49 protein-coding genes and 1 tRNA gene (1 of these 50 only partly in view) are annotated in these 57671 nt (G+C 38.4%); 10 read left to right on the top strand and 40 right to left on the bottom strand.

All coding sequences use genetic code 11. The features are described from left to right. On the top strand, positions 1-485 hold the 3' portion of the coding sequence (locus A7A78_RS05605) for a universal stress protein (protein ID WP_068761463.1). Its footprint begins 337 nt before the window's first position; only the last 485 of its 822 coding nucleotides appear in the window; its start codon lies beyond the left edge, outside the window; it ends in the stop codon at positions 483-485. A 19-nt stretch (positions 486-504) separates the two neighbouring features. On the opposite strand, the gene flxY is transcribed toward A7A78_RS05605, so the two are convergent. The 32 genes from flxY to flxA form a co-directional block, all read right to left on the bottom strand. Next, positions 505-1794, bottom strand: coding sequence for a flexirubin biosynthesis putative acyl-CoA ligase FlxY (flxY, locus tag A7A78_RS05600; RefSeq protein ID WP_068761462.1), 1290 nt, complete (start codon positions 1792-1794; stop codon positions 505-507). Beyond that, positions 1791-3452 carry a C45 family autoproteolytic acyltransferase/hydrolase gene (locus A7A78_RS05595; protein WP_068761461.1) on the bottom strand — a complete coding sequence of 554 codons (1662 nt, stop codon included), beginning with the start codon at positions 3450-3452 and terminating at the stop codon, positions 1791-1793. Before A7A78_RS05595 ends, flxY begins: the two co-directional genes overlap by 4 nt. Position 3453: 1 nt before the next feature. Continuing rightward, positions 3454-4341, bottom strand: coding sequence for a cupin-like domain-containing protein (locus A7A78_RS05590; RefSeq protein ID WP_068761460.1), 888 nt, complete (start codon positions 4339-4341; stop codon positions 3454-3456). Between the two features lie 12 nt (positions 4342-4353). Then, complete coding sequence (locus tag A7A78_RS05585) at positions 4354-5892, bottom strand: phytoene desaturase family protein (RefSeq protein WP_068761459.1); 1539 nt, start codon at positions 5890-5892, stop codon at positions 4354-4356. Further along, positions 5889-9587, bottom strand: a complete 3699-nt coding sequence (locus A7A78_RS05580; protein WP_068761458.1) for a 1-acyl-sn-glycerol-3-phosphate acyltransferase — start codon at positions 9585-9587, stop codon at positions 5889-5891. Before A7A78_RS05580 ends, A7A78_RS05585 begins: the two co-directional genes overlap by 4 nt. Continuing rightward, positions 9580-10773: a DUF2062 domain-containing protein gene (locus tag A7A78_RS05575; RefSeq protein WP_068761457.1), complete on the bottom strand. Its 1194-nt coding sequence runs from the start codon at positions 10771-10773 to the stop codon at positions 9580-9582. Before A7A78_RS05575 ends, A7A78_RS05580 begins: the two co-directional genes overlap by 8 nt. A 138-nt stretch (positions 10774-10911) precedes the next feature. After that, positions 10912-11400, bottom strand: a complete 489-nt coding sequence (locus tag A7A78_RS05570; protein ID WP_068761456.1) for a hypothetical protein — start codon at positions 11398-11400, stop codon at positions 10912-10914. Further along, positions 11400-11768 (bottom strand): ApeI family dehydratase, encoded by a 369-nt coding sequence (locus A7A78_RS05565; RefSeq protein WP_068761455.1) that lies wholly within the window; start codon positions 11766-11768, stop codon positions 11400-11402. Before A7A78_RS05565 ends, A7A78_RS05570 begins: the two co-directional genes overlap by 1 nt. A gap of 1 nt (position 11769) precedes the next feature. Then, positions 11770-12396 (bottom strand): flexirubin biosynthesis protein LolB2, encoded by a 627-nt coding sequence (gene lolB2, locus A7A78_RS05560; RefSeq protein ID WP_094746046.1) that lies wholly within the window; start codon positions 12394-12396, stop codon positions 11770-11772. Next, positions 12374-13003 (bottom strand): flexirubin biosynthesis/transport protein LolA2, encoded by a 630-nt coding sequence (lolA2, locus tag A7A78_RS05555; RefSeq protein ID WP_068761454.1) that lies wholly within the window; start codon positions 13001-13003, stop codon positions 12374-12376. The genes lolB2 and lolA2 overlap by 23 nt, the downstream gene beginning before the upstream one ends. Then, positions 12996-13772 carry a polysaccharide deacetylase family protein gene (locus tag A7A78_RS05550; protein WP_068761453.1) on the bottom strand — a complete coding sequence of 259 codons (777 nt, stop codon included), beginning with the start codon at positions 13770-13772 and terminating at the stop codon, positions 12996-12998. The genes lolA2 and A7A78_RS05550 overlap by 8 nt, the downstream gene beginning before the upstream one ends. Then, positions 13766-14830, bottom strand: coding sequence for a beta-ketoacyl synthase N-terminal-like domain-containing protein (locus A7A78_RS05545; protein WP_068761452.1), 1065 nt, complete (start codon positions 14828-14830; stop codon positions 13766-13768). The genes A7A78_RS05550 and A7A78_RS05545 overlap by 7 nt, the downstream gene beginning before the upstream one ends. Next, positions 14830-16032 carry a beta-ketoacyl-[acyl-carrier-protein] synthase family protein gene (locus A7A78_RS05540; RefSeq protein WP_068761451.1) on the bottom strand — a complete coding sequence of 401 codons (1203 nt, stop codon included), beginning with the start codon at positions 16030-16032 and terminating at the stop codon, positions 14830-14832. The genes A7A78_RS05545 and A7A78_RS05540 overlap by 1 nt, the downstream gene beginning before the upstream one ends. 16 nt (positions 16033-16048) lie before the next feature. Continuing rightward, on the bottom strand, positions 16049-16306 hold the full coding sequence (locus A7A78_RS05535) for a phosphopantetheine-binding protein (protein WP_068761450.1): 258 nt from the start codon (positions 16304-16306) through the stop codon (positions 16049-16051). Continuing rightward, complete coding sequence (locus A7A78_RS05530) at positions 16303-16935, bottom strand: 3-oxoacyl-ACP synthase (RefSeq protein ID WP_094746045.1); 633 nt, start codon at positions 16933-16935, stop codon at positions 16303-16305. Before A7A78_RS05530 ends, A7A78_RS05535 begins: the two co-directional genes overlap by 4 nt. 4 nt (positions 16936-16939) lie before the next feature. Further along, positions 16940-18007: a methyltransferase gene (locus A7A78_RS05525; protein WP_068761449.1), complete on the bottom strand. Its 1068-nt coding sequence runs from the start codon at positions 18005-18007 to the stop codon at positions 16940-16942. A 10-nt stretch (positions 18008-18017) separates the two neighbouring features. Continuing rightward, entirely contained in the window at positions 18018-19166 is a 1149-nt protein-coding gene (locus tag A7A78_RS05520; RefSeq protein WP_068761448.1) for a beta-ketoacyl-[acyl-carrier-protein] synthase family protein, read from the bottom strand. Between the two features lies 1 nt (position 19167). Next, the gene (locus A7A78_RS05515) at positions 19168-19596 is read right to left on the bottom strand and encodes an acyl-CoA thioesterase (protein WP_068761447.1); all 429 of its coding nucleotides are present in this window, start codon (positions 19594-19596) and stop codon (positions 19168-19170) included. Further along, entirely contained in the window at positions 19586-20854 is a 1269-nt protein-coding gene (locus A7A78_RS05510) for an ABC transporter permease (RefSeq protein ID WP_068761446.1), read from the bottom strand. Before A7A78_RS05510 ends, A7A78_RS05515 begins: the two co-directional genes overlap by 11 nt. Continuing rightward, complete coding sequence (locus tag A7A78_RS05505) at positions 20847-21590, bottom strand: ABC transporter ATP-binding protein (protein ID WP_068761445.1); 744 nt, start codon at positions 21588-21590, stop codon at positions 20847-20849. The genes A7A78_RS05510 and A7A78_RS05505 overlap by 8 nt, the downstream gene beginning before the upstream one ends. A gap of 31 nt (positions 21591-21621) precedes the next feature. Then, the gene (darH, locus tag A7A78_RS05500) at positions 21622-22617 is read right to left on the bottom strand and encodes a BtrH-related acyltransferase DarH (protein WP_068761444.1); all 996 of its coding nucleotides are present in this window, start codon (positions 22615-22617) and stop codon (positions 21622-21624) included. 66 nt (positions 22618-22683) lie between these two features. Further along, positions 22684-23082, bottom strand: a complete 399-nt coding sequence (DarG, locus tag A7A78_RS05495; RefSeq protein WP_068761443.1) for a flexirubin biosynthesis protein DarG — start codon at positions 23080-23082, stop codon at positions 22684-22686. A gap of 2 nt (positions 23083-23084) precedes the next feature. Further along, positions 23085-23543, bottom strand: coding sequence for a hotdog family protein (locus A7A78_RS05490; RefSeq protein WP_094746044.1), 459 nt, complete (start codon positions 23541-23543; stop codon positions 23085-23087). Next, the gene (locus A7A78_RS05485; RefSeq protein WP_068761442.1) at positions 23543-23980 is read right to left on the bottom strand and encodes a hotdog family protein; all 438 of its coding nucleotides are present in this window, start codon (positions 23978-23980) and stop codon (positions 23543-23545) included. Before A7A78_RS05485 ends, A7A78_RS05490 begins: the two co-directional genes overlap by 1 nt. After that, positions 23981-25114 (bottom strand): dialkylresorcinol biosynthesis protein DarB, encoded by a 1134-nt coding sequence (gene darB, locus A7A78_RS05480; protein WP_068761441.1) that lies wholly within the window; start codon positions 25112-25114, stop codon positions 23981-23983. It abuts the gene before it with no gap. Next, positions 25114-26031, bottom strand: coding sequence for a hypothetical protein (locus A7A78_RS05475; protein WP_068761440.1), 918 nt, complete (start codon positions 26029-26031; stop codon positions 25114-25116). Before A7A78_RS05475 ends, darB begins: the two co-directional genes overlap by 1 nt. A 3-nt stretch (positions 26032-26034) precedes the next feature. Beyond that, positions 26035-26916, bottom strand: a complete 882-nt coding sequence (locus tag A7A78_RS05470; RefSeq protein WP_068761439.1) for an LpxL/LpxP family acyltransferase — start codon at positions 26914-26916, stop codon at positions 26035-26037. Positions 26917-26934: 18 nt separating this feature from the next. Continuing rightward, positions 26935-27177: an acyl carrier protein gene (locus A7A78_RS05465; protein ID WP_045079317.1), complete on the bottom strand. Its 243-nt coding sequence runs from the start codon at positions 27175-27177 to the stop codon at positions 26935-26937. 2 nt (positions 27178-27179) lie between these two features. Further along, entirely contained in the window at positions 27180-28400 is a 1221-nt protein-coding gene (locus tag A7A78_RS05460) for a beta-ketoacyl-[acyl-carrier-protein] synthase family protein (protein WP_094746043.1), read from the bottom strand. 12 nt (positions 28401-28412) lie between these two features. After that, the gene (gene flxB / locus A7A78_RS05455; protein ID WP_068761438.1) at positions 28413-29165 is read right to left on the bottom strand and encodes a flexirubin biosynthesis SDR family reductase FlxB; all 753 of its coding nucleotides are present in this window, start codon (positions 29163-29165) and stop codon (positions 28413-28415) included. 65 nt (positions 29166-29230) lie between these two features. Further along, positions 29231-30355 carry a WG repeat-containing protein gene (locus tag A7A78_RS05450; RefSeq protein WP_068761437.1) on the bottom strand — a complete coding sequence of 375 codons (1125 nt, stop codon included), beginning with the start codon at positions 30353-30355 and terminating at the stop codon, positions 29231-29233. Positions 30356-30414: 59 nt separating this feature from the next. Then, complete coding sequence (flxA, locus tag A7A78_RS05445) at positions 30415-31941, bottom strand: flexirubin biosynthesis tyrosine ammonia-lyase FlxA (protein WP_068761436.1); 1527 nt, start codon at positions 31939-31941, stop codon at positions 30415-30417. Positions 31942-32028: 87 nt separating this feature from the next. Between flxA and A7A78_RS05440 the strand changes: the two genes are divergently transcribed. Continuing rightward, complete coding sequence (locus tag A7A78_RS05440; protein ID WP_068761435.1) at positions 32029-33273, top strand: NAD(P)/FAD-dependent oxidoreductase; 1245 nt, start codon at positions 32029-32031, stop codon at positions 33271-33273. On the opposite strand, the gene A7A78_RS05435 is transcribed toward A7A78_RS05440, so the two are convergent. From A7A78_RS05435 to A7A78_RS05425, 3 genes are all read right to left on the bottom strand, one after another. Then, positions 33270-33893, bottom strand: coding sequence for a hypothetical protein (locus A7A78_RS05435; protein ID WP_068761434.1), 624 nt, complete (start codon positions 33891-33893; stop codon positions 33270-33272). The genes A7A78_RS05440 and A7A78_RS05435 overlap by 4 nt on opposite strands. A 135-nt stretch (positions 33894-34028) precedes the next feature. Next, positions 34029-35474 carry a hypothetical protein gene (locus tag A7A78_RS05430; RefSeq protein WP_068761433.1) on the bottom strand — a complete coding sequence of 482 codons (1446 nt, stop codon included), beginning with the start codon at positions 35472-35474 and terminating at the stop codon, positions 34029-34031. Between the two features lie 94 nt (positions 35475-35568). Next, positions 35569-35641 (bottom strand) — tRNA-Gln (locus A7A78_RS05425). Between the two features lie 190 nt (positions 35642-35831). Between A7A78_RS05425 and A7A78_RS05420 the strand changes: the two genes are divergently transcribed. Both A7A78_RS05420 and A7A78_RS05415 read left to right on the top strand, forming a co-directional pair. Next, on the top strand, positions 35832-39155 hold the full coding sequence (locus A7A78_RS05420; protein WP_068761432.1) for a glycosyltransferase family 117 protein: 3324 nt from the start codon (positions 35832-35834) through the stop codon (positions 39153-39155). Positions 39156-39181: 26 nt separating this feature from the next. Next, positions 39182-39790 (top strand): polysaccharide deacetylase family protein, encoded by a 609-nt coding sequence (locus A7A78_RS05415; RefSeq protein WP_068761431.1) that lies wholly within the window; start codon positions 39182-39184, stop codon positions 39788-39790. On the opposite strand, the gene A7A78_RS05410 is transcribed toward A7A78_RS05415, so the two are convergent. The 3 genes from A7A78_RS05410 to A7A78_RS05400 form a co-directional block, all read right to left on the bottom strand. Beyond that, positions 39791-41260 (bottom strand): hypothetical protein, encoded by a 1470-nt coding sequence (locus A7A78_RS05410; RefSeq protein ID WP_068761430.1) that lies wholly within the window; start codon positions 41258-41260, stop codon positions 39791-39793. A gap of 192 nt (positions 41261-41452) precedes the next feature. Next, on the bottom strand, positions 41453-41749 hold the full coding sequence (locus A7A78_RS05405; protein ID WP_068761429.1) for a thioredoxin family protein: 297 nt from the start codon (positions 41747-41749) through the stop codon (positions 41453-41455). Positions 41750-41803: 54 nt separating this feature from the next. Continuing rightward, positions 41804-43030, bottom strand: a complete 1227-nt coding sequence (locus A7A78_RS05400) for a metallophosphoesterase (protein WP_068761428.1) — start codon at positions 43028-43030, stop codon at positions 41804-41806. 102 nt (positions 43031-43132) lie between these two features. Between A7A78_RS05400 and A7A78_RS05395 the strand changes: the two genes are divergently transcribed. From A7A78_RS05395 to A7A78_RS05380, 4 genes are all read left to right on the top strand, one after another. Continuing rightward, positions 43133-46081, top strand: a complete 2949-nt coding sequence (locus tag A7A78_RS05395; protein WP_068761489.1) for a GH92 family glycosyl hydrolase — start codon at positions 43133-43135, stop codon at positions 46079-46081. A 46-nt stretch (positions 46082-46127) separates the two neighbouring features. Beyond that, on the top strand, positions 46128-48425 hold the full coding sequence (locus tag A7A78_RS05390) for a GH92 family glycosyl hydrolase (protein WP_068761427.1): 2298 nt from the start codon (positions 46128-46130) through the stop codon (positions 48423-48425). A gap of 76 nt (positions 48426-48501) precedes the next feature. Then, positions 48502-49503: an isoaspartyl peptidase/L-asparaginase family protein gene (locus A7A78_RS05385; protein ID WP_068761488.1), complete on the top strand. Its 1002-nt coding sequence runs from the start codon at positions 48502-48504 to the stop codon at positions 49501-49503. Between the two features lie 114 nt (positions 49504-49617). Further along, positions 49618-50940 (top strand): sugar MFS transporter, encoded by a 1323-nt coding sequence (locus tag A7A78_RS05380; protein ID WP_068761426.1) that lies wholly within the window; start codon positions 49618-49620, stop codon positions 50938-50940. Between the two features lie 133 nt (positions 50941-51073). On the opposite strand, the gene cphA is transcribed toward A7A78_RS05380, so the two are convergent. Next, positions 51074-53710, bottom strand: a complete 2637-nt coding sequence (gene cphA / locus A7A78_RS05375; RefSeq protein ID WP_068761425.1) for a cyanophycin synthetase — start codon at positions 53708-53710, stop codon at positions 51074-51076. A 96-nt stretch (positions 53711-53806) separates the two neighbouring features. Here cphA and A7A78_RS05370 point away from each other — a divergent pair, with 96 nt between their 5' ends. Continuing rightward, positions 53807-54679, top strand: a complete 873-nt coding sequence (locus A7A78_RS05370) for a cyanophycinase (RefSeq protein WP_068761424.1) — start codon at positions 53807-53809, stop codon at positions 54677-54679. Positions 54680-54772: 93 nt separating this feature from the next. Here A7A78_RS05370 and A7A78_RS05365 read toward each other — a convergent pair whose 3' ends face one another. Then, complete coding sequence (locus tag A7A78_RS05365; protein ID WP_068761423.1) at positions 54773-55708, bottom strand: isoaspartyl peptidase/L-asparaginase family protein; 936 nt, start codon at positions 55706-55708, stop codon at positions 54773-54775. A 121-nt stretch (positions 55709-55829) separates the two neighbouring features. Here A7A78_RS05365 and A7A78_RS05360 point away from each other — a divergent pair, with 121 nt between their 5' ends. Then, complete coding sequence (locus A7A78_RS05360) at positions 55830-57593, top strand: tetratricopeptide repeat-containing sensor histidine kinase (RefSeq protein ID WP_068761422.1); 1764 nt, start codon at positions 55830-55832, stop codon at positions 57591-57593. Positions 57594-57671 lie beyond the last annotated feature (78 nt).

The raw sequence follows: 57671 nt of genomic DNA, 5'->3' as shown, positions 1-57671 counted from the left end.
CTAGTGGGTTTAAGGAAATGTTTGTGGGAAGCAATACTGAAAAAGTGGTCAGGACTTCCAAAACACCGGTGCTCGTAATTAAAAATAATCATGAACAATTTAATGTAACGGATTTCGTTTTTGCGACCGATTTTTCCGAAGAAGGCCGAGGAGTATTGGACAAAGCCCAAAAATTTGCCAAAAAGCTGGGCGCAAAAATGCATTTACTGTTTGTAAACACACCCGCAGATTTTAAAACCTCAGCTCAAGCCCAAATAATTATGGAAAACTTTGTTAGGGGAATGGGCGTTGAAAACTATACCTTAAATATTTACAACGACACTTCCGTGGAAAAGGGGATTCTCAATTTTGCCAAACACACCAACGCCCAGTTAATTGGCATGGGCACTCACGGTCGCAAGGGAATTTCACATTTCTTCAATGGCAGTATTAGTGAGGATATGGTGAACCACGCCAATATGCCTGTGATTACCTTTAAAATTTAAGCATAAAATATACTTTTAGCTAAAGCCTGCGATCTATCAAGTCGACAGGCTTTCTGCTTAATGGCGGAAAGCGAAGGGATTCAATTTCTTCAGAAGTTGCAAATTCAATTTTTGGCGCTACACGAAGTTTTGCGCGGAAATGGTCTTTTATTTCTAACAATAATTCCTCGGAAATGTTTTCAGAAGCAATCTTTATCAATATCTCATCAGTTCCCAATTCATTGTGGAAAATCTCGATGACGTAACTTTCAATCGTTGAAAAATCGTTCAAAATATTATACATCGCTGGCGGATACAGAGTTGTGCCTTTATATTTTATCATCTGCTTTTTGCGACCCACAACTGGGCCCAAACGCAGTGTATTTCTTCCACATTTACAAGATTCGCCATAAGATTGAACCATGTCGCCTGTTTTAAAACGCAACAATGGCATTGCTTCAACACCTAAAGTTGTTATGGTTAGTTCGCCCACTTCTCCCTTTGCAACAGGCATATTATTGTCATCCAGAATTTCAGCGATTATAAGTTCTGGGTGATGGTGGCCACCGTTGTGAATTTCACATTCGTTGAAAGCCGTACTCATTTCGGTGGAAGCATAGGTTGAAAACAGTTCAATATCCCAATCCTTTTTTATCTTTTTCGCCAAAATATTAAGTGAAAAATCCTGCTCGCGAATCGGTTCTCCAATGCAGATTGCAGCTTTTACGCCCGTCTTTTTTAAATCTATTTCGTGCTGTTGGGCATATTCAATTAACTTTAAGAGAAAAGACGGAACGGTAATTAAATAGGTTGGTTTAAACTTCAAAATAGAATCCCACTGCAATTCTGGAATCCCTGAACCAACGCGAATAATTCCCGAACCCAATTTTCGAGCGCCCAAAAAATACGCCAATCCCGCCATAAAACGGCGGTCCATTGTCGTCATTAACTGTAAAGTATCTTCTTTGCCAATCCCGCAACACGCAAAGGAAATTGCTTCATTATACGCCAAACGCTCCAAATCATTATCGGTCAATGCAAAAGTTACTGGATCGCCCAAAGTTCCCGAAGTAGTTACATAATCTATGATTTCAGATTTTGGGACACATATAAAATCATTGTTGAATTGCTGAAGATGATCTTTTGTTGTAACTGGAATCTTCTGAATATCTTCCAACGTTTTTATTTCTGAAATCTGAATGTTATTCTCTTTGAAAAAGCGTTTATAGAAAGGAGAATTTTCATCCAAATATTGAAGAGTCTCTTTCAATTTTTCTTCTTGAAATGTTTTAATTTCTGCTGTTGAAGCTTTCTCTATTTCTGGAATCATTGTCCTAATTTCTTTAAATAATGTTCTATCTTTTCTTTATCCGGAACCGTTGTAATTTCTTTATTTAAAGCTGTTTCAAAAGCAATTTTCGCGGCAGCATCATAATTTTTTTCAAAGTAATATTTTCCAGTTAAATAATAGGCTTTCCAATATTCAGGGTTTTTTTGTTGCAATTCAGAAAGTTTTTCTGCTGAAATAGTTTTCTTGTTTTCAATTGCCGCTTCCACTTCCCGCTCCAAAATTCGATATTCTTCGTAATCTTTATACGCTTTTGAATAAACAAATGGATCTTCTGAAATATTTTCCATTGCATTTGAAATGCTTTTCGTGGCAGGATTTCCTTCTCTATTCTTAAAAATTTCATTTAAATCATATTCCACAAACTCTCCCAACTGATATGGATTTGAGGAAACCCAAACCTTTCTGCTTTCAGGTTTGAAAACTATGCCGTGGTGCGCCAAAAGTTGGTTTAATGCTTTTTCATTGCCAAAACCAATTTCTTTGTCGTCCAATCCTTTTTTGTTCCGAAGAATGGCAACGGCATCATCAACATTCAGTTTTTCGTCTTCTGAAATCAATTCTTCCATCCTTTCAAAACGATACATGGAGTGACTTTCAGCAATCCATTCTATATTTCGTTCATCGTTTTTATAGGCTTCACTTTGAAAATGGTTGCTGCAAATAAGTTCATCTGTATTTTCAACTTCATAAACGCCGAAATTATCCGGTGCCACTTCAATTATCGCGGCTTTCTTATCTTTTGCACTGCCCACAAAAATAGCTTCGGAAACAAAAACTTCGCGCTTTTTTGCAATGGCAATTGCTTCATCAATGTTTGAGGCATATTGCAAAATCTCTCGAGTTACTATGGAAATGGGGGTTTTCGCAACCAGCGGAATTTCAGATTTTCCAGCGTTTATCGTTACCGTCAATCCTTGGTCGTTCATCCCGGAAACCACGCCAATCATTCCGCCCCAAGTAACCGACATAAATTTATAGCCTTCGGAAGGGTTTACGAAAGCAATTATTTTTTCCTTCGCAAAATCGTCGCCTGCGTAAAAGTCGAAATTTCTGCCAATGAGCAATTCGCCATCTACGGTTTTATCGCCCCAAACGGCAAAAGACGAACAGCCCACGAGCATCAAATCCTGCAGAGCGTGGCCAATATCGTGGGCGCCGTGCAGATAGAGCAACCGCAAATAAGGCTCGCCAATCTCACTGAAATTTGAAGACGAAAACTGCGAAAGCCCATAAATTTCAGCTTTGTATTCCTCGGGGATGTGTAGATACATTTTGCGATTGTACCACGCCAAAAATTTCCGAAGCAAATATTGCTGTGTTTTTGAAGGCACCAAATCTTCCACTTTATTGAAAAAAATAGCTTCCTGTTTCTGCATCAAATCCTGCGTGAGGCTTCCAGTAATTTTGCCAATTTGCAACGGGTTTCCTTCCACATAAAGCTCCCATTGGCCTTGTTTATTCTTTAAAAGAAAATTGTTTCCCACAACAAAAGTGGAATCGTTGATTTTTACTTTTTCGGGAATTATTGCATCGTAACCACTTACATCAGGCCTATTATGGATAGATTTTGAAACCCCGCATGAATTCAGAAAAATAATCAAAAACGCAAGCGCGAATAATTTTTCCAAATATTTCATCTTAACTGGCTTGTTTTTTCAGCTTCGCTGCACGACTATTGGTTTTTGAAAGTGTTTGATTTTCTTTATAATCAATCCATTTCTGCCCAAAGGATTTTCGCATAATGTTTTCAAAATGTCGCATTATGAAAACGTTGTAAAGCATATTTCCAAAACGCCCCAAATGCCGTGGAAACGCCCGGAGCGTCATCGAGAAACCGCCGTCCAGATATTTTATGTAATGCCAATACCCGCTGGGCATATAGAGCGCATCGCCGTGTTTCATGGTTGCGTGCAGGCCTTCCAAATATTGCAGCGCGGGATATTTTTCAAAGTCGGGATTGTCCAAATCTATGGTTTCCAAATTGTGTACGGCAAAAGGAATTTTATACAGATATTTTGTTTGTTTGGGTGAAAACAGCGTTACGCTTTTCGTACCCTGAAAGTGAAAATGCACCAAATCTGCCAAATCCATATCGTAGTGTGGCAGTACTTTGGAACCCTCGCCTCCGAAGAAAAGTACGGGAAGACGTTTGAAGAATTTTAAGCCAATATCAGGATATTCAAAATCTTTCAGCAGTTCGGGGAGCTTCACTTTTAAATCATAAAAGAAAATGCGCAAGTCGGTTGGTTTGGTTTTTATCAATTCAATATAGTCCGCCATTTTCATATCTGTAGCCGGTTCTGCGGAATTTTGTTTGCCTTTGGTGGGCTCGTTGTTGTAAAGTGGCACTATTTGGTCGCCCGCGTGTTGCTGGATGTAATCCAAATTCCATTTCTGAAAAGCTGCCCAGTTTTCAGTCAAGCCCTCAATCAAAACAGGTTTTTGGGGTTTGTAATAATTTTTAATGAAATCCTCTTTTGAAATATTCCGGACTCTTTCAATCGGTGTTGTTTTGATATGTCCCATTTCCGAAAAATGTTAAGTAATTTCTTCCTTTTCTGTGGTTTCCAATATTTTGTTCAGTAAATATTCACCTCCCAAAATTTCCGAACACGTAACCACGCCACTAATGGTAACGCCCAAAATGCCGTGCATATTTAAACTCTGCCCCGTAAAATATAGGTTTTTAATTTTGGTCCGCGGCGAAACAAAGGATTTTAAAGGGTTGTTGGCGTCTTTCACATAACCATACATTGAACCTTTGTTACAGCCAATATAATCACGGTAAGACAAAGGCGTGGATGAATAAACGGCCTCTATACAATCGCGAAGATTGGGGAATTTTTTCTCCAACTCCTTAATGATTATTTCAGATTTGTAGGCTTTGAATTCTTCATACGTCTGTCCACGATCATTTTTTTGGGCGGCAGTGTTGAAAGTGTTTGCCCAAGGTTTTACCTCATCAAAGTGCATATAGGTCATCACCGTAATGTTATCGCCATATTCCTCCTTATCTTTTTTGATTCCCATAGAAATCATATAGGCTTCGGGCCAAGATTCCTGTGTATAATTATGAACATCCCAAATGGATTTATAATCCTTGAAATGATAATAATTATGGTTCATATACTTAAAACAATTTGGTTTTAAAACCAAGTACAGACTGAAAGCAGCAACTGTACTTTCAATGTTTTCGATGCGGCTGGTATATGATTTTCTGAAATGATTTTGACCAATCATATCAAGCGTCATTTTTGGATCAACGTTGGAAATGAATATATCACCGTAAATGGTTTTTCCATTTGCAGTTTGCACGGCAGTTACCACTCCGTTTTCTGTTTCAAATTTCGTTACTTCGTGACGTTTGTATGCTTTTCCTCCCTTTTCGCGAAAACGCGCAAGCAAGGCTTTCGTAATTTGGCTGCCACCGTTTATACAGCGATAGGAGCTTTCAATATATGAATTCACTGAAAGTGCATGCATATAGAATGGCGTACGCTCACCTTCTCCTGCATAGAGCAAATTACTGCCCCCCAAAACGGCGCGAAGTTTTTCGTTTTCGGTTATGGAATCTATAAATTCCTTCGCTTTTACTTCAAAAAGCGCTGTATTTTCGTAATAAGGTTTTCCAAGTTTTAAACCATATAGCGGAAAGAAACTACAGGTATCGAGCATTTTTTGGCAATAAGCATCAATCGCTTTTTCCTCTTCGGGAAATTCCTCAAGTAAAATTCTTTTGAAATTATCATAACCCTGTGCGTGCCTGTATTCTTTGGGGTCGTTGTCAAAAGTTATTCTGTCAAAACCATCCTCGTCCATTTTTTTGAGGGTGATGTCATCCAAAATATCCAAATACTTGAAATATCTGTACAGATTTTGACCTTCGGAAAGGCCACCAATGTAGTGGACGCCAGTGTCAAAAATGGTTTTATCGCGGACAAAAGTTTGGAGGTTGCCGCCAAACTGTTGATTTTTTTCAAGCACGCAAACGCTGTAGCCTTCCCTCGCGAGAATAATCGCCGAAACCAGCCCGCCAAGGCCACTACCGATGATAACTACATCATATTTTTCACTCATTTTGCTGTGTTTCCCGATGGTTTAAAGATACTAATATTAGTATTCCCGTACACGTTTTGATAGCCTAAGGTACTAATATTTTCGGTTTGCGAAGAAACACATTCTTTTAATAAAACAATTGTTTTAATTGAAAGGTTTGGCAATTGTGAAATGATTTCCGAAGCCATCTTTTCTGAAGAGATAATCAAGGTTTCAACGTTTGAAAGTAATGTTTCAGAAACAGAATCGGTAAAATGAAGCCTTCCGTATTTTTGAGTGATATAACTGTTTTGAAGTATCGTTCGCGTTTCGGAATCTTCAATAAAACTGAAAATCTTACGGTCAGGACCATCGAGCGCCAATAGGAAATCGAGTTGCCCGGAATCTTCCGAAATGTGGGCAATACTCCCTGTTTTATTTACTTGACGGAGAGTTTCAAAATAGCTCTCTGCATTTTCCTTTAAATCCTTTTTCACCGTTCGGTATAGCGCATCTCCTTTATAGCGGTATTCTTCCAAAACAATTCTGTGGAAATATTTTGGGCCTTCCATCTTTTCGCGTAATTTTAAAAATTCACTTTTAAAATATGCACCAATTTGTTTTGCTTGCTGCGTATGATTTTCTCCAAAGGAAGTGTCATCTGCATTAATTCGCGGCAAAATTTCAACCGTAATACTTCCGTCTTTTATGATGAAACTTCCTTTCGGATTAACTTCACTGTTTCCGTGGATTAAAACCGGGAGAATATCCAGATTGAATTCGTTCGCCAAATAAAATGCGCCTTTGTGAAAACGTTTAATTTTATTGCTTTCGCTTCGGGTTCCCTCGGGAAAAGCCATCAGTGAATAGCCTTGTTTTATTTTCTTTTTAAGTGGTTCCAAACTGTTTTCGATGCCGCTGGAAACCGGATAAAAATCTGCACGCTGCACAGCTTTCCCAAAAACGGGCGAATTATAAACCCAATCGTTCACCAAAAAACATATTTTTGGATGCAACATTCCCACGGCCAAAATATCGAGGAATGAAGTGTGGTTTGCAATAATTACGGCGGGTTTTGAAAAATCTTCACCCGTTTCATTGATTACTTTTTTCTTCACAAACGGATTGGTGTAAAGCACAGATTTCATAAATTTTGAAATCACTTTGTGAAACCATCCCATTTTTATTTTTTTGCTAATGGGAAGCAGCGGCATCAAAGTGACGCTGTAAAGTGATAAACAAATTCCGCCCAGTCCGAAATACCCAAAGGAAAAGAGGGAATGCACAAACATTCGCGGTGTGATTGGCCGTTTTTTTGAGCTTCCGATAAAAAGTTTAAAAAGCAGAGGCTGGACTGTAAAAGCGGTAAACATTGCCGAAAAAATTCCAATGATTGAAACGATGGAGATGGAATAAAGCGCTGGATGTTTCGCAAAAATCAAAACCCCAACACCCAAAATAGTTGTCAAAACCGAAAGCATAATCGAGGTTTTGTGCGTGGCCATTACCTTTTCACCGGTTCGCAATTCCTTTAGCAAACCTTTGGTCATAAAAATGCTGTAATCAATACCCAAACCAAAGATAAATGTGGAAATAATGATGTTGAAAATGTTAAACTGAATATGGAAAAACCCCATAATCCCTAAGGTTAAAAACCAGGTGATAAATATGGGAACAGCTGTAACTACAGTGAGCGAAAAACTTCGGAAGAAAAGAAAAAGTATAAAAAGCACAGCGAGCAAACAATACCCAATAAGACTGTTGAAATCGTTTTTCAAATTCCCCAAAAAGGTCTCGTTCATTTCTTGGCGGTCAATGACGATGGTGTTCGGAATCTCTTTGAAAGCACTTTTAATTTCGGAAGCATTTTCATCATCAAGTTTTATAAGCGTTGTAATTGTTGTGAAATCTGCTTCGGTGGTGATGTAATCTTCTAAAAGAACCGATGGAATTTGCTGATAATCCTCGGGTTTCAGTGTTTCAAAATTTTCATCCAAAAAATCATAAAACCTATTGAACGTTGTTGGTTTAAAGCCTAATACTTCGCCACTTTCTATCAAGTTATTTTCCAAACTATCTTTTCGAGTTACGTTCCAAAAGTGTTGCCATTCCGCTATTTTTTTACGTTGGTCTCTTTGCGAGTGAACCAAGGCTCCAATGGAACTAAAGCTGCTTATTTTCCCTTCCTCTTTCAACAATTCCAAAGTTTCGTGGATGGAATCGTTCAATTGCAAAGTACCTTCTACAGATTTTCCGTAGGTTGCCAGATAAACCGATTTTGAAGAAATATCGGTCAGTTCATCCAAATGCTGCATCGCGGCCTTTATTTCCGCAGGTTCGTAATTCAGTTTGGAAATATCTTTGTTGAATTCTACTTTGTGATACGTAAAAATGCTAACGATCAAAACCAATCCTAATCCAATTAAAAGCCATTTGTTTTTATGAAAAGGATAGTCAGCAACCTTATCCAAAACATTGACTTGCTGTTTCCGTGAAAGCGGATTTTTATAAACCAACGGAATAAAGAAAAGTGCAAAAACCGAGGCTCCCAAAACGCTAACCGCTGCAAAAATGCCCAAATCCTGTAAGGCCTGTGAATCTAAAAAAAGCAAACACAGAAACGCCAAAGCAGTAGTCAAACTGCTCATCAAAATAGGCTCGGTCACGTCTTTATAAAGACTTTCCGTTGTTTCGTTGTTTCGGATATGCGTTAAAATATGAAGCGAATAATCCAGCGTTACGCCCAATAAAACAGAACCTATTCCCAAAGAAATTGCTGAAATTTCTCCACGAATCAAATACAATAATGCCACGGCCATTAAACCTCCAAAAATTGTTGGAACAAAGAGAATTACGGGCACGTAAAGTTTTCGATAGAAAAAGATGAAAACTAAAATTAGCAGCGACATTGCAATTCCTACCGTAAATTGAATATCCTTTTTTATTTGTTGGGCATTGGCAACGGCTATAAGTGCTGCACCGAAATATTCACTGCTAACCTTTCCGGAATATTTCTGGTTTAAATTATTTTGAAGCGAATAAAGTTGGTCTGCAAACTTGGCATTTTCAGCAGTTTCGCTACTGGAAAATTTTGGGGTTATAAAAAGTAAAATGTTTTTTTCGTCTTTACTTACCAAAAAGCCGTCTTTCAAAAAAAAATCGTCTGTAACGCCTAGTTGCCGCAGTTTCTTTAAAGCAATAAAGGAAAGTCCCAATGGATCTTTTAAAATCATGTCTTTTGAAACAATGCCTGATGGAGATATCAATGTTCGGTAATTCGCTTCAGTAATGGCAAAAATACTGTCATTTTGAAGTTTTCCAGCTATGGTTTTGTAATCCTCTTTGTCTAAAAATAACGGCAAATTTTCATAAACAAAACCCATTGTCCGCAACAAATCGTCGTCATTTACCTTCCCACGAATGCTTTTGATGTACTGTGAAGATTGCGCTTGCAAATTGTCAATAAATTCCGTGGCGTATTGGGTAAGTTCGTCAATTTCTGTGGAATCATTTTTATGGATAGTAACAATAATTTTGTCTGTGAAATTGACGGTTTTCAGTACTTTTTGAAGATCTTGATTTTCGCTATTTATTGGAATCAATTTTGAAATATCTTCTTCAAAACGAATTTTTGAAACCAAAAAAGTGAGTCCAAAAAGCACTAATAGCAAGACAAAGGCGCTTGCTATTTTATTTTTTAATAAAAATTGATATGCTTTAAAAAACCAGTTACCCATTGTCGAGAATCTTTTTCCGTTCAAACAACATTAAGAAAACGTAACTCACGATACCGCAACTAACTGCCGCGGTGACCGAAAGCACTAAACTGCCAACAATATAGGATTTTAAATATTTCACCAACTCAATACTTGGATCAATTTCACTCATGGAAAGCACAAAACTTTCTCCCAAAAGCCAACTGCCCAATTTTAAACTGAAATAAAGTATAAAAGGAATAAATGGCGGTAGGCTCACATTGGAAAAAGCAAAAGCAATCACTTTATTCAAATTTAAAAGCAATGCTAAAAATATAACGGTTACCGTATGAAAACCCCAAAGCGGCGATAGCCCGATAAAAACACCCAAAGCGATTGAAAATGCTTTCTTTTCAGCAGAATCGTCATTGCCCAGAAGGTCTTCCATTACAAACCTTTTAAGCCCTTTTTTTTTTAGTTTTCTGAAAAGATTTCGAGGTTTTATGTAGAAAAAGGTAACAAGTACGAACCAAGTATTTAAAATACTGATTCGCGTAAAATCTTTAAAAGGACGGAAGTGAGAAACCCGATCTTCCAGCTCATAATGGATTCGGATTGGGATGTTTTTCACTTCAATACCACTCCAGGCTGCTTTAACGATTGCTTCAATTTCGAACTCAAATTTTTTGGTGTAGAATTTCAGTTTTTTCATCGCAAAAAGCGGATACAATCTAAAGCCGGATTGTGTGTCCTGCAAGCGTGTGCCTGTTTCCACCCAAAACCAAAAGTTGGAGAATTTGTTTCCAAAACTGCTTTTTTTCGGCACGCCGTGCTGGGTCATATTTCTTGAACCGATAAACAGTACTTCTTTGTTTTCTTCCTTTTCCAAAGCTTCAATAAACGCAGGAATATCTTCCGGAAAATGCTGTCCGTCGCTATCGATGGTTATTGCAAAGCGATAACCCAAACTGTCGGCTTGTTTAAACCCTTGGCGTAGCGCGTTGCCTTTTCCCTTGTTTTGTGAAAGATGGATTTGCTGGATTTGTGGAAATTGAATCAATATTTCCGAAGTGGAGTCTGTGGAACCATCGTTCACCACAATCACATCTTCCGTATAAACCAAAACGTCTTCAATGACCTGTTGCAGTGTTTTGTAATTATTGTAAGTTGGAATAATTACGCAACATTTCAGGATTTTGAATTTTTCTGAAAGTAGTTTTTGGTTCATTTAGAAATCTCTTCTCTGTGAACTCTGTGCCTCTGTGGTGGATTATTAACCGCAGAGTCGCAGAGGGTGCAGAGCAAATATAAGTTTTAGGATTAAAATAGAATTAAAGAATCCCTTTTGTTTAAGAAAAAGAAAAAATCAAAATCCAGCTTTTTCAGTTTTTGAAAAATTCTCAGATTTTAAAACAAAATCCTTAACCAATTCTTTCAACTCCGTGGAAGAAATAGCTTTTAAATTCTTTAAAATAAATTCTTTGTCTTCATCAATGTTTTTATGATACCCCAAAAATCTGGGCGAATTTTCCTGCACGCTCATGCGAATGTAACGGATTTCAACATTTGAAGGATTAGCCTTGACGGCGCTTTCAATCAAAGAAACGCCTTCTTTAAAAAACTCTTTTTTATCACTTCTTGATTTGGCAAATTTTGCTTTCAATGTGGAAACAGCCCCTTTGTATGCAAGCAAAACTGGCTTATTTGAGGAATTTACTTTTGCAAGTTCCCCGTCAAATTGAGCAGTAATTTCTGCACTTTCCACAGCTTTTGGGTAAGCTGACCGGATTCCGTTCAAGTCTTGGGCAGTTCCAGCTGCAGAAATTAAAAAAACTATAATTATTAAATATTTCATCAGTCAATAACTTTAAAAGTCGCACTGAGCTTCAACGCTACCGTGTCTTCAAAAGAAGTTGTGTTTTTCACTTTCACTTCTCCGTTTTCCTGAGCAATATCAATGGCGAGTTGCAAATCAGGGTTTTTCTCGGGATTGATAATCGCCATAAATTTTATGTTTGAAGAAACTGTCAAAAACAAATTTTTTCCGGTTGCTTCCTCGGTCAGCTCCTTTATAATCTGAATCATACAAACGCCCGGCATCACTGGGTTTCCGGGAAAGTGGCCTTTAAAAATAGCGTGATCCTTGTTTAAATGAACCTTTGACAGAATTCCTTCGGAAGTGTTTTCGGTTGCAATAATTTTATATAATCCTTCGATGAGCATATTATTCTTTTTTAAATTTTTCCAAATCTATAGTTAGCTTGATATTGTTGTGTTTTATAGCGATTGTATCTGCAATTTTTCCGTCGGAAGAAGTAAAATCAATCTCCATTTTTTCCTTCGTTTTTGAAGTATTTACAATTTTTTGAAGTTGTCCTGTTCCTGCATTTATAAAGTAAAAGTTGAATCTTTCATCATTATGAGTTTTATAAATTCGTTGATTTTCAGATTCATAAACTTCTAAAATTTTCGCCTTTTCGTTAACCAACAATTTAAAATCATCTTTTAAAATGTTGATAATGAATTTTTTGTCCAATTCTTCAACTATAAAATTCTTCGTAAAAGTATCGTCTTCAAACTGAAAATCAAACAGTTTACTGCCGAATTCAGTTGTAAAAACCACGCGATGACTTTTAGCCGCAATCTTTTTAATGATTAAAATTCCACCAAAATTCTTTCCGTAAACTTCAATTTTTGCTTTGTAAACATAATCTATTTCAGCATTGGAAAAATACGGATTTTCCACCTCAATTTTTGTGAACGGAACCTGGCGAAGACCCTCCGTAGTCTTTAGCGAGCAGGAAGTTAAAACTACCGTAGCCAAAAGGCTAATTGCTAAAAACCGAATCATTAATAGTAGTGTTTAACGTGCGATTGCTGAAAATAATTCGGGTAAAATCCTGTGATGGCTCTACCATTTTCACTTCGAAAACCTGAGCGTCATTTTTGTTAAAAAGCAATTCGAATGAAGCGATGTAACTCGCTATTTTCTTATCCTTTGGAATAAAAACCGCCTTGTTGTATTTTGAAGATTTATAGAATGAAACCGTAAAATCAGAATCGTTGAACATATTTCCTTTTACGCTATTTACGATAAGCTGATTGAGTTTTTTAAAAAGTTTGCTGTTGCCAATATCCACCTTGCTTTTGGTTCCACCGTCGTTGATGAGCAGTTGGTCTTCCTTAAAAATCACGCTGTATTGGTATGGATTTGTATATTCCCACTTCACTAATCCGGGCGCTTTAAAAACCATTTTTCCAGATGTTTTTACGTCATCGGCCAAAAAATCGAGGTGTTTGTATTGCACAAAATCGGTTTTTATAGTTTGGGTGGCTTTTGCCGAAGCAATTACTTTTTCCTTAAAAGCTGCAATTTCCGAAGCATTCATCGTAACATCCTGCGCCTGAATCGTACTGCTAAAAGCAATAAAAAATAATAATAGAAAATAATTACGCATAGGCTTCAATTTCAAGCAAGCGATCCACCGGAACCGACTGCAATTTGTGCGATTGCAAAGTTAACAATAACTGTTCCAATACGGCAACGGTTTTTGTACTGCTGTCGTGAAGTAGAATGATATCGCCCTTTTTTAAGTTGGAAGTGATACGCTTTATAATTTTTTCTTCGGAAATATTTGTAGTGTCAAAGCTGCGTTTGCTCCACCCGATTGAATAATGTCCCGTATTCTTCAATCCTTTTTTAATGTTCGGATTGGTTACGCCGAAAGGTGGACGAAAAAGTTTCAGTTCCTTGCCAATGATTTCCTTTAGAACTGAATTAGTTTTATTCAACTCGGCAATAACTTTTTCCGAAGAAAAAAATCCAAAATTTTTAGAATGCGAATACGAGTGGTTGCCAATGGTATGGCCTTCTTCAAGAATTTGACGGACTATTTCTGGATGCTTTTCAGCATTTTTTCCAATTAAAAAAAATGTGGCTTTTGCGTCATGTTTTTTCAGAAGTGATAAAACTTTTGGCGTGAATTCTAGGTTTGGCCCATCGTCAAAAGTGATGGAAATATGATTTTCCGAAGTTTTGTAATTGTGATTTAGAGATTGCAAATGATAGTTCAGTTTAATCTGAAACGAACCTATTGCGGTAATCAAAAACCAAATAAATACAAAAAGCACATAAAGCCAAGCTGGAACATAGCCAAAAAAACCTCCCAACAGTAGTCCAAAAAAAACTACCAAAGCCAAGGCGTTTATGGTGTAAAACCTCAACATTTTCTCAATAATACAAGGCTGTGATTTTGGCCGCGGTATTGGTTGTAGCACAAAACCGTTTTAAATTCGGAAGTATTGATTTCGTTGAGTTTTACGATTTCGGGAACAGCCTGGGTTTTCAATATTTTTGAAGCCAACCAAACCCCAAAAGCCGAAACAGTGTTGTTTTCGCCCACCAAATGTTTGTAAAAAACCTGTTGGGTTTTGCTGAAAATTCCTTCGGAAAGTTTGTTGTAATATCCATCAAAATCTACATCGCCGTTGTTCCCAAAAACAACCAAATCAATGTCGTCGATCTTCAAATTATTTTCTTTTAAAAAATTTTCAATTGCTTCTGAAACCTTCTCTTTTTGAAGCGTGTTAAAAGTTTCTACTGCAACCAATTCGGCGTAACAGCTTTTTGTCTTTTCATTTGAAACCACAAAAAAATTGGCACCTTCACTGAAAACAGCGCCTTCGGTTTTTGAATCTAAAACTCCCGAAATTGTTACCGCCTCAGGTTTTATGTGATTGATTGCGCGATGCACTTTTGTGGTATGCTCGCCCAATTCTTCCACGCCGCCAACCAAAATATGTTCGGCTTCATCATTTTCAAGCTGCATTTTCGCGTCCAGCAGCGCAGATTCAACCGAAATTGCGGAATGCACATAAGTGAAATTATAAGCTTTGCATTCCATCCCTAGTGCAATCTGCCCTGCAACGGTGTTGTGTGTGCTTTGAATGAAAGAGGTTGGCGTTAAATATTGCTCGTTGTTGTCAATTATGGCGCTCACAAATTTTTCGGAATCGATCATACAGCCCATTCCCGTTCCGGTAATGATAGCGTCCACGGTCTCAATTCCTGCTTCGTCCATCGCAATTTTGGAAGCAACTACGCCCATTTTTATACCTTTTGCCATTCGGCGGGCAGCGGCTGGCGGAATGTATTGTTTGTAATCTGGGTCTTGGGCGAAAATTACGGTATCGTTGTAATTGATAATTTCATCTAAAAACCTACTATTATCATAGGTCTTTTGGGGTGAAATAGAAGCGATGCTATTTATATAAACTTTCTTCATTACGCTTCTTTTGAAAATATGACTGTGGAACAATTCCCTCCAAAACCAAGCGAATTTGAAAGTACCGTGTTCAATTCCTTTTTCTTTAATTCCGTTTGTGGAATCATTGAAAATTCCTTCATCGGGGTTTTAAAATTCAGGTTTGGAAAGATGATATTATTTTGAAGTGCCAAAACAGAATAAACTGCCTCAATTGCTCCAGCCGCGGCTAAAGTATGACCTGTAAATGCTTTGGTGGAACTGAATTCAGGCATTTCTTCCCCAAAAATTCTAAGTATCGCACGCCCTTCCGAAAGGTCATTATTTCCCGTGGCTGTTCCGTGGGCGTTGATGTAATCTATTTCCGAAGCTTTTAAATCGGCAACTCTCAAAGCTTTTTCCATCGCTAAAGTCGCACCGTCGCCATTATCTGAAGATGCGGTTTGATGAAAGGCATCGTTGGCATTGCCGTAGCCTTTTACGTAGGCTAACACTTTTTTGTTTTCGGCTTTTACAATTTCATCACTTTCCAAAACCAAAAAAGCTGCGGCTTCACCCAAGTTCAAACCTTTTCGATTTTCATCGAAAGGCGTATTAAAAGTATCGCTTAAAATCATCAAGGTCTTAAAACCGTTGATGGTAAATTTCGAAAGACAATCTGCGCCGCCGACCACAACCCGATCCAATTTTCTGGATTTTATCAAGCGTGCGCCCAGCATAATAGCATTGGCCGCTGAAGAACACGCGGTACTGATTGTAGTTACCAAACTTTGTTCAATCCCCAACTGCTCCGCGATTTTCTGTGTGGAATCGCCCGCGTGGTGGCTTTCAATGTATTTTTGTGGTTCTTTTTCGGTAAGGTATTCGTAATAATACTTCTCAGTCATATCCATCCCGCCCACGCTGGTGCCGGAAATGATGCCCGTTTTGTATTTTTTGATGTCGGTGATTCCTGCATTGGCAATGGCTTCTTTTGCGGCAATTACACCAAGCATTGCGGTACGCGAATAATTATTTTCTGGCGGAAGATTGAGTTGGGCAATCAATTCATCATTAGTGAATTTCACTTCCCCAACCATAATTTCATCCCGCTGAATGGTTTTCACATTATCAACGCGCGTGATGCCTTTTCTTTCGTTTATGAGCGCATCATAGTTTTCTGCTACATTGTTGCCAATTGCAGAAATAATACCCATTCCGGTTATGGCTACGCCTTTGCTCATAATATTTTACACGAAATTACTTTGTGCGGTGTTCCTGAATATAATCTGCCATTACCTGCACAGATTCAAAAATTTTCTTTCCTTCTTTCGGGTCGCTCAAACGAATGCCATAATCCTTGTCCAGCATAACGATAAGTTCCAAAGCATCAATGGAATCCAATCCAAGTCCGTCGCCAAAAAGTGCGTCATCGTCTGCTATGTCTGCCACTGAAACATCTTCAAGATTTAATTGTTCAATGATTTTTCCTTTTAATTCTTCTTTTAATTCACTCATAATATGTTGTATAATCTGGTTATTTCTTCAGTTTTATGTTCAATTTCGCCTTGTTTTTCAACTAAATATAAAAAAGCATCGTAGCTGTTTTCGTCTAAATCTACCCAACCACAAAGTACTTTTTCTGCTTTTCCGCTTCGCAATAAACTGTTGGCGTACAGTTGCAAATGTTCCGCATTAAAGCGGGCAAAGATAAAAAAACTATTTTCAGAATACAGCCTGTGCTTGATACTTATCTCGCCCAAACAAATATTTGGCAAGGTGTAAACAAAAACCGCCGGACTGGGAAAATATTCAGCATCGTTTTCTATTGCAGCTTGGTGTTTTCGGTCGGTGTCCAAACTGGATGCTTTGTTTGAAAAAATTAAGGCAATATTATTTTCTTCTTCGTTTAAATTTTCTTTTTTCAACAAAACATCTGCCGCCAAAAATGCGAGCTTGCTGAGATTGTCCATTTTGAAAAACTTGGAATAATCCGTTTGCAAAAACTTGTATGCGTTTTTTATAAAAGTTGAAAAATCTTCTGCCCCGATAGTTATCGGGACCTCACTAAAAAGTACATTTCCATTCAATGAAACCATTTGGTTTTTAATGTGGCAATAGCTTTTTATGTGAAAAGTTTCAGTCAAAATTCTATTTCTTTTCGCAAATCAACATGGTGTGATATTCACCCAATTGGATGTCTTCTTTGAGTTTTAAACCAGCCTTGTCAATCAATTTCATAAAAACACTGGCCGGATACATTTTGCTGTTTCCGTTGGCAAGCACCGTAAAATACAGCGAAGTGGCTTCCAAAATAAATTGTGAAGCGCGAAAGGCCTGTCTATCCGTAAAGGTTTCAACAATCACCAATTCGGCATCATCGTCCATGGAGTTTGCACAAATGCTCAACACTTTTACAATTTCTTCTTCAGAAAAACAATCCAAAAACTGGCACATCCAAATTAAGTCTGCCCCGCTCGGAATTTGTGGGTTTTCCGAAAGCCAATCAATCGGATGGCCAGAAATTCTATCTTTAAAACCATTGCTTTCGGCATTGGCCAAAGCCATGTTCAATTGGCCCGGTAAATCAACTATTTTCACATGTACCTCTTCATTGAAATTACAGCATTTAATAGAAAATTTGCCAGTATTTCCGCCAATATCGAAGAGAGTTTTCGGCTTTCTTTCAAAAATTTTTTCCAAGGCTTCCGCAAAAATATCGTCGGAATAATGATGGTCAAAATCAAACCACGACTTTTGTTCGGCAGGTTTCAACTTTGAAAGTCCTTCGTAAATAGTTGGCCATTGCCCCAGTTCTTTCAAACCTTCCGGTTTTCCGGTTTTTATGGATTCGTTTAAATGAAACAAGCCCTTGTAACATACATCGTGCGCAAAATTAAGGTTCACGCTGGCCGTTTCGTTATAATTTAAGAAATAGCCCACTTTGGTCAGTTCGTATTGCTCGGCATCATTTTTACTAACAATATTCGAAGTTTGCGCAATTTCCAAAAGCACGCCAACTCCGTAAGGGCTAAGGGAAAGTTTTTGCGAAATCTCTTCGGCTGTTGGCCCGCCTGTTATCCGTTGGTCAAAAATATAATCGAGAATCCCGAGTTTCCGAAGCGAAACCGAAGCTTGAAAAACAAAGGGCGCAAAGGCTATGCGGTGCGCTTCTTCCAAAGCTTCAATGGCATTCATTTTTTTTGTGGTTGTTTGCATTTATGGTCGGTTAGTTGTTTGTTTTTTTAAAAATTACCGCTGTGTTGCAACCCCCAAAACCCGATGCGGTTTTTAGGAAGGTGTTTAACGTTTTCGGCGTATTTGTTTTAATGATATTTATGTTTTTTGAGACGCCAAGTTCGGTAAATCCTTTGGATGAAAAAAGTATATTTTTTTCCATAGAATGCATTCCTACAATGGTTTCCAATAATCCCGAAGCTCCCAAAGTGTGGCCAAAATAGCCCTTTAAACTATTGAGGGGCACATTTTGCATTTCCAAACGGCTGAAGGCGATGGCCTCCATTTCGTCGTTAAAAGGTGTGGCGGTGCCGTGTGCGGAAATATAATCGATTTCTTTCGCATTCAAGTTTGCCTCTTTCAGTGCGGCTTTTACACTTCGGAAAAGTCCTTCGCCGGTTCGCGACGGACCCGAAATATGGTTTGCGTCGTTGCAGGTTGCATCGCCCAAAATTTCAACGGCTTCCTTTGGAAGATTTTTTTCGGAAGAAGTAACCAAAGCACTTGCGGCAACTTCGCCGAGATTTATTCCAACCCTATTCTTATCATAGGGTTTGCAAGGTTCGGCCGATAAAGCCTGAAACGAATTGAATCCCGAAAGAATAAACTTCGTCACCAAATCGCCGCTTGTTATAAAAACGTGGTCGTATTTGCTTTCGGAAATAAAACGCTTTGCTGCAGAAATTGCCAAAATACCCGAAACACAGGCGTTTGAAAGAATAATTGCTTCATTTTTAAAACCGAAAAAGTGTTGGATTGTTTTCCCCAACTCGCTTAAATATGCTCGACTTTCGGGAAAATTGCTGTCTTTTTCAAGCACATCAATATTCCCTTTTGTGGTTGAAATGATAAGTCCAACATTTTCATTTAAAGGAATTTTTGAAGCATCGACAACATTTTTCAAAGAAAGCAACATCATTTGTTCCAACTTCGTAAAAGCTGAAGCATCGCCAATTTTGTTGAATTCATTTTTTACTTTTTCAGAAGAAATCATGGAAGCGCAAAACGGTTCTGGCAAAAGGGAAGCATCATCGAATTTTGCAAGGCCCGATTTTCCTTTTGAAATATTTTCAACTACCGTTTCGTTGTCAAAACCTAGACTGCTTAAAATATTGTTATATGAAATGAAGGTTTTACCCATTTTACAATCCCATTTTTTCCTTCCATTTTGCAAAAAATTCAGGCTTTGTAAGAGAAAGTTCTCCCTTTTCGTTCAAAAAAACCTGAACCGTTTCCCCTAAACAGGCAAGTCTTCCTTTTGGATCAAAAATTCGATATCTAAAAATCATTTTTGCCGCAGGCGAAGGAATAAAGGTTGTTTTTATAGTCGCTACATCTCCGTAACGTAGCGGCAACTTATGCTCGCAGGAAGATTTTACGATTGGTGAAGTGTAACCATTTGCCTTCTGTTCTAAATATGAAATTCCGTGCTCACGCCCAAAAGCCTCGCGGCCATCCTCAAAATACTGTATATAATTGCCGTGCCAGACGATTCCCAAAGGATCTGTTTCGGTGAATCGTACTCGGATTTCAGAAGTAAAGCTTATTTCATTTTTGTTTTCAGACGGCATTTTTTCTTCTATTATAAATTATTGCTATTACGATTGTTGTGAGGAAGAACAACAATAATAACGAAATTTCGGGAAGGATTTTAACAAAACCCACATTTCTTAAAAATACATCGTAAAACGCTTCCAAGCCCCAGTTCATCGGAGAAATTTTGGAAACAAACTGCATAAATTTCGGCATTACAAAAACGGGTACCCAAACGCCGCCCAATGCCGCCAAAATGACCACCGAAGTGGCGCCAAACGGTGCTGCCTGTTCCTGTGTTTTTGCTACAGTGCCAATCAGTAATCCCAATCCTATCGCGGCAAGCCCAGAAAAAAGCGCGACTAAATATAGCATCGGCAACTTGCCCGAAACATCAACTCCCGGAAGGCCGATGGCGGGAAAAAGAAAAATTCCCACGAGCAGCATCAACGTAAATTGAACGAGACAGACCGCGAGATAAACGATTGTTTTTCCGCCCAAAACGGTAGCATAACTCACCGGAGTGGTCCGCAAACGGACAAAAGTGCCTTGGTTTTTTTCTTTTAAAAGATTGATTGAAAGTGGCACAATTATGAAGAAAATGGCAAACAGCGTCCACGCCGGAACGTTGTGTTGTGCTGAGTTCGGAATGATTTCTTCGTTATTTTTTGTGGGAAGAATTTCTTTAAAAGCGATAAAACTTTCAGTTTCGAAAATCGGTTCGGAATCGTCCTCGCCCAATTCCGTTTGAAACGCTTTGTAGATGCTTTGCGTTTCAATTTTCGAAATCATTTTATCGATGCCGTTTTTCACGGAAGATTTAAAGCTTAGCTGCGTTGCGGGGTCAAAATACAAACGGACTTCCTTTTGCGGAATAACTTCTTTTACAACCGCCAAAGTGTCTTCTTCCAACCCAAATTTCGATAAAATACCTTCCACATTTTGATCCACTTTCTTTTGAAGCGATGCCGAAAGATTTTCGGGAATTACGATGGCGAGTTGATAATTTCCGGAGAAAACAGCCTCCTTTGCCTCTTCTTCGGAAGATTTCTGCAGAATTTCAAACGAATTGGATTCGGAGAGATTTTCGACGATGTTTTTTGAAACTTCGCCTTTGTCATTATCCACCAAAAGCACGGGAATTTTTATATCGCTAATGGTTTTGAAAGTGCTGTCCTGCACCAAAGTGATGACAATCAAAAGCAACAACGGCATTATAAAAAGAATCGCGATTCCGCCCAAATCGCGGATTAGCAAAAGCATTTCCTTATATGTGGAAGCCCAGAGTTTATGCATGGTCGCGAAGCGCTTTGCCGGTTTTTGCCAAAAATACTTCTTCAAGATTTTTGGCTTCGGGTTGGTTTTTTATCAATTGTGAAGGAACTCCTTTTACAATAATTTCTCCGCGGTCAATAATAGCGACGTGGGTGCAGAAAAATTCGGCTTCGTTTAAATGGTGTGAGGTGTAAACTATTGTGGTTCCTTGTTTGTTCAGCAATTTTAAATGGTCAATAATCACATTTTTAGATTGCACGTCCACGCCTACGGTAGGCTCGTCCAAAAAAAGCACTTTTGGTTCGTGGAGAATTCCGGCAATCAAGTTTACACGACGCTTCATTCCACCGGAAAACGTATCGGTTTTTTTATTTGCGAATTTTGAAAGCCCCATTATTTCCAGATGTTCGTTAATGGAGTTTTTTAAAATTTCGCCTTTAATTCCGTACATACTTCCAAAGTATTCTAAATTCTCAAAAGCGGTAAGTGTCGGATAAAGTGCGTATTCCTGCGGAACGATCCCAATTAATTGTTTCAATTGGTTTTTGTGTTCCTTAAAATTCAATCCGTTTATCGTGAAAGAACCCGAAGTGGGCTTCAGCAAAGAAGTGAGCATGGAAATAAGCGTGGTTTTTCCAGCACCGTTTGGGCCGAGCAGGCCGTAGATTTCGCCTTCTTCAACTTTCAAATCAAGGTTTTTTACCGAAAAGTATTCGGCGCCTTTGTATTTTTTTGAAAGTTGGTTTATTTCTATCATAAGCCCCCTAAATCCCCCAAAGGGGGACTTTTTATATCGATTTCTTTAATTTCTTAAAAAACACCTTTTCCAAATCGGCAATATTATCCAATTGGTCAGCGACTTTATTATAGCTGTCAGTTTGCGCGCTTCGGTTTTTGTAGATTCGGGAAGCCTCAAGTGCAAAATCGCGCCATAAATCGCCAATCTCGGTCATTTCTTTTGAAAGTTCAATTAAGTTTTCATTGCCTAAAAGTTTTCCGGCTTCCTGTAAAAATGCCGCATAAATATAACGGAAGCCGCCACCGCCAGTTCCTATTTCTTCTTGCATCCGCACTACTTGTCCTAAATAATGGTTTGCAGTTTTAATACCTTTTTTCTTTGGCCATTTTCTGATTAAACCAGCGATTTTGTGAATTCCTTTTACGCCCACAAACGAAACTGGCGCAAGCATGGCTTTACAAGTATCTTTAATTCCTTTTACGATTGCTGTTTCAAGTTCCAATTTTTCGGGAAAGGAAATCGGATAATACATATGTCCTTTAGGTGCGAAGGCTCCTTTTGCAAAACGTACTTTTTCCAGTTCCTTTTCGGAAAGGGAAGTTACATCTTCCATTACAGGATCACTAATTAAATAACGATTGCCCTCTTTTCCATAAACCACCATATTGTGGGCGTTGAAATGGAAACGGTATTCATCGGGAAAATAAACCAAATTGTAAACGCCGACTTGTAAACCAACAGGATTGTTTTTTTCAAGATTTTCATCCAAACGCGCTTTAGCATCTTTCGGATTGCTGAATTTTTCGCGTTTCATTTTTACACCAGTTCGCTTTGCAAACTTTTTAAAAATATGTCCAGGCAAGGCGCGATAGGTAATTACGGGCGCGTGATTCACTTTCAACAACGGAATATAACAAAACAACAAACCGCTGCCAATACCAAAAACCATTGGTTCGCTAACGCTAAAACCGTTGTGTTTCATCAGGTTTGAGACCACTCCGTTTTCGCAATGGGCTGATTGATGATGTGTAAAGTCTATTTCCATTCTGTTGATAGTATTGTCACTATTGATACTGTGGATGCTATTGCTTTTTTTAAACTCATTGACTCCTCAACTAATCGACTTCAGCTCTTCAACTGAAATATCAAACGCATCAGCATATTTATTCAAAGTTTTCTCGCTCAATTTTTTAAAAACTGAAGGCTTAAAGTGGCGTTTTACCTTCCATTGCCAAAAGCCAACGTAGCTGGCCAAAATGCCAACATCCATTTTGTGAAGCTCCATATAATATTCTATGGGGCTTGTTTCGCCAGCAATTACACGGTCTTTTGCGTCTTGAATGCGCTCTTTTATTTCCTCGATTGCATTGTTTAATGCTACGGTTTTTGGTTCCCAGCCTGTGCTGTTTTCTGTAGTGTATTCGCCATTTTCATCAACCGCATAACAGAGTTCGCGGAAATTTGCGGATTCCAGATTGCTTTTGTCCTGTGGTACTTCCTTTTTCTTCATAATCAGACTTCATGGATTAAAAAATTCATGGTAGAAGATACAATTAATTTTTCAGCAAGAAATGTGTGGGCTTCTAGGCTGCACATTGTCATTTCGCCTGTGTCGAATCTTGAAAGAAGTTTTGCCTTTGTAACAATCGTTTCGCCAACTTTTGGAAGTTGAAAAATCTCAACTTTTTTGATGGCGCTTATGTAACCAACCAGTTTGTTGCCAGTTCCTTCCAAATCGTCTTTTTCAAAAAAAGTTTGCCCCACAATTCCTGAAGCAGCTTGGGCGGCATTTTCAATCAGCCCGGTTTCAGAGAGTTTTCCCTCTTTCAAAAAAACACAATCCTCTGAAATATAAAATTGGGTAGAAACTGAATTTTCGTCAATTTCCATTACCGAAGTGACCATCAGCATCGGGTCGCGATGTGGTAGAAAGTTGGAAATATCTAAACTTGAAACATCCATTGCTTTCATCAGCTTGCCAACACGGTTTTCATTTCACTGGATGCGATTACTTTTCCATCAAATTCGGTTTCGGCAGTTACCAAAGTTACGCCCATTATATCATGCAGCACATTTACCGTGGTTTTCAGTTCATTTCCAACGGAAGGGAGTTCGAAAATTTCAGCTTTTTTTATGGCGCCAATGTACCCAGTAGGTGCATCTTCTTTCTTCAGAAAAAATTGGTAGCCCGTGTAAAGTGCCACGGTCTGCGCCATATGCTCAATCAAGCCTGGAGCGGTAAATTTATTGTTTTGTGTAAAAATGTTTTCTTCGGAAATAGTCAATCCAGCAATCACTTTTTTTTCTTCAAAATGAAGCAGTTTATCCACCATCACAAACGGCGCTTTCTGTGGAATCAATTTTCCGATGAAATCTTTGTCCGTTATTTTTTCGGTGAAACTGTTCATTTAAACAACCGTTAAATAGGCGTAAGAATATGCAAAACGCGCACTTTCGGGTACTTGCAGAAATATTTTATCACCCTTTTTAAGTTTTCCGGAATGCACCAATTCCTCCAACATAAGATAGATGGAACCCGCGCCAACATTCCCAACTTTTTGAAGGTTCAAAAACCATTTTTCCCAAGGTAAATGCAGGCCTTGACGCTCAATTTCGTTGTAAAGATTTTCCTTGAAATAATAGGAAGAAATATGGGGCAGGTAATAATCAATATCGTCTTCGGTAATGTTGTGTTTTTCCATTGCAAGCTTCATACTTGCAACCCCTTTTTGAAGGATGTTTTCACCCAACAATTTCACATCTTGCTTCATCGCAAAAAGTGATTTTTTCCCCCAAACATCTGCGGGATATTCGCTCCAAGGTTTTAGGCTGCCATCATCAAGTTTGTCGCCACCGGCATACATACACGTATCGAGTTCAAAGGCGTAACTGTAGCCTTCCATCCATTCAATTTTCAATGGTGATTCTCCCTTTGGTTCACTTTCTAAAAGCATTGCGCCAGCGCCGTCAGACAACATCCAACGTAAAAATTCTTTGTTGAAAGCTAGAATTGGGTGTTCCTCAATTTCTTGTAAATGTGCTACCTCATCCTCAAAAATATCAGCTTTCATCCAAGAAGAAGTACGTTCAGAACCTGTGCAAACTGCATTACTCACTTGTCCAGATTTTATGGCCATGTAGCCATATTTCAAAGCATTCATTCCACTGCAACACGCACCGGACGGGGAATTTACTTCAAGGTTTCCGTTCTTTAAAAACCCATGTACCATAGCTGCGTGGCTCGGTAAAATCTGGTCTGGGCTGGAGGTGCCACAAGACAATAATTCAATATCGTTTTTGTTGAAAGTTTCATCACACAAAGCTTCAACCGCTTTTGCGGCAAGCTGTGCGTTGTTATGGGTTACGTTTCCATCTTTGTCGATGGCGTAATAACGTGTTTTTATTTGGTTGTTCCGAAGGATAATGCGGCGGGCTTTTGAGGTTTTTCCATTAATAACCCCAAGTTTTTCCTCCATCGCCTCATTCTCTACAGGCTCATTGGGCAAAAACTTCGCAATCCTTGTAATATATACGTTCTTCATTAATCCTGCTTTAATGCAACTGATGAATAATAGGCTTTATCTCGCTGTATTTTTCGATACATTGGGATATAAGTGAGCAAAAATACAATAAATACTATTGGCGCTATTAGCCATATTGCAAATAACAAATAATATTTAAAATAAACGAGCCATTTCTTTCTTTCTTCGCCCTCTTTTTTGATTAAATAGTTTGCCCATTTTGTGAAAACAACATTTCCGCGAATATCGGTGGCTATTAGTGATGGGTCAATTTTTACGGCCCCAACTTCCAAAAGATTTTGTTGCAAATTTGAATATTCATTTTGAAGCAAAGCTTCTTTAATGGGAACTCCAAAACGGGAGGCTGCATCAATGTCTTTGTCCGAAACTCCCGGTTTTGGAAAAATACCAAGCATTTTAGTTTTTTTGCCACCCATCAACCAATGTACAATTGTGATTACGCTTATATGATTCATGTTTCTATCAACCAAAGCGATATTCCCAACCAATTTCGCGTTGTTCGCAACCAATAATTTCTTCACTTTTTCCTGCGCCATTATCCACATATTTCGGCTTGCGGAAACGGTTATCACGGGCGTATTTGCGAGCAATAATTTTGCCTCTTCAGATTTCAAAAATGAATTGATTGGGATGGAAGGCGTTAAATACCAAGTAGTGTAACCCAAAATAACCAAGTCGTATTTTTTCTGAAGAATTTCTGATGGAATCGCTTCCAAAGGTGTTGGTATTTGGAGAAAGGTTTCAGGGAAAGCACCGTAAAATTCTTCCAGTTTCCACGGAAAGGGAAATTTTTTCTTCGGAAGTATTTCGCAATAGGATATGTTAACTTTTTCAACTGAAATCGTTGAAGCAATATTCTTCAGAATATCAAAAAGTTGCCCTGTTTGTGAATAATATATTATTAATACTTCCTTCATTTCTTAATCGTCCGTTTCCCAAAAATCAAAATAGTTGAACCACTGCAACGGATATTTTTTCAGCATCCACTCAACGCTTTGTGTGTATTTTTTTAATAAACCTTGCGCATCGCGATTTTTTACTTCTGCTTGACGGGCATACAAATGATAATGTTTGTTGGTTTCCTTCATTACATAAACGAACAAAACCGGCACGTTCAGCCTACTGGCCAACAAAAATGGGCCGGCGGGAAAATTTGCTTCTTTTCCCATCAACGATTCAGTCAATACTTTTTGGCCTTTCATATATCTATCGCCTGTAAAACAGACCAACTCGCCATTGCTGAGCGCATTGTTTATTTCAAAAATATGCGACATATCGTCTTTCACCAAGATAAACTTTACATTGGAACGCAGGGTTACTTTTTCCATATATTCCTTGATGTTCTGATGTTCGGCATCGGTGGTTACAAGGCTTATTTGCGAACGGGTATCAATTTCCTCAAAAAAGAATTCGGCAATTTCAAAATTGCCCACGTGGGCACTTATCATAATGCCCCCTTGCTTTTTGTCGAGAAGCTCTATAATATTTTCGACTCCGTCACATTCATGGGTAAATCTGTTTTGCAGGCCAGAGGAGATTGCGGCCTTGTCAATAATGGTCTTGCCAAAAACATAATAACTTTTATAAATGCTGAAAACACTCTTAGTCCAAGAATATTTCAGTCTTTTACGAAAGTAGTAAAATATGGATCGGGTGCTTTTTCCGGCGAAGAATACGTAATAAAGAGCAACGAAGTAAAGCAGGCCGTATGCAGCGCGAACACCTAATTTTCTGATAAAAAATATAAAGATTTTATACCCTAAAACGGTTCCTTTGCTTTTGCCTTCCCACTCGCCCGCCATAAATAGTTATTGCAAATTTCAGCTGATTTTTGTTTCAATCAGGTCGTAAAAATCTTGAAGTGTAATAACATTAAGGAAATCCTCACCAGTCAATTTCACGCCAAAATTGGCCTCAATGGCAACTACCAAATCCACAAAATCCAAGCTGTCCAGCTCCAAAGTTTCCTTTAGGTTGGCTCTTGGTTCAATGTCTTCGGTCTCTACCTCAAACTCATCTACCAAAAAGTAGTTTATCTTCTCAACTATAACTTCTTTATTCATTTCTAATGTGTGCATTTTTTAATTATCAATGCGGAATTGGTTCCCCCAAACCCGAAAGAATTGGACAAAAATACATCAATTTTTCTATTTAACGTTTTGTTAACAAGGTTTAATTTTGAAGCTGCCTCATCTGGCGTTTCAAGATTGATATTTGGCGCTATGAAGGAGTGTTCCATCATTAGCATGGAATAAATAACCTCGCTCGCGCCTGCCATCCAACATTCGTGGCCTGTCATAGATTTTGTAGAGCTTACGTAAGGTCCGTTTTCCCCAAAAACATCCGTAATTGCGAGCGCCTCATTTGCGTCGCCAACTGGTGTTGAAGTTGCGTGTGCATTTACGTAATCAATTTCCGAAGCTTGGATATTTGCCTGTTCCAAAGCCATTTTCATCGCTCGGGCAGGGCCATCCACGTTTGGCGTTGAAATATGGTCGCCGTTTGAAGAAAAACCGTAACCAATAATTTCGCCCAAAATTGGCGCGCCTCTTTTTACAGCGCTTTCGTAACTCTCTATAATTAAAGTTGCCGCGCCACCGCTGGGCACTAAACCATCGCGGTCTTTATCGAATGGGCGGCATGCTTTTACAGGGTCTGCCTGTGTTGAAAAAACGCCGAGCCCGTCAAAACTGCCCATTGCCAGTTCATTAATCTCTTGGGCTCCACCAGAAATAATACAATCCTGCAAGCCATTTTTTATAAGGAAATAGGCCATCCCGATGGAATGTGAACCGCTGGCACAGGCTGCACTTATGGTGAAATTTATGCCTCGCAATTTAAAAATGGTGGAAAGGTTCATGGTAACGGAAGAGTTCATCGCCTTGAAAATTGCGCCCGAACCCACTAGGGTTGTATCCTTCTTTTCACGGATTTTATCTACAGATTCAATGACCGATTTTGCGGTGCTATCGTTTCCGTAGAGTATTCCCACTTCATTTTCGTCGAGAAATTGTTGGTCTATTTTAGCGTTTTTCAAGGCTTCAATAGTTGCGGCGTAGGCATAAGCGCCCTCTTCTCCGAGGCTTACACGCTCACGGCGCGAAAGTTGTTCTTTCAAATTAGGTTCTTCCACCCAGCCGGTTAAACAGGAACGGTAACCAAAATCCTTTCGTTTTCCATCACAAATAATTCCAGATTTTCCTTCATAAAGCGATTGCTTTACTTCCTGCAGGTTTTTGCCGATGCAGGAATAAATGCCCATTCCAGTTATTACTACTCTTCTCACTTCTCCTTCATTTTAGGAATAAATTCCTCCATTAATATTAATCACTTCCCCAGTAATATACGATGCCTTTGAAGACGCTAAAAAGCTAACAATATGCGCCACTTCTTCTGCCTCTCCAAAACGGTTGGCTGGTATCATTTTCTTAAGTTCTTTTTCGTCAAGTTCAGCGGTCATATCACTTTTAATAAATCCAGGTGCAACTGCGTTTACCGTAATGTTTCTTTTAGCAACTTCTTGCGCCAATGCTTTTGTAGCACCAATAACCGCTCCCTTTGCTGCGGAATAGTTTACCTGGCCAGGCGTTCCTTTTAATCCTGAAACCGAAACCATATTTATAACTCTTCCATATTTATTGACCAATAATTTTTGGATTAACGCATTGGTAACATTGTAAAAACCGTTCAAACTGGTGTTGATTACGCTGTGCCAATCTTCGGGTTTCATCCACATAAACATTCCGTCTTTGGTAATTCCTGCATTGTTAATTATGACTTCAATAATAGCGTCTTTATTGTTTTCGTGCCATACGTCAAATGCCTTATTAACAGCTTCGGTATTGGTAACGTCAAATTGAATAATTTCTCCTTTGCCGCCGAGTGCCTCAACTTCCATTAAAGTTTGTTGGGCAGCTTCTTTGTTGCCGTTATAATTTATAAGAAGGCTGTATTCCAAATCTTTTGCAAGTTGAATACAAACTGCACGGCCAATACCGCGTGAACCTCCTGTTACTAATGCGTATTTTTGTTTTGTTTTGTTTTGTTCCATTTAATTTTTCTTGCAAAGTCACAAAGACGAAAGTCGTCTTTTTTCTATTTTCTTTATTCTTTTATCTACTTTGAAGTATCCACAAAAACTTCAGCGTTTTGATGCCATTTGCCTAAAACTTTTCCAGTATTATCAATAAAGCCCCACTGTTTGTCCTTTTTTACACGAGCAAGGCCGTCTTGAAATCCTTTTTTAGTTCCACTTTGAAATAAGCCTGATGAAATATCATATTCCATTGGAATTACCAATTTTCCAGTTTTATCAACAAAACCCCATAATTTTTTTTCTTTCACGGGAGCTAATCCATTTTCAGAAAATATTTCTGCATCGGCATACATCGGATTCACAACTTTTTCGCCCTTCTCATTGATATACCCCCATTTTTTGTTTTCGTTTACAGGTGCAAGCCCTGCATTAAACGCACGGGCTTTATCATAAGCTGGTTGAATGACCCACTCTCCTTTTCCGTTGATGAAACCTATTTTTTTATTGCTTTCGGCATAGGTCAATGGTGAGTCGTTTGTGAAATCCCAAATTTTGTCCACACCGTTAATTGGGGTGAATGTACCATTAATCAAAACTCCAAAGCTTTCACCTTTTCGTGCCCAAATTCCATTTTTGCTGAAATCGCCAATCTCGTTATAATCTGCTGGCACAACAACTTCACCTTTCGTATTCAACAACCCCCATGTTTCTCCATTTTTAAATTTTGCATGTCCGTTGTTAAAACCTTTGATTTCATCATATTTTGGCTCCAAGATTGCTTTTCCGCTGGTATCCATCAAACCAATTTTTTCACCCTCGCGAATAATGGCTACTCCATTGTCAAAATCGTAATATTTTTCTCTTGCAGGAGTATCTAAAGTTTCCCCTTTCGAGTTTATGTATTTCCATTGGTCGTTCTGCATTACCAATACATACCCGGAATTGAATTCTTTTACACGATCATACTCTGGTTGAATTACCCATTCGCCGGAGGTATTGATAAAACCCCATTTTTTGTCTTTCATAGCTGCTGCCATCTTGCCCGAAAAGCTATCTGCTTTTTCAAATTGTGGTTGAATGGCATACTCACCGGTTTTGTTGATATAACCAAATAAATCATTGTCGCGGACCAAAGCCAGTTCCTGTGCAAAAACTGCGGTAGTTCCAAATAAAAAAATAAGTGCGTAGGAAAAAATCGTTTTCATAATAGCATCAATTTAAGTTAGTTGAGGAGAGACGAACAATTTACAAAATTATTCCATTCCTATTTTGAAGAATCCATCAAAAATTCTTTTACTTTATTGACATACGGATACATTGCAACATCTTCCTTAAAAACTGGGACGATGGCACGAATTTCATCGTACATTTTTTTGGTCTCAGAAGAAACGCTATCCTGAACCTTCAAATATTCAATGGCTTGGACGATGGTTATTAGCTCTATTGCAACCACCTCAAAAGCATTTTCGATTACTTTTTTGGTAATAAGTGCGGCGTTCGTTCCCATACTTACAATGTCTTGATTGTCATTGTTGTTCGGGATGCTGTGCACGTACATGGGGTTGCTGAGCATTTGGCTTTCAGCGGTTGTGGAGGTGGCGGTAAATTGAACACCCTGCATTCCAAAATTTAGCCCAAGTTTTCCCAAATTCACGAATGGTGGAAGTATATCGTTCAATTTTGAATTCAATAAATAGTTCAATTGGCGCTCGGCGAGCATCGTCATTTTTGCAACTACAATTTTCAACTTGTCCATTTCGAGGGAAACATAATCGCCGTGGAAGTTTCCGCCGTGATATACATTTCGTTTTTCAACATCCACGATCGGGTTATCGTTTGCTGAATTTACTTCTTCAATCAATATTTTTTCAACGGAATTGAGCGTGTCCAAAACAGGACCCAAAATTTGTGGTACGCAGCGAAGAGAATAATATTCCTGTACTTTTTCAACAAACACCTCTTCGTTTTTTGAACCGTTGTACAAATGGTGTTCGCGCTTGCGTGTAAGATTGCTGTCCTTTAAATGGCTGCGCATCATTTCGGCAATTTGACGTTGGCCTTTGTGCTTTTTGGTTTCGTTCAATTCAAAGGAAAGATGATCGTCGTAAGCTTTTACAATTTCATTTATGGCAGAGGAAGCTTTAATCATCCAATCCATAATTCGTTTTGTGTAAAGCACATTTACAACTCCAATTCCCGTCATTACTGACGTTCCGTTCATTAAAGCCAATCCTTCGCGCAGCTCCACTTTTATGGGTTGAAGGTTTTCAATTTTGAAAACTTCTTCCGTATTTCTGCGTTCTCCTTTGTAAAAAACTTCGCCTTCACCAATCAACACTAACGCCAAATGGGCAAGCTGGACCAAATCGCCGCTGGCGCCCACACCACCGTGCTCATATATAAGTGGAATAATATTTTTGTTGAGCAATTCGCCCATCAATTTAATGACGGAAGGATGAACCCCACTGTTTCCAAGGCTTAGCGTGTTCATTCGCGCAAGCATGGCCGCGCGAACATATTGTGCCGTAATTGGGTTTCCGGTTCCCGAGGCATGGCTGCGAATAAGGTTGTACTGCAACTGGATGCGTTCGTCATCCTTTATTTTATACTGTGCCATCGGGCCGAAACCTGTGTTGACACCGTAAATAATTTTATTTTCAGAAAATTCTTTCAGAAAATCGAAACTATTTTGAACTCTTTCTATTATATCTTTGTGAAGTTGGACAGAATCGTTTTTGAAGATTATTTTATCAAAATCGGCTGTTTCCAGTTTTCCTTGTAATGTTGGCATTTATAGTTGAATCAAATGTTCTATTAAATAATTTGGTAACTTTAGAATGCAAATTTAGAATTTTTTAACAATCTATATCTTAATAATATGAATGATATTGCTGTTGATGTGTTAATTATTGGCGCAGGACCTTCAGGCTGCGTTGCTTCTTCCTATTTAAAAAACAACGGAATAAGCTCCAAAGTGGTTGAAAAAAGTAAATTTCCACGCTTTGTGATTGGCGAAAGTTTATTGCCACGCTGCATGGACCATTTTGAGGAAACAGGGCTTTTGGATTGTTTGATGGAGCAGAAATTTGAAATCAAGGCAGGAGCTCGATTTTTGAAAGATGATATTGTTTGTAATTTCGATTTTTCAAAAAAGCACACTCCGGGTTGGGATTATACTTGGCAGGTTCCGCGGGCGGATTTTGACCATACTCTTGCCAAAGAAATAGTTAAAAAAGGCGTAGATGTTTCCTTCGGTCACGAAGTTACGGCTGTAGAGTTTGACGAAAATGGACATTCCACAACAACAGTTAAAACCGAAGAAGGAAACGAGTATAAAATTCGCGCAAAATTTATTATAGATAGCAGTGGTTATGGCAGGGTTTTACCACGATTATTGGATTTGGACAAACCTTCTTCGCTTGAAGCAAATTCCGCAATCTACACACATGTGAAAGAAACCGAACGCCCCGAAGGTGTTGAGGGAACGCTTATTACTTTTGATGTAGTAAAAGATGAAGTTTGGCTTTGGGTGATACCTTTTTCAAACGGAAATACAAGTATTGGCTTTGTTGGACCAACGGAGTTTATTGAATCTTTTAAAGGAACAAATTCTGAAAAGCTTAAGGAAATGCTGAAAATCTCCGACTATTATTACGATAGGCTAAAAGATTTGGACTTCCTTTTTGAGCCACATATTATCAAAAATTATTCAAAAGCCGTAAAACAACTTTACGGAAAAGGGTATGCCCTTACGGGGAATAGCGCTGAATTTTTGGATCCCGTATTTTCCTCCGGCGTTACGTTTGCAACAGAATCGGGCGTGAAAGCTGCCAAACTAATAACCAAAGAATTAAATGGCGAAAAAGTGGATTGGGAACAAGATTATACGGGCTATATCATGAAAGGCGTAGATGTTTTTAGGACTTACGTTAGTGAATGGTACACCGGCAATCTTCAGAAAATATTTTTTCACCGCCCCGAAAATCCTGTGATCAAAGGACAGATTTGCGCTGTACTTGCAGGTTATGTTTGGGATGAAACCAATCCGTTTGTAAAAAACCACAACCGCCTAGTTAAGACGGTTGCGAAGGTTATTGATATGGAAAATGAACGGGCTAACTAGTTATACTTGATACCTCTTCTTAATTTTTTTGCGAAAAATTTGGCGAGATTCCAATAGCCGTAAGCTATTCGTTCACCTTGGTGAAAATCAAAATCTTCCAAGGTTGCTTTATCTCCGGCATAGTTACATTCTACATCAGTAATGTTTGTGGAAAATAAAATATTTTCAGCGTTTTCGGTTTTAAAAACAGAAATTGTAACTTCCAGATTTCCGCTTTTTCTTGTAAAACCGTTGTTATACCCCGGATAGATTTCCGTAGTGTGAACTTTAATGGTATAAGGTAAATCTGGCCGATCTTTAATTACTTTTATTTCTCCTTTTTTAAAATATTCATTAAAAGCCTGTATATATCTAGGCTCATATCTATATGCTCTATCGGCAAACCATTCTTCCCGAAAAACCTTTGCGTTTCCAGGTTTTGCCTGCTCTTTTTCAAGCATTGTTTTTTGAAGATAGTCTTCTTCACTCTCAAAATCCGTTACCGTCAAATCTGAATAATCAAAAACAAGATTGTATTCAGAAATAGTTTTCAGGTTTTTATAATTTCCTGAAACTATTGTGATTTCCTGTGAATGAAAAGTTGAAGCAAAAAGAAGAAAGAATAATGTGAGTGTTTTCATTCAAGAAAGGGTTTGTGGCAAACATACTAAAATTTAATAATATTCATATTTCCGAAAAAGATGCAGCCACCAATTAAAGGTGGCTGCAAAGTTAATTTGATATAAAGTGGTAGTTCCTAAAAAATTTATAATAGTTTAAAAGGACATAAACTTATATTTTTTTGATTTGTAATCTGCCTGAATCATATATATCGTTCCATCTCTAGCGATATGTGATATTAAATAGGTTTCATCTTCAGGGCTTAGGCTATCTATATAGGTTTTAACGCTATCATTAACCCTAAAAGCAATTAAGGTTTCAGTATCCAAAAGAAGATTGTCAGAAAGTTCATTCTCTACAATTGAGCCATACGCAAACTTATGCCAGGTTTCTGTTCTCTTTAAAGTACCTTTTAAAACTTCATATTTTTTTTCTGCTTTTATTTCGCCAGTTGCAACGTCCATTGAGAATACTTCATTTTTTTTTGAACTTTTAAAGGTATAATCCTTTGGAAAGAAATATATTTTTTCATTGGTAATTATTGGACGTATTCGCGTTTCTTGGGCGAACATACCTACAACCTTATCTACAAACTTATGGGTTTGTTCCCATTGCTTTTCACCTGAAAAACTATATTTTTCTACGTGAAGAAAAGTACCTTCATTACCCTCTTTTCCGAATAAGACCGATTGTATATAATAATTTTTGCCTTCGGCATCTATACTTACAGCCCCCGTTGCGGCAGAAGTGGGTAAGGTTACCATACTTCTGTTACCCATCTTTTGATACGTTCCTTGCGGTAAGTCAGCTTTTGCAAAGCGATATTTATTTTTATCAATAGTTATTGTGAACTTTTTTTCATCAATAAGTTTACCTTCAAAATCATACTCCTTAACAATTAAATTTTGGGAATCATATGCGTCATCTTTTGCATCGGTTGGCGAAAAAGTTTTTGATTGTACATAAAATCCTGTATCGGTTACTTCCATCAGCATATAACCTATCTCATCCTCTTTGCCAACAACCGGAGGCAACTCAATAGGTATTGTAGTTTCTTGAAGTGAGGTATTGTTTAATTTATAGAGCAACCATTCTGCAGGTTCGTCGCCTTTATTTTTTTGTGTAATTTTATATCCTTTCTTTTTTGGTCCAACGCTGATTAAGTAACTTTTAGTAAAAAAAGTCTTTCGAGTGCCCGGGAGCCATTCAATATCATCATAGTTAAAATCTTTTACTGATCCAATTTCACTTCCATCGCCATCAATAAATATTTCGTCTTTGTTACTTCCGTAACCCACAAAACCATCAGTAGCCGATATTACAATCTTCCCATCTTGATTATAGTATATTATTCTTTTATCTTTTTCTGAATCCAGAGAATATAAAATTTTCTGTTCAGGGAGGTTTATGTATTTAATTTCAACATTTTTTTCCTTCGAATAGGCGCCGCCACCTTCACTGGCCTTTATGACCAATACAGAATCTTCAAAATTTATATCTGTTAAATCCTTGCCATCTACTCCCAAATCCAAAACTTGGTTTTGTGAGCATAGGAGTGATACGAAAAGAAAAGTATAAATAAGGAGTATATTTTTTTTCATGAAATTTGGTTTAGGTTTTTACGTTTCGTAAACATATAAAAATAATTTTAAAATAAAAATCCCAACCTTTTTCAAGATTGGGATTCAATTTTTGTTGGCCCACTAGGGCTCGAACCTAGACTCTTCTGGACCAAAACCAGACGTGTTGCCAGTTACACCATGGGCCAATTCCATAATGAGGCGCAAATTTAATACAAACTTTGGCTTGTACAAACATTTTATTGCAAAAAAATATAATTCTACCATGCAAACCTTTTTATAGTTAAAAATATCATAGCATATTGCACGTTACCTCAATTAGATACTTGGGGCTATACATATTATTAGTAAATTCGTCCCATAAAATTTTATGCACTTATGGGTTCTTTCAACTTTACAAAATGGAACAAAATCATCGGCTGGCTTGTTTTTGCAATTGCCCTTACCACATATTGGCTCACAGTAGAACCTACTGCCAGTTTTTGGGATTGTGGAGAGTATATTACCACCGCTAGCAACCTTGAAGTTGGTCACCCACCGGGAGCGCCACTATTCCAGCTTTTGGGAGCATTTTTCTCCATTTTTGCACCAGATGCCTCATACATTGCTCTTACCATTAACCTCATGTCGGTTTTTGCCAGTGCGTTTACCATTCTGTTTATGTTTTGGTCGCTCACCATTTTGCTTACCAATGTGGTTTCCAAACATCAAGAAATTGAAAAAACAAGCGCTATGGCCATTATCGGCAGTGCCGCTGTGGGTTCGCTAGCTTTTGCGTTTACGGATAGTTTTTGGTACAACGCTGTTGAGGCAGAAGTATATGCAAGCGCCGCCTTTTTGATGGCCGTGTTATTTTATACCGCGCTTCGTTGGGAACGCGAAATGCTGGAGCCACGCGGCAATCGTTGGGTAATTCTTATTGCCTTTATTATTGGGCTTTCCTTTGGAATTCACTTTATGGCGTTACTAACCATTCCCGCTATTGGGTTTTTGTATTTTTTCAAACATTACAAAACCATTACAGTCAAAAATTTTATAATCGCCAATATTGTTACGGTCGCTATTCTTCTTTTGATTTTTAAACTTTTATTGCCTTGGACGATGAAGTTTTTCAGTGCTTCGGAATTGTTTTTTGTAAACAGCATCGGGCTTCCGTTTAATTCCGGGACCATTTTCGCAGCACTTTTGTTTATCGTTCTTTTTGTTTACGGTTTACGTTTAACAAGAAAAAAAGGATTTGTACAATTGAACACCCTGTTGCTTTGCGTGCTTTTCATTTTTATAGGCTTCTCAAGCTGGCTAATGCTCCCAATCCGCGCCAATGCCGGAACGGTTATCAACGAAAACAACCCGAACAACGCCCGTGAGCTTTTAGCGTATTACAACCGCGAACAATACCCCGAAACGCACCTATTTTATGGCCCTCTTTTCACCGAAAGCTATGTAGGTCTTGATGAGGACAACCCATATAAAGACGAAAAGCCAAAATATGAAAAAGATGAAACAACCGGCAAATACATAATAGTAAACAACTATAAAAACGCAGGCCAAAACACGGATGATTCGCAAAAGGCATTTATGCCAAGAATGTGGAGTACCGAGCATGCTTCAAATTACATGGAGTTTACCGGCGGACTGGATTTTTCAGTTAAAAGCGAATACTTAAGCGAACCAAGACTCGTGGAGGAAGTGAATAAATTTAAACAGGCTGACGCCCAAGGCTTGGTTGATAAAGATGATTACGACAAGTTTTTGAAAAACTTTGGGCAATATATTGATATCCAAAAACCTTCCTTTTTTCAGAATATGAAATTTATGTTCGAGTTCCAGTTCGGCTACATGTATTGGCGCTACTTTATGTGGAATTTCACGGGAAGACAGGACGATGTGCAAGGGCAATATACAGACCTGCACGGCAATTGGTTAAGCGGAATAAAGTTTATAGATCAACTACGTTTGGGCAATCAAAATGAACTTTCAAGTGATATGGCTGACAATAAAGCGCGGAATACCTACTTTTTTCTTCCTTTGCTTTTAGGTGTTATTGGATTGGTATTTCATTTTAAAAACGATCAAAAAAGCTTTTGGGTTTTGCTGGTTCTGTTCCTATTTACGGGACTTGCACTAAAAATTTATCTGAATGAACGACCGTTTGAACCGCGAGAACGGGACTATGCCCTGGTAGGTAGTTTCTATATTTTTGCAATGTGGATTGGCTATGGAGTCTATGCACTTTTCGATTTAATGAAAAATTATTTGAAACCAAAAGTTGCACTTCCCGTTGTGCTTATTATTTCGGCTTTGGCCGCACCCGTATTATTGGCTACCCAAAATTGGGATGACCATGACCGCAGCAATCGCTACACAGCACAATCCATGGGAAAAATGTATTTGGACTCCTGTGATAAGAATGCAATCCTGTTCACTATTGGTGATAATGATACTTTTGCGCTTTGGTATGCCCAAAACATTGAAGGTTACCGTCAAGATGTGCGTATTGTAAACACAAGCCTTTTCCAAACAGATTGGTATATTGATGATATGAAGAAGAAAGCTTTCACCAGCGATCCAATTCCTTCACAATTAACCCATGAAAAATATAGATGGGGAACTCGCGACTTTTTGATCTTTCAAAAAACAACGCAAGACACTATAGATATTAAAACGTGGATGAATTTTGTAGCCAACGACAGTCCAGCTACCCAAATGGAACTGCCGAGCGGACAAATGGTAAATACTTTCCCTTCAAAAGTAATTCGAGTTCCTGTTGATAAAGAAGCCGTTCTTCGCAGCGGAATTGTTGATCCAAAAGATGCCGATAAAATTGTTCCTTATATAGATATAAACCTAAAAGGCGATATCATCTATAAAAACCGAATGATGATGCTGGATATAATTGCAAACAACAATTGGGAACGCCCAATATATTTCAGTGGCGGAAGTTTTGGCGATGATGATTACCTATGGATGAAGGATTATCTGCAATTGGACGGAGTTGTATATAAATTGGTTCCAATTAAAACACCAATTAATAAGCGAAGCCCTTTTGATATGGGCAGAATTGATGCCGATAAGATGTATGATATTGTTATGTCTTGGGATTGGGGCAACAGCGGAAGCCCGGATATTTACCACGACACCGAAACCCGCAGAAACGGCATTACATACAGAAGCAATCTTGCCCGTCTTGCCGAAGCATTAATAAACAACGACGAAAATGGCAAAGCCGAAAAAGTGCTGGATTTGGCAATGGAGAAAATGCCAGTAGATTATTTTGAATACTATTCGTTATTGGAGCCTTATGTTATTGGTTATTACGAATTAGACAAAAAAGAAAAAGCGCGAAAGGTTTATGAGGATGTTTCTAAAAAATATCAAGAACACCTTACATACTACAACAGTCTAAAATTCAACAAACAGCGTTTAATTGCTGAAGAAATAATTAGCGATATGGAGCGTTACCGAAGCTTGGTACAGCTTGTTGTAATGTATGATGATGAAGCTTATGGCAGAGCCGAAGCAGTAAAATTCAATGATTATTTAAAGCTATTCCGCCATTTCTATTCTCCCGATGAAGCAATGGATTTGGATAAAGATGTTCAAAAAGATTCAACAATTGAGATTCCTTTAGATTCAAATCTTTTGAAAAAAATGGAAGAAGAACCAACTAGAAATATTGACGAGGAAGTTCCTGTAAACTAATAAAATTGAAATTCAATTTGGTAAAAATGCCCAGATTCATTCAGCGGTTATACCCTGAGCGAATCTGGGCGTTTTCACATATAAAGGATTCGGTATTTCTCACTTTTGACGACGGCCCAATTTCTGAAGTTACACCGTGGGTATTGGACGAACTGAAAAAACACAATGCCAAAACCACTTTTTTCTGTATAGGCGAAAACGTAAAAAAACATCCTGAAATTTTTGAAAGAATTCTTTCCGAAGGACATTCCGTGGGCAATCATACTTTTAATCATTTAAAAGGAATAAATACAGAGACTTCAAAATATATTGAAAACACTTTGCTGGCAGAAAAATTAATCGATTCAAAATTGTTTCGTCCACCCTATGGAAAAATTACCTCGAAACAAGCCAAAACCCTTCAGAATAAAGGATTTAAAATTGTGATGTGGGATGTGTTGAGTTATGATTACGACGGAAGCGTTTCAGAAGAAAAATGCCTTAAAAATGTTATAAATAACATAAAACCAGGAAGCGTAGTTGTATTTCACGATAGCCTAAAGGCAGAAAAAAACCTTCGGTATGTGTTGCCGAAGGTTTTGGAGTTTATTGGGGAGAAAGGTTTGTTATGCAATTCAATAAAACAAAATTTTTAATTAGCGAGCTGTGAGATTTAGGGATACCGTGTTCATATTTCCCGAACCAGCATATCTTTCAGCCCAAATTTCAATATAATCGTTGTTATTCAGTTCAACAGTGCCAACAATTGGCACTGCCAAAATACCCTGATCGGTCACAAAATATCCTGTTGTTCCTTTACTGTAAACCTTAGTTTGGTCTATCACTGTGCCATTTTTTGCGATGTAGAGTATAAGTGTAATATCAGCAGTTGATTGATAGGATACAGAGGCAGTTACTTGGAAAAAACGTTTTTTAGCCCCTTTGTACGTTATACGGTTATCACCTACTTTTTCAAACCTAAATAAATTATTCGATGTTGTAGTTCCCTGAACCTTTGTTCTACTTCCCGAACCTGTTCCGGTAAAGCTTGTTACCTGTCCACTTCCAACGGCAGCAGAAAAATTAATATCACCTGTAGACACATCATCAGATTCTCTAGGGATTCCTGGGCAGTTTACTGACCAAGCATTCGTAAAGTTATAACCCGTATAAGATCCTGTTGTATACCTATTGATATAAGTTCCTGTACCAGAAAAAACAGTTCCATTTAATACACCATTGGCCACAGCTAATCCCGTTGTACTTACATCAAGCCCAATGGCGCCACTAGGAACCGTACTGAACCCACTTGCTTTTTCAATAAGGCTAAAGTTACCAGTAAATTTTTCGAATGTCCCACTATTAGTTGACAGCCAAGCTTGATTATTTAATAATAAATTTCCAATATTGGTATATGTAATTCCATTGGTATTATTAATGAATTGAATAATATTTCCAAAATAAAGTCCCAAGCCTGAGATACTACCCACACTAGTCGTCATACCATCTACAATAGTATTTTGAACAAGAAGTGAAGTTGCAGACGAGATTCCAGGCCCGGTAATTTCAAAAGCTTTTGCACCTTTTAGTGTAACATTTCTAATGCTCCCTCCAGTATTTCCTTTAAAAACAACTCCACCGGGAAAAGAAATTACGTCTTCATTTGCATCAAGCCCTGCAACATAAGCGTCATTCAAATCTATAGGTGCGGTAATTGTGATTAAACCATTTATTTCATATAATGTATTTGAAACTAGTGTAATCTTTCCTCCCGATGGCGCGGGTAAATCAGCTGCGGTTTTTACTAATACATAATTGTTGCGTTGATTAAGTGCCGAATTTATTTTTACCCATGTTGATGAAACTGTATCATAATAATAGTATGCCTTAATAGTGGTATCATATACCAAAAGGCTATTAGCAGGTGTAGTTATTGCCAACCTTTGTGCAGAAGTCATTCGAGGTAGTAAAAGTCCTTTTGAGGTAGAAGTAATATCAAGCATTGATGAAGCATCTGGATTTGTATTTCCTATACCAACCTGAGCTTGAGAACTTAAGGCAAAAAATAAAAATGCAAAAAAGATAAACCTTGCTCTTTCACAAGATTTCGTGTAAGAAAATTTCATAGCGATTGGGGTATTAAGTAAACTTTTTCCGACAATATTAAATATTTTTATCGGAAAAACCTCTCATTTTAACGATAAAACTAAGAAATTTTAATTTTTTTGTAAGAATTTCAAAAAGAAGAATAGCTAAAAAGTATAAGCACAGAGACTTATATGTTTAAAACATATACAAGAAAAAAGTAAAAGTAAAATTTAAACGTATTCGTTTACAAGGCCAATAAGCGTATTGGCATCCTGTTCCCCACTTTGGCGCCATTTCATTTCGCCATTTTTGTAGATCATCAAGGTGGGAAGACCTTTAACACGAAGTGCTTCGGCTAGTTCTTTATTTTTCTCCACGTCTATTTTTATTACGCGGGCCTTATCGCCCAAGGCGGCAGCAACGTCTCTTAATACGGGGTGCATTTCTTTGCATGCTTCGTCCCATTCTGCATAAAAGTCCAACAGAACTGGGATGCGCGTTTCAATTAATTCTCCAAACTTTGACATCTATCTATAGTGTTACTTGAACAATTGTAATACAAATATAACATTTCCCGAATATTATACGGTATTCTGTCTTTTTTTAAGTTGAATAACAGAAATTTCTGGCCATATACCAACACGTCCTGGATAGCCCAAAAATCCAAACCCGCGGTTAACATTTATGTACCTTCCAAATTCCTCATAAATTCCAGCCCAATTTTTATACCTATATTTTATGGGGCTCCATTTAATTATTCCAGGAATCTCAATGCCAAATTGCATTCCGTGTGTATGTCCGCTCAATGTTAAATGAAAATGGCGTGGATCCTGTTTTATCTTTGCTTGCCAATGTGATGGGTCGTGGCTCATCAAAATTTTAAAATCTTTATCAGAAATACCTTCGCAGGCTTTATCCAGATCACCAGCTTGTTTAAAACCGTTTTCACCCCAGTTTTCAACTCCAACCAAAGCTATTTTCTGACCATTACGTTCAAAATATCTATTTTCATTCAGCAACAAATTCCACCCCATTTCTTTTTGAAGCGCTTTCAATTTTTCAAGATTTTTAGCCTTTTCTGTAGTATTTTCCCACTTCACATAATCGCCATAATCGTGGTTTCCCAAAACTGAAAAAACACCTTCTTTCGCTTTTAAAGTTGAAAAAAGTTGCTTCCAATCGTTCATTTCATCGGCTATATTATTAACCAAATCACCCGTAAAAAGAATCACATCGCTTTGCTGTTCGTTTATAAGGTTTACAGCATATTCCACTTTATGATGATTGTCGAAACTACCGCTGTGAACATCGCTAATTTGGGTTAAAGTGAAACCGTCAAATTCATCCGGCAAATCATCAAATTCCAAAGCATATTTCAGCACTTTATAATTGTACTTTCCTTGAACCATCCCGTAAATAAGGGATGCGAAAGGAATTGCCGCAATTCCCAAAGCAATGGTACTTACAAATTTTCTTCGCGAAGGCATATAAAATGATTGATCGCTTCCGGCAACTTTCATAAAAATCCCGACAAAAAACCGAACAATATCTTCGCCAAACATAATGATGACGAGCAATAATTTCGGGACAAAAACAGCCAGAAAAATTCCGAAGAAATACATTTTTGGCGGTTCCATCATTTTTGCGGAACCCATAAAGGAAAGTTCATAAATGAGCCCAGCCAAAACCGCCAGCGAAATAAAAACATACAAACCGTGCAACCACGGACTTTTTGTAATAGTTTTTACAGCCTGAAAGGCATAAATATCAACCAGAATATAAATGATAATAAAAATGAACCAACGCATAGAGTAGAGAGAATTTTTAAAGATAGTATGTTTCAAAAAACTGAAACGCAACTTCACTTTATTTTAACGGTTTTAGTATCTTTTCAGAATATTTTTTTTGAAATGCGAAAAACCTTATCCCTACTCTTTTGCCTCTATTCTATTTTCTGTTTTTCCCAAGAGAAGAATTCTTCCGAAAAATTAATTTCACACGTAAATCCTTTTATCGGTACTGGCGGGCACGGCCACACCTATCCTGGAGCCACGATGCCGTTTGGGATGATACAATTGAGCCCCGATACACGTTTAGATGGTTGGGATGGCTGCAGCGGTTATCATTACAGCGATGAATATATTTATGGTTTTTCGCACACACATCTTAGCGGAACTGGCGTAAGTGATTACGGCGATGTGCTTTTAATGCCTACAAATACTGTGAATTTCAACAATGGCGCAAGTGAAGAAAAAGGCTATCGCGCACATTTTTCACACGAAAACGAAACTGCTTCTCCCGGTTTTTATAAAGTGCTGTTGGATGATACAAATATTGAAGTTGAACTTACGGTTTCAAAACGAAGCGGAATCCATCATTACAATTTTCCGAAGAATTCAAAACAGATTGTAATTCTTGATTTGGAACACCGCGATAAAGTTTTGAGTTCTGAAATAAAAACTATTTCAAAAACCGAAATCTCCGGCCATCGTCATTCTGATGCGTGGGCAAAGGACCAGCGGCTTTTTTATAATATTCAGTTTTCCCGACCATATAAAAACGTAACATTTTTAAACGAAAAAACAGAAGGTGAAAAAGTAAAAGCAGCTTTTGAATTTGACGCTTCCGAAGGAAATGAACTCGAAATTAAAGTAGCCATTTCAGCAGTTGACGAAGCTGGCGCTAAGAAAAATTTGGAAGCAGAAATTGGCAATAAATCTTTTCACCAGATAAAAAACGAAGCCGAAACTGCTTGGAAAAAACAGCTACGTAAAATCGAAATCGAAACTGAAAACCAAAACGAGAAAACAATTTTTTATACTTCTCTTTACCACACGATGCTAGCGCCAAATCTGTACCAAGATGTGGACGGCCGCTACCGCGGCATGGATTTGAAAATCCATCAAAGTAACGACTTTGAAAACTACACCGTTTTTTCACTTTGGGACACCTATCGCGCCGCGCATCCATTGTACACTATCATTGAAAAAGAACGTACTACCCATTTTATAAATTCACTATTGGCAAAATATGACGAAGGCGGAATTCTTCCCATTTGGCCTTTGGCGGCGAACTATACTTGGTGCATGGTTGGATATCACGCCGTTCCAGTAATTTCGGACGCGTACTTAAAAGGAATTCGCGGTTTTGATGCTGAAAAAGCTTTTGAAGCTATGAAACACAGCGCGATGCAGGATAAATTGGGGCTAAAAAGTTATAAAGAATTCGGCTTTATACCCGTGGAAGAAGAAAGTGAATCGGTTTCAAAAACGTTGGAATATGCTTATGATGATTGGACAATTGCGGAAATGGCGAAAGCAATGGGGAAGACCGAAGATTACAAACTTTTTTCTGAAAGGGCACAGTATTACAAAAACGTATTTGACCCAGAAACCAAGTTTATGCGCGGTCGTTTCAGAAATACTTGGTTTTCGTCTTTTGATCCGTATGAAGTAAATTTCAATTACACAGAAGCGAATGCTTGGCAATACAGTTTTTACTCTCCACAGGATATTTCTAGCTTGATAAATTTAATGGGCGGAAAAGCTGAATTCGAAAAACAACTCGATAAACTTTTCACTGCAAAGAATGAAACTTCGGGTCGCGAACAAGCAGATATTACTGGTTTGATTGGTCAATACGCCCACGGAAATGAGCCAAGCCATCATATGGCTTATCTCTATAATTTTGTAAACAAACCTGCAAAAACGCAGGAAAAAGTTCATCAAATTTTAAATGAAATGTACCAAAATGCCCCTGACGGAATTTCGGGCAATGAGGACTGCGGACAAATGAGCGCGTGGTATGTTTTCAGCGCGATGGGTTTTTATCCTGTTACGCCCGCGAGCAATCAATATATTATTGGCACGCCTTTGTTTGAAAAGGCCACAATCAATTTAGAGGACCAAAAAAAGTTTGAGATTTCTACAGAAAATCTTTCGGACACCAATAAATATATCGCTTCGGCAAAACTAAATGGAAAACCATTAAACCGAAGTTTTATTTACCATTCAGAAATTATGGCTGGTGGAAAATTGGTTTTTAAAATGACCGATAAACCTTCCAATTGGGCTACAAAAGATGATGAAATACCGAAGACTGAAATTACCGAAAACTTGATTGTTTCTGCACCATTTATTGCAAAAGGCGATGTCGCTTTTAAAAATGAAACTGAAATCTCCCTAGCGGTGGCTTCGGAAAAAACTGATATTTATTATTCCTTGAATGATTCAGAATTCAAAAAATACAGCAAACCTTTTATTATTTCCGAAGAAACCGTTTTAAAAACGTATGCGGAACAACTTCCGGCAAAACCTTCCGCAAGGAATTTGGGAAAAAGAAGCGCTTTGCTTTCCACACATTTTTACAAAATTGACCCAAACCTCAGCATAAAACTGGAAACTGAATACGCAAACCAATACAACGGGGGTGGCGATAATGCCTTGATTGACGGCGTTCACGGCGCGATTGATTTTAGAACCGGCGCTTGGCAAGGTTATCACGATAAAGATTTGAAGGCGACAGTTAATTTAGGTTCTTCAAAAGAAGTGAAAACAGTTTCGGTGAATTTTCTGCAAGACCAACGCAGCTGGATTTTTTATCCGAAGGACGTTTCCTGTTCAGTTTCTGAAAACGGAACCGATTTTACGGAACTGCCAATTCAAAAAATCGAAGCCGAAATCCCTTCGGAAGAGGCTGGAATTAAAACGATTGAATTCGAAATAAATAAAAATATACAATTCATAAAAATTTCAGCAAAAAACTTCGGTGCGCTTCCAAAAGGACATTTAGGTTATGGCGGAAAAGCTTGGCTTTTTGTGGATGAAATAAGCCCCCTAACCTCCGAAGGGGGAAAATGATGATGTCAGGTCGAGCGCAGTCGAGACCTCTTTTAATTATAATTGAATGAAAAAAATAATTTTTTATACAGTCGCAATTTTCAGTTGCATAAACACATTCGCACAAACCAAAGATTTCACGCAATTTGTAAATCCATTTATCGGCACAGACAAAATGGGACACACTTTTCCCGGCGCTACAACTCCTTTTGGGATGGTGCAATTGAGTCCGCAGACGAATATGCAAACAATGTATCAAGCCGATGGAAATTACAATCCAAAAACATACGAATACTGCGCTGGCTATCAATATGCAGATTCCACGATTATCGGGTTTTCGCACACCAATTTCAGCGGAACGGGACATTCGGATTTAGGCGATTTTTTGGTGATGCCGACAATGGGAAAATTGGTTTTGGATCCGCTGAAAACCGAAAATGGCGAAAAGGGGTTTGTTTCCTCATTTTCACATAAAAATGAAATGGCTTCGCCGGGTTTTTACAAAGTGAAATTGGACGATTACAACATCACAGCAGAGCTTACTGCAAGTGAACGTGTGGGTTTTCATCAATACACTTTCCCGAAAAGTGATGAGGCGCACATTATTCTCGATATGGTTTACAATGTTTATGGTTACGACGATAAAAATGTTTGGACATTTGTTCGGGTTGAAAATGATTCAACCGTTACAGGATATCGCCAAACACACGGTTGGGCGCGGACAAGAACAGTTTATTTTGTGATGGAATTTTCAAAACCTTTCAAAAGTTACGGTCATAAAAAATACGACAAACCCAAATACAATGGGTTTTATAGAAAATTCAACGAAGCAGAAAATTTCCCAGAAATGGCGGGAAAGGAAATTCGAGCTTATTTCAATTTTGACACCGAAGAAAATGAAAAGATTGCTATAAAATTCGCACTTTCTTCAGTGAGCACGGAAGGTGCGATGAAAAATCTAAAAGCCGAAATTCCGCATTGGGATTTTGAAAAAACCAAAGCTGAAATCCAACAAAAATGGAACATGGAACTTTCAAAAATTGAAGTGAAATCCATCACCCCCGAAGATAAAATCACTTTTTATACCGCACTTTATCACACGATGCTAAGTCCAATAATTTATGAAGATGTTGATGGGCAATACCGCGGTCTCGACCAAAATATCCACACTTCGGACGGATTTACCAATTACACCATTTTTTCACTTTGGGATACCTACCGCGCGCTGCATCCACTTTTCAATATAATCCACCCGCAGCGAAATAACGATATGATAAAAAGTATGTTGGCGCACCACGACCAAAGCGTTCATAAAATGCTGCCCATTTGGAGCCATTATGCCAATGAAAACTGGTGCATGATTGGCTATCACGCAACTTCGGTGATTGCTGATGCGGTTGCAAAAAACGTGGGTGATTTTGATAAAAAACACGCTTTGGAAGCTTCTATAAATACGGCAAACGTTGCCTATTTTGACGGCATTGGCGATTATAAAAAAATGGGTTTCGTCCCTGAAGACAAAAGCAGTTCTTCGGTATCAAAAACTTTGGAATACGCTTATGACGATTGGTGCATTGCGCAGCTAGCGAAAAGTGTTGGAGATACCGAAACTGAAAAAGATTATTTGAAACGTTCGGAATATTTTAAAAATGTTTACGATCCTAAAATTGGTTATATGCGCCCAAAACTTTCCGATGGAAAATTCAGAAAGGAATTTGATCCGCTGGACACGCATGGACAAGGCTTTATTGAAGGGAACGCTTGGAATTACGGACTTTATGTTCCGCAGAATTTAGATGAAATGGTAGAAATGATGGGCGGAAAAGAACGCTTTTCAAAACATTTGGATTCACTTTTCACTATGGAACTCGACGATAAATACATCGAAAAAAATGAGGACATAACCCGCGACGGAATTATGGGCAATTATGTTCACGGAAATGAGCCGGGCCACCACATTTCGTATTTGTACAATTGGACTGGAAAAGATTGCAAAACCCAAGAACGCGTGCGAATAATTATGGACAAAATGTATGGAAGCAAGCAGGACGGCCTTTGCGGAAACGACGATGCCGGGCAGATGAGCGCTTGGTATATTTTCAGTGCAATGGGATTTTATCCGGTTGTTCCCGGTTCGCCGAATTATGCCTTAGGAAGTCCGTTGGTTGAAGAAGCAATTTTACATTTGGACAATGGGAATTCTGTGAAAATCATTGCAAAAAACCAAAGCGCGAAAAATATTTATGTGAAAAGTGTGGCGGTAGACGGCAAAAAACTGGACAGAAATTATTTGACGCACTATGAAATTACCAAGAGCAAAGAGATTGTTTTTGAAATGAGCAGTAAGCCGACGAAACATGACTAAAGGGAATCACGAACCACGACAACATAAAATAAATTTAAAACCTGCAACGTGAAACTTGCAACCTGAAACCATAATTATGAAACGCAGAAAATTTATCCAAAACGCTTCGCTTTCCACTTTTGGGATTGCCGTTGGAAGTTCCGTTTTTGCTTCGGGAAAAAACCTTTCTTTAATTTCCGAAGAAAAAAAACTTCAAAATTCATCTGAAAATTTTCCATTGGTAATCGCCACTTGGAACGTAAACGACAGCACCGCCGAAGCTTGGCGCGTCTTGCAGGAAGGAAAATCTTCACTTGACGCCATTGAAAAAGGCTGCAATATTGAAGAAGCAAATGCGGAAGGACAATCTGTTGGAATAGGAGGTTTGCCCGATCGCGACGGAAACGTAACGCTCGATGCTTGCATTATGGACAGTAAAGGCAATTATGGCGCCGTGGTTTATCTTCAGAATATTGTGCACCCAATTTCGGTTGCGCGTAAAGTGATGGAAGATACGCCGCACGTTATTTTAGCAGGAAAAGGTGCGGAACAATTTGCATATTCGGAAGGTTTTGAAAAAACAGATTTGCTCACCGAAGCTTCAAAAAAAGCTTGGGAAGAATGGAAAAAAACATCCCAATACAAACCAATCATCAATATTGAAAACCACGACACGATCGGGATGCTTGCAATTGATAAAAATGGCGATATTTCCGGAGGCTGCACTACAAGCGGACTGGCATACAAAATGGCCGGACGAGTTGGCGATTCGCCAATAATTGGCTCCGGGCTTTTTATCGACAATGAAATTGGCGGTGCAACTGCAACAGGCTTGGGCGAAGAAGTTCTGAAAACCGTAGGCAGTTTTTTGATTGTGGAGTTGATGCGCCAAGGCAAAACTCCTCAACAGGCTTGTGAGGAAGCTATAGGAAGAATAATCAAAAAGAGCCCTGATTTTAAAGATTTTCAAGTGGGTTATATTGCGGTGAACAAAAAAGGTGAAACGGGTTATTACTCAATTCACGATGGTTTTTGGGTAACAAAATATCAAAACGATAAAAACGAAAACATACCTTCGGATTTTTATGATAAAAAGTAAAATCTTTCCGTTCTCTGCGACTCTGCGGTAAAGTTTACACCGCAAAGGCGCAAAGGGCGCAGAGGAAAACAATACAAACAACAGTATTCAAAGTATCAATAGCATCCTTCAAATATGACCGAAAAAAAATCCTTCCGCTCCGCATTTATTACTGTTACCGTTCTTTTTTTCCTTTGGGGATTTATCACTGTTTTGGTGGATAGTTTGGTTCCGAGATTAAAAGACGTTTTTGAACTCAGCTATTTTCAAGCGGTATTGGTTCAATTCGCTTTCTTTTTAGCGTATTTGGTCATTTCCCTTCCCGCAGGAGCGCTTCTTTCCAGAATAGGTTATAAAAAAGGAATTATTGTTGGTTTGATTACAATGGCCGTTGGTTGTTTGCTTTTTTATCCCGCTGCTGCCGACAGACAATTTTGGCTTTTTCTTGTTGCATATTTTACGCTCGCGGGCGGAATTACAGTATTGCAGGTTGCAGCCAATCCATACGTTTCGGTCTTGGGAAGTGAGGAAGGCGCGTCCAGCCGTTTGAATCTTTCGCAAGCATTTAATTCATTGGGGACCGCAATCGCTCCTTTAATTGGTGCTTCCTTTTTGTTGAGCGATACCATAAAATCTTCCGCAGAAATTTCGGTTTTAAATGATATTGACAAAAGCGCATACTACATTTCCGAAGCTTCGGCGGTGCAGACACCTTTTCTCTTTATTGCAGCATTTATAGGTTTTTTAGCGCTCCTTTTCTTATTTATAAAGCTTCCAAAAATATTGGAAAAAAGTCCTGTGGGAGGCTACGGAAAATTATTGAAAAACAAAATCGTGATGCTGGGCGCCCTCGGAATTTTTCTTTACGTTGGCGCAGAGGTAGCAATCGGTAGTTTTTTGGTGAATTATTTTATGAGTATGAATATTTCTGAAATAATTCTACAAAACGATACGATGAAATATATTGCCGAACATTTATTGAATACAGATTTAAATTTGATTGACGCTAAAGCAATTGTTGGTGCATTCGTTGTTTTTTATTGGAGCGGCGCAATGATTGGAAGGTTTGTGGGAGCATATCTCACACGAATTATGAAACCCACGAAAGTACTTTCAATCTTCGCATCTTTGGCGGTCCTAATGCTACTTATTTCTATGCACACTTATGGTTTGGCATCCATGTGGTCTATTCTCGCCGTTGGTCTTTTCAACTCAATTATGTTCCCCACCATCTTTGCATTGACAATAGACGGTTTGGGAGATTTAAAACCTCAAGCTTCCGGTTTGCTTTGTATGGCCATTTTTGGCGGAGCTGTAATTCCGCCTATGTACGGGTTTTTGACTGACAATATTGGCTTTAAATTTGCACTTTTCTTGATCATTGCTTGTTACGGTTACATTGTTTTCTTCGGAATACTTAAAGGAAGAAAACTAATGGCCAAGAAATATGCTTCTTAAAAAAATTGCATTAACTTAATAATAGCATAAAGCCCGCTTGAAATAAGCGGGCTATTTTTGAAACGGTAATTACCGAGTTAAATTTCAGATTGTTTAAGTAAGGCCGCTTTTGAGGAGGAGCGGCTTTTGCTTTTTATTGCGCAAATATCATTTCGCCACGACTTTCCTGTTCCTTAAATTTCATCACAAGCTCCAAAGCATCTGGAATTACGTCACTACAGCAAATTATTAACGAACCTTTTTTAGCATTTTTCACGGCATGTGTAATGGCTTCTTTTTCTGAAGGGATGATCGTGGTTTTTTTGTTGGGATCCTTCATTTTTATTCCGGAGTCCAACATTTTTATTAATTCCTCTTCACTTTTTCCGCGTAGGTTTTTGTCCTGTCTAATAATAATTTCATCAAACATTTCAGCAGCGATGCTTCCCAGCTCATTCGTGTCTTCTTCCCTTCTATCTCCAACGCCAGCAATTATCCCTACTTTTTCCGTGGCTTCCAAAGAATCAACAAAATTCTTTAAAGCTAGCATTCCCGCAGGATTGTGTGCATAATCCAGCAAAATGCTGAAATTTTCAAACTGAAAGAGATTCAATCTTCCCGGAGTTTGCGTTGCTGAAGGAATAAAGGTTTCCAAAGCTATTTTCATATCTTCAATCCCTATTCCGCGAACGTTTGCAGCAATTACTGCCGGAAGAATATTCTGAATCATAAAAGTTGCCTTTCCGCCATAAGTCAATGGAATATTTTCAGCTTTCATAATGCGCATTTTCCAAGTACCGCGACAAAGTGTAACATATCCATTTTCGTAAATAGCGGTAATTCCACCCAGCTTTTGAAGCGCTTTTATCCTTGGATTTTCCTCATCCATTGAAAACAGCGCAAGGTTGCAATTGATGGTTCTTCGCATTTCGTAAACCAAATCGTCATCCGCGTTCAAAATTGCATAGCCATCGGGCAAAACGGTTTCGGGAATTACGCCTTTCACCTTCGCCAATTGCTCTACAGTATGAATTCCTTTGAGGCCCAAATGGTCTGCAGCAACATTTGTTACGATCCCCACATCACATTTTTTAAAGCCCAAACCAGCTCTTAATAAACCTCCGCGGGCACATTCCAAAACGGCAAAATTCACCGTTGGATCTTTCAGTACAAATTCTGCACTTGCGGGACCCGTGCAATCTCCTTTCATCAATAATCTATTCTGAATATAAACGCCATCGCTTGTAGTATAACCAACTCTATGACCTTTCATTTTTGCCATATGGGCAATCAATCGCGTGGTTGTGGTTTTTCCGTTGGTTCCCGTAATTGCAATGATTGGAATTCTGCCGGTATCGCCTTGCTGCGGAAATAGTTTGTCGACTACCGGCGCGGCAACATTTCTGGGCAAACCGGTTGTTGGCGCCAAATGCATCCTAAAACCTGGACCTGCGTTTACTTCCAAAACAGCACCTCCAGTTTCATTTAAAGGCTGACTAATATCTGTGGTCATAATATCAATTCCGCAGATATCGAGGTCTATTATTTTTGAAATACGTTCGCACATAGAAACGTTTGAAGGATGCACGATGTCTGTAACATCCTCAGCAGTACCGCCAGTACTTAGGTTTGCAGTGTCTTTCAAAATAACTCTTTCATCTTTTGCTGGAACAGAATCTTCGGTATAACCTTTTGCGGCAATGATTGTTTTAGTTAAATCATTTATTGTGATTTTGGTAAGTACATTTTCGTGTCCATAACCACGGCGTGGGTCTTTGTTTACCTCATCAACCAATTCTTTAATAGTTGATTTTCCGTCGCCAATTATATGTGCTGGACTTCTTTTTGCCGCAGCAACCAAAATGTTATTTATTACCAGTAAACGATAGTCTTCGCCCGTGATATATTTTTCAATAATTACTTTTGGGGAAACATTTTTCGCGGCATGGAAGGCCACCAAAGCATCTTCATAATTTTTGATATTTACGGTGATTCCACGGCCGTGATTTCCACCAACAGGCTTTACAACCAAAGGATAACCAACATATCTACAAGCTTCTTCCAAGCTACTTTCTCGGCCAATAATATCACCACGTGGCACCTCAACTTCGGCCTGTTCCAAAAGGTATTTTGTATCTTCTTTATCGCATGCTATTTCTACGCCAATACTGCTGGTTTCAGAAGTTACGGTTGCCTGTATTCTTTTTTGGTTGGCGCCGTAACCCAATTGGCAAAGGGAATATTTATTCAAACGAATCCACGGAATTCCGCGGGCTTCGGCTTCTTCTACTATTGAACCAGTACTTGGCCCCAGACGTTCGTCTTCGCGAATTTCACGCATTCGCTGAATATCTTCTTCCAAATTATAGCTATCGCCAGAAATAATTGCTTTACAAATATCAACAGCAGCTTTGGCCGCATAACGCCCCACGTTTTCCTCAACATAGCTAAAAACCACATTATAAACGCCCTTTTCGCCATAACCTCGCGTTCTACCGAAACCCGTGTCCATATCTGCCAAGGTCTGTATTTCCAGTGCAATATGCTCAATAACGTGCCCCATCCAGGTGCCTTCTTCTACTCTTTGGAAAAAACCGCCGGGTTCGCCCACACTGCAACGATGGCTGTACATACTGGGGAACATCATTTTCAGCCGATCGCTGAAACCTTCAATTTTGTTGGAAGGAAGTTCTTCCATTTCCTCGAGGTCCAGGACCATTACTATTAATTTATGACGACGTATAGACCAGTAATTTGGCCCTCGCATGGCGTTGATTTCTCTAATTCGCATAAGTTGACGGATTTGTTAGTTTCGTTCGAATTTGATAAATATATGATTAATTTTTATAACAATTAGCGTATTTTTGCCCGCAAATCAAATAAATTCATGAGCGTAAAAGGCACACTGATCCCCATAGGTGGAAATGAAGACAAAGGTATTGAGCAAAGCGAAATATATACTTTGGAATACATACAGGAGGGAATACTTTCACGTGTAGTTCGTGAAAGTGGCGGTAAAGAAGCTTTGATTGTCGTTATTCCAACTGCCTCTAGCATTCCAAATGAAGTGAGCGAAAATTACCTGCAAGCTTTTGGAAAATTGGGTTGTAAAAACGTTCATATTATGGACATCCGCAACCGTGAGGAAGCAGAGGATCCGCTTCATTTAAAGTTGATGAAAAAAGCAGACTGCGTAATGTTTTCTGGTGGAGATCAGTCCAAAATCGTACAATATATTGGCGGAACCCTGCTTCACAAAATCATTCAGAAACGATATGAAAAAGACAATTTTGTAATAGCCGGAACCAGTGCGGGCGCGATGTGCATGAGTCAGGAAATGATAAAAGGCGGCGGAATAAAAGAAGCTTTTACAAAAGGAGCAGTGTTGATGGGAGAAGGCATGGGCTTTATTCCAAACTTAATAATAGATTCGCATTTTATACGTCGCGGACGTTTCGGAAGGCTTGCCGAGGCGGTTGCGCGTTTTCCAAAACTTATTGGTATAGGCTTGGCGGAAGATACAGGGCTTGTTATCAAAAACTGTAACATTGTGGAAGTGATTGGTTCAGGAATGGTAATTCTTTTTGATCCCAGAAAATTGAAGCACAACAATCAAGCCTTAGTTGAAAACGGCACGCCAATGTCCCTCAACAATTTGAAAACTCATATTTTGGCAAACGGCGATCGCTTCGATATTAAGAAAAAAAAGCTGAAAATTTCACCGCACCACATTCGGGTGATTGAATCTCAGACTTTATAATTGTTGATTGTTGATTGTTGTATGTTGATTGTTGATTGTTGATTGTTGATTGAAAATACTATAGTTTCCATAGAATCAATAGCATCTATAGTATCATTCTTTATAAATCCCAATCTCTTTTTTCCCTTCGGAAGTTTTAAAGGCTCGGTACATGCCTTCGGTATTGAAAGGCATTGCGATGTTTCCTTTGGCATCAACGGCAATCAATCCGCCGTCGCCGCCAATTTCTAGCACTCGCTTATTTATTACTTCAGAAGCAGCTTCTGCTAAAGTCATTCCTTTGTATTCCATTAAGCAGGAAACATCATAAGCCACCACACCACGGATGAAATATTCTCCGCTTCCCGTGCAGCTTACTGCGCAGGTTTTATTATTCGCATACGTTCCGGAACCAATCATCGGGCTATCGCCCACGCGGCCCCAACGTTTGTTGGTCATCCCTCCTGTTGAAGTTGCAGCAGCAATGTTTCCATTTTTATCGCAAGCTACTGCACCAACGGTTCCAAATTTGCCTTCCTTTTTCATACTGTGATCCAACTGAAAAGTATCGCTATCCTTTATATTTTGCCATTGTTGATAGCGGTGTTCGTCATAAAAATATTCCGGAGTTTCTATATGGTAACCCAAACTTTTTGCGAAACGCAACGCCCCTTCGCCTGCTAAAAAAACGTGTTCGGTTTTTTCCATTATATCGCGCGCCAATGTAATTGGGTTTTTAATTCCTGTAATTAATGACACAGCGCCCGCATCCAAAGTTTTGCCGTCCATAATTGCGGCATCCATTTCGTGCGTACCGTCGTTAGTGAAAACACTTCCTCTTCCGGCATTGAAAAGTGGCGAATCTTCCAAATGATTTACGGCTACCTCAACTGCTTCCATTGCAGAACCATTATTTTCCAAAACATTGTACCCCTTTTCAAGCGCTTCATTTAAGGCAGCTTTGTACTGTTCTTCTTTTTCTGGCGTCATTAATCCTTTTACGAGAGTTCCGGCGCCTCCGTGGATTGCTATGGAATATTTTTTATTCATCTTTTTATTCTTTATTGCTATTCTTTTTTCAAAGGCGAAAAATACGAATTGCAATCAAATAACTTCCGAAAACAAATTGAAAAAAATTGTACCTTGAAATTCCTAACCAATTGATTTTCTATTGAAAATAGTTACGCTTTTTGTTTGTTTTATTTTCGGATTCCTTGGGTTTTCCCAAAACGGAAGTGCGCTTTCTGAAAAAGAAAGTCTTTTACAGGCAATAGAAAGCTCAAACAATACTTCAGAAAAAGTGCAGGGCTACGCTGATCTGGCTTGGGAGTTTATAACTACCCAAAACGACAGTGCGCTAATCTATGCCGATAAAGCTTTTAACCTTTCAAAAGAAAAAAAATACTATTTGGGACAAGCCATTGCGCTGGAAACCAAAGGTCTTTATCACGAAATTGTGGAGGGAAATTATGAAAAAGCCAGCACCTTTTATTTTGAAGGCATTAGCATTTGTGAGGAACGCAAGCTTCCCTATTCGGCTTCAATTTATCATACCCTTGGCGTGATGTTCCACACAACGGATAGTTATGAAAATGCTTTGAAATACTATACAATTGCTTATAATTTGGCTAAGGAAAACGATGATTTAGAGCTTCAAAAGAAGTGTTTGATAAATTTGGGCTCCGTTAATTCTTCCCTTGAAAATTTTGAAAAAGCGAAACAATACATGCTCGAAAGCTTGGAAATTGATGTACGTAAAGAGCTTGATTATAGCACCTATGCCAATTTGGGAAATCTTCTTGCCAAGCAGGAAAACTATGCAGAAGCAATGCCTTTTATTGAAAAGGCAACAGAAATAAATCCAGACAATCCCGACTCTGAAATAAATCTATATTTTTTGCTGCACGCAAAAGCAAAGGCCCAAGACAGCACAAATATGAAAGGTGTTTTAAGCCGTGCCGAAGTGGCTTTAAACAAAGTTGGAATAAGGGATAAAAGTTTACTTCTTCGGAGTTTGGCAGATTATTATGCGTTTATCGGCAATTATAAAAAAGCCCTTGAATATAGAGATGCTTATGTAAACGTTTTTGAAGAAATAAAAGAAAAACAACGTGATGAAACCGTTTTTGAACTGGAAGTAAAATATGAAACTGAAAAAAACCAACGTGAGTTGGATAAAAAAGAAGCTGCGCAAAAATTATTGTTTTGGATTTTGGGCTCCTTTTTAGTTTTGTTTGTTCTTTTGGTTTTCTTTTTTCTAAAAAACAGACGCAAAAACCTGCTTCTCTCAAAACAGAAAACTCTTTTGGAAGCTACTGTTGATGAAAAAAATGCGCTGCTGAAAGAAACCCATCATCGTGTAAAAAATAGTTTCCAGATTGTGTCGTCATTGCTTTACTTACAATCCGAAAACATTGTGGACAAAGAGGCAAAATTGGCCATGAAAGAAGCACAGAACAGGGTAAGATCTATGGTTTTGATACATCAAAAATTGTACAGCAAAGAGCAATTGGTAGGTATAAGCACGGAGGAATATTTTACCGATTTAACAAAAGATATTTTTGAAAGTCATCAATTTGAAGAAAATGCCTTAAAATACAGCTTGAACGTAGAACCCTTGGTTTTGGACATTGAAACTATCACGCCTTTAGGACTTATTTTAAACGAATTGATTACCAATGTTCTAAAACATGCCTTCAACCCAGTTTCAGAAAAAAGTGAAATGCAGATTCAGTTTAAAAAGAGTGGTGAAACACTTCAACTTCAAGTGGAGGATAATGGCGTGGGGATGCCTTCCGAAATTGAGGAAACCTCCTTTGGCATTCAGCTTATAAAGGCTTTGGCAAAAAAATTAAAAGCCAAGGTAGATTTTTCCAAAGGTTCTTTAAACGGAACTTTGGCTACAATTGATATATATAGGTTCAATGAGCTTTAAAGTATTCCGAAGATTCCTTTCACTAAAAAAAGAAGTAACTTCACTAAAAACTTAATCCTTTTTTTGTCAACTAGCTAT

Source organism: Aequorivita soesokkakensis (genome assembly GCF_001641085.1).
GTDB lineage: Bacteria > Bacteroidota > Bacteroidia > Flavobacteriales > Flavobacteriaceae > Aequorivita > Aequorivita soesokkakensis.
The sequence above is the reverse complement of the archived record's forward strand: the minus strand, read 5'-3'. Positions and strand labels throughout refer to the sequence as shown.

Bases quoted from the DNA above. Each gene is read 5' to 3' on its own strand.
- flxY (WP_068761462.1), bottom strand. From the start codon at position 1,794: ATGATTCCAGAAATAGAGAAAGCTTCAACAGCAGAAATTAAAACATTT.
- A7A78_RS05595 (WP_068761461.1), bottom strand. From the start codon at position 3,452: ATGAAATATTTGGAAAAATTATTCGCGCTTGCGTTTTTGATTATTTTT.
- A7A78_RS05590 (WP_068761460.1), bottom strand. From the start codon at position 4,341: ATGGGACATATCAAAACAACACCGATTGAAAGAGTCCGGAATATTTCA.
- A7A78_RS05585 (WP_068761459.1), bottom strand. From the start codon at position 5,892: ATGAGTGAAAAATATGATGTAGTTATCATCGGTAGTGGCCTTGGCGGG.
- A7A78_RS05580 (WP_068761458.1), bottom strand. From the start codon at position 9,587: ATGGGTAACTGGTTTTTTAAAGCATATCAATTTTTATTAAAAAATAAA.
- A7A78_RS05575 (WP_068761457.1), bottom strand. From the start codon at position 10,773: ATGAACCAAAAACTACTTTCAGAAAAATTCAAAATCCTGAAATGTTGC.
- A7A78_RS05570 (WP_068761456.1), bottom strand. From the start codon at position 11,400: ATGAAATATTTAATAATTATAGTTTTTTTAATTTCTGCAGCTGGAACT.
- A7A78_RS05565 (WP_068761455.1), bottom strand. From the start codon at position 11,768: ATGCTCATCGAAGGATTATATAAAATTATTGCAACCGAAAACACTTCC.
- lolB2 (WP_094746046.1), bottom strand. From the start codon at position 12,396: ATGATTCGGTTTTTAGCAATTAGCCTTTTGGCTACGGTAGTTTTAACT.
- lolA2 (WP_068761454.1), bottom strand. From the start codon at position 13,003: ATGCGTAATTATTTTCTATTATTATTTTTTATTGCTTTTAGCAGTACG.
- A7A78_RS05550 (WP_068761453.1), bottom strand. From the start codon at position 13,772: ATGTTGAGGTTTTACACCATAAACGCCTTGGCTTTGGTAGTTTTTTTT.
- A7A78_RS05545 (WP_068761452.1), bottom strand. From the start codon at position 14,830: ATGAAGAAAGTTTATATAAATAGCATCGCTTCTATTTCACCCCAAAAG.
- A7A78_RS05540 (WP_068761451.1), bottom strand. From the start codon at position 16,032: ATGAGCAAAGGCGTAGCCATAACCGGAATGGGTATTATTTCTGCAATT.
- A7A78_RS05535 (WP_068761450.1), bottom strand. From the start codon at position 16,306: ATGAGTGAATTAAAAGAAGAATTAAAAGGAAAAATCATTGAACAATTA.
- A7A78_RS05525 (WP_068761449.1), bottom strand. From the start codon at position 18,007: ATGCAAACAACCACAAAAAAAATGAATGCCATTGAAGCTTTGGAAGAA.
- A7A78_RS05520 (WP_068761448.1), bottom strand. From the start codon at position 19,166: ATGGGTAAAACCTTCATTTCATATAACAATATTTTAAGCAGTCTAGGT.
- A7A78_RS05515 (WP_068761447.1), bottom strand. From the start codon at position 19,596: ATGCCGTCTGAAAACAAAAATGAAATAAGCTTTACTTCTGAAATCCGA.
- A7A78_RS05510 (WP_068761446.1), bottom strand. From the start codon at position 20,854: ATGCATAAACTCTGGGCTTCCACATATAAGGAAATGCTTTTGCTAATC.
- A7A78_RS05505 (WP_068761445.1), bottom strand. From the start codon at position 21,590: ATGATAGAAATAAACCAACTTTCAAAAAAATACAAAGGCGCCGAATAC.
- darH (WP_068761444.1), bottom strand. From the start codon at position 22,617: ATGGAAATAGACTTTACACATCATCAATCAGCCCATTGCGAAAACGGA.
- DarG (WP_068761443.1), bottom strand. From the start codon at position 23,082: ATGAAGAAAAAGGAAGTACCACAGGACAAAAGCAATCTGGAATCCGCA.
- A7A78_RS05490 (WP_094746044.1), bottom strand. From the start codon at position 23,543: ATGAAAGCAATGGATGTTTCAAGTTTAGATATTTCCAACTTTCTACCA.
- A7A78_RS05485 (WP_068761442.1), bottom strand. From the start codon at position 23,980: ATGAACAGTTTCACCGAAAAAATAACGGACAAAGATTTCATCGGAAAA.
- darB (WP_068761441.1), bottom strand. From the start codon at position 25,114: ATGAAGAACGTATATATTACAAGGATTGCGAAGTTTTTGCCCAATGAG.
- A7A78_RS05475 (WP_068761440.1), bottom strand. From the start codon at position 26,031: ATGAAGGAAGTATTAATAATATATTATTCACAAACAGGGCAACTTTTT.
- A7A78_RS05470 (WP_068761439.1), bottom strand. From the start codon at position 26,916: ATGGCGGGCGAGTGGGAAGGCAAAAGCAAAGGAACCGTTTTAGGGTAT.
- A7A78_RS05465 (WP_045079317.1), bottom strand. From the start codon at position 27,177: ATGAATAAAGAAGTTATAGTTGAGAAGATAAACTACTTTTTGGTAGAT.
- flxB (WP_068761438.1), bottom strand. From the start codon at position 29,165: ATGGAACAAAACAAAACAAAACAAAAATACGCATTAGTAACAGGAGGT.
- A7A78_RS05450 (WP_068761437.1), bottom strand. From the start codon at position 30,355: ATGAAAACGATTTTTTCCTACGCACTTATTTTTTTATTTGGAACTACC.
- flxA (WP_068761436.1), bottom strand. From the start codon at position 31,941: ATGCCAACATTACAAGGAAAACTGGAAACAGCCGATTTTGATAAAATA.
- A7A78_RS05440 (WP_068761435.1), top strand. From the start codon at position 32,029: ATGAATGATATTGCTGTTGATGTGTTAATTATTGGCGCAGGACCTTCA.
- A7A78_RS05435 (WP_068761434.1), bottom strand. From the start codon at position 33,893: ATGAAAACACTCACATTATTCTTTCTTCTTTTTGCTTCAACTTTTCAT.
- A7A78_RS05430 (WP_068761433.1), bottom strand. From the start codon at position 35,474: ATGAAAAAAAATATACTCCTTATTTATACTTTTCTTTTCGTATCACTC.
- A7A78_RS05420 (WP_068761432.1), top strand. From the start codon at position 35,832: ATGGGTTCTTTCAACTTTACAAAATGGAACAAAATCATCGGCTGGCTT.
- A7A78_RS05415 (WP_068761431.1), top strand. From the start codon at position 39,182: ATGCCCAGATTCATTCAGCGGTTATACCCTGAGCGAATCTGGGCGTTT.
- A7A78_RS05410 (WP_068761430.1), bottom strand. From the start codon at position 41,260: ATGAAATTTTCTTACACGAAATCTTGTGAAAGAGCAAGGTTTATCTTT.
- A7A78_RS05405 (WP_068761429.1), bottom strand. From the start codon at position 41,749: ATGTCAAAGTTTGGAGAATTAATTGAAACGCGCATCCCAGTTCTGTTG.
- A7A78_RS05400 (WP_068761428.1), bottom strand. From the start codon at position 43,030: ATGCGTTGGTTCATTTTTATTATCATTTATATTCTGGTTGATATTTAT.
- A7A78_RS05395 (WP_068761489.1), top strand. From the start codon at position 43,133: ATGCGAAAAACCTTATCCCTACTCTTTTGCCTCTATTCTATTTTCTGT.
- A7A78_RS05390 (WP_068761427.1), top strand. From the start codon at position 46,128: ATGAAAAAAATAATTTTTTATACAGTCGCAATTTTCAGTTGCATAAAC.
- A7A78_RS05385 (WP_068761488.1), top strand. From the start codon at position 48,502: ATGAAACGCAGAAAATTTATCCAAAACGCTTCGCTTTCCACTTTTGGG.
- A7A78_RS05380 (WP_068761426.1), top strand. From the start codon at position 49,618: ATGACCGAAAAAAAATCCTTCCGCTCCGCATTTATTACTGTTACCGTT.
- cphA (WP_068761425.1), bottom strand. From the start codon at position 53,710: ATGCGAATTAGAGAAATCAACGCCATGCGAGGGCCAAATTACTGGTCT.
- A7A78_RS05370 (WP_068761424.1), top strand. From the start codon at position 53,807: ATGAGCGTAAAAGGCACACTGATCCCCATAGGTGGAAATGAAGACAAA.
- A7A78_RS05365 (WP_068761423.1), bottom strand. From the start codon at position 55,708: ATGAATAAAAAATATTCCATAGCAATCCACGGAGGCGCCGGAACTCTC.